Raw genomic sequence first — 57671 nt, 5'->3', positions numbered from 1 at the left:
GTCGTAGTCGAGGATCTGGCCCTCACGGGTGTTCTCGACCTTGTAGGAGACCTTGCGGACCGGCGAGAACAGGCTGTCGATCGGGATCAGGCCGATCGGCGCGTCCTCGGGGCGGTTGCGCTCGGCCGGCACGTAGCCCTTGCCGGTCGCGACCGTGAACTCCATGCGGATCTCGGCGCCCTCGTCGAGGGTGCAGAGCTGCAGGTCGGGATTGAGGACGACGATATCGCCGACGGTCTGGATGTCACCAGCCATCACTGCGCCCGGGCCCTGCTTCTTCACGACCATCCGCTTCGGGCCTTCGCCCTGCATCTTGATCGCGATGTCCTTGATGTTCAGCACGATGTCCGTGACGTCCTCACGAACGCCAGCGATCGAGGAGAACTCGTGCAGCACGCCGTCGATGTGCACCGACTGCACGGCTGCGCCCTGCAGCGACGACAGCAGGATGCGACGCAGCGCATTGCCCAGCGTCTGGCCGAATCCGCGCTCCAGCGGCTCGGCGACCACGGTGGCGAAACGGGTCGCGTCGGAACCCGGCGTGACCTGGAGCTTGTTCGGCCGAATCAATTCTTGCCAATTTTTCTGGATCGTCACTGTTTCACCCATGGGCCAGTCCATCGCGGCGACTGACTGGCGTTGGAGAACCGCGCATCGGATCGCGGCAATCGAAATGGTTCAAAAGCAAGACGAGGCGGACATGCTGTCCGCCTCTTTCACATCAGACGCGCCGGCGCTTGCGCGGACGGCAACCATTGTGCGGGATCGTCGTCACATCGCGGATCGAGGTGACGGTGAAGCCCGCAGCCTGCAGCGCACGGAGCGCCGATTCGCGGCCAGAGCCAGGGCCGGCAACCTCGACCTCGAGGGTGCGCATGCCGTGTTCCTGGGCCTTCTTGGACACGTCCTCCGCCGCAACCTGCGCGGCATACGGGGTCGACTTGCGCGATCCCTTGAAACCCATCGTTCCGGCCGACGACCAGGCAATGGTGTTGCCCTGCGCATCGGTGATGGTGATGGTGGTGTTGTTGAACGACGAATTCACGTGCGCCACACCAGAGGCAATGTTCTTGCGCTCACGACGGCGGACACGTGCGGCTTCCTTGGCCATATAAGTACCTTTCTCGAGATCTCAACGCCGCCGTAATGCCAGCGGCTACACCAAAAGAGCGAATGGTAAATAGCGAGTAGCGAATAGGGATCACCCCTACCCGCCACTCGCTATTTGCAACTCGCCAATTACTTCTTCTTGCCGGCAATCGCCTTGGCCGGGCCCTTGCGCGTGCGCGCATTGGTGTGGGTCCGCTGACCGCGCACCGGCAGGCCGCGGCGATGACGCAGGCCGCGATAGCAGCCGAGATCCATCAGGCGCTTGATGTTGATGCCGGTCTCACGGCGGAGGTCGCCCTCGACGACGTAGTCACGGTCGATGACTTCGCGGATCTGCAGGACCTCCTGGTCGCTCAGCTGATTGACGCGACGATCCTCGGCGATCTTCACCTTGTCCAGGATCTCACCCGCGATCTTCGGGCCGATGCCATGAATGTACTGGAGCGCGATCAGGACGCGCTTGTTGGTCGGGATGTTGACACCGGCAATACGGGCCACGGACTTCTCTCCTGTCGCCGATCCCAGGACGGACCGGCCTTCATTCTCGCTATCTCGGGCAGGTGTCCGCAAACGCGAACAAGACGCCCACCCCTCGATTCGTGGGGCCCGGCATCTTTCGAAAACTATCCGACTTGGATGCGGGCTTATTAATGGATTCACACGGCGGTCGTCAACCGCTCCTAGAAGATTCGATCACCTCGTTGCACGCTTTTTTGCAGCCTTTGCAGAGGTTTTCCGGGTTCCCTTCGCGGTCTTCACGGCCGCCTTGGATGCCTTCTTTGGAGCCTTCTTGACGGCCTTGGCCGGCTTTTTGGCCGCTTTGCCAGCCTTTTTGGTGGGAGCAGCAGCTTTCGGGGCTTTCTTCGCGGCCTTTTTGGCCGCTTTCGCCGGCGCCTTGGCGCTGCGCTTGGCTGGGCTCGCCTTCTTGGCTGCCCGGCTGCCGCCGCTCTTGCCGACGGCGGCCAGGATTCGTCCGATCTCGGCGGTGACCTGCTCGATCGACATCATGCCGTCGACGGTCGCCAGCATGCGGTGGTCGGAATAATAGTGGATCAATGGCTCAGTCTGGTCGCGATAGCTGGCCAGCCGCTTGGTCAGGACCTCGGGCGTATCATCCGCCCGGACCGCCTCGCCACGCGCCCGCATCTCTGCCGCCCGGCGCTCGACGCGCTCCAGCAGCACGCCTTCGTTGACCCGGAGCTCGATCACCGCGTCCAGATTCATCTGCTTCTGCTTGAGCAGCGCATCCAGCGCCTCAGCCTGGGGCACCGTGCGCGGGAAGCCGTCGAGGATGAAGCCATTGGCCGCATCCGGCTGCTCGATCCGGTCAGCGATGATGCCGACCACCACCTCGTCCGGCACCAGGCCGCCGGCGGCCATGATGTCCTTGGCCTTCAGCCCGATCGGCGTCTGCGCGGCCACGGCGGCGCGCAGCATGTCGCCGGTCGACAGCTGCACGATACCGTGCTGCTGCACCAGGCGCTGGGCCTGTGTTCCCTTGCCCGATCCGGGCGGTCCCAGAAGAATGAGTCTCATCGAAATTTCGCCCCCCGGCACACGGTGAGCGACCCTCCCGCACACCTTGTTCTTGGCTTTTTGGTTCCCGGGCCGCGATCCGCCGCTGTCAGCGGCGGCGCCCCCGCAACTTCGACTTCCTGATCAGCCCCTCATACTGATGGGCGAGCAGATAACCCTGAACCTGCGCCACGGTATCCATCGTTACGCTGACCACGATCAGAAGCGAAGTGCCACCAAAGTAGAACGGGACGGAAGCGTAGGAAATCAGAATTTCCGGGATCAGACAGACGATCGCCAGATAGATGGCGCCGAGCACGGTGATCCGGGACAGCACGTAATCGATATATTCCGCGGTGCGCTCGCCGGGCCGGATGCCCGGGATGAAGCCGCCATGCTTCTTCAGGTTGTCCGCCGTCTCGGTCGGATTGAACACGATCGCGGTGTAGAAGAAGGCGAAGAACAGGATCAGCGCCAGATAGAGCACCAGAAACAGCGGCCGGCCGTGGCCGAGCTGAGTGGTGATCCACTGGAACCACTCCGGTCCCTTGCCGGCGTTGAAGTTGGCGACCGTGGTCGGCAGCAGCAGCAGCGACGAGGCGAAGATTGGCGGGATCACACCCGAAGTGTTCAGCTTCAGCGGCAGATGCGAGGACTGGCCCTCGAACATCTTGTTGCCGACCTGGCGCTTCGGATACTGGATCAGGAGCCGGCGCTGGGCGCGCTCCATGAACACGATGAAGGCGATCACGGCGACCGCCATCACGATGACGACCAGGATCAGGCCGGTCGACAGCGCGCCCTGGCGGCCCAGCTCGAGCATGTTGGCGAGCGCCGACGGCAGCTCGGCCACGATGCCCGACAGGATGATCAGCGAGATGCCGTTGCCGATGCCGCGCGAGGTGATCTGCTCGCCCAGCCACATCAGGAACATGGTGCCGCCGGTCAACGTGATCGCGGTCGAGAGGCGGAAGAACAGGCCGGGATCGGCAACCACGTTGCCGGCGCCTTCGAGACCGACGGCGATGCCGTAGGACTGCACGGCAGCCAGGATCACGGTGAGATAGCGGGTGTACTGGTTCAGCATCTTGCGGCCCGACTCGCCCTCCTTCTTGAGAGCTTCGAGCTGGGGCGAGACGGTGGTGAGCAGCTGGATGATGATCGATGCCGAGATGTACGGCATGATGTTCAGCGCGAAGATCGCCATGCGGTGGATGCCGCCGCCGGCGAACATGTTGAACATGCCGAGGATGCCGCCGGCCTGGGTCCGGAACACCTGCTCCCAGATGTTGGGATCGATGCCGGGCAGCGGAATATAGGTGCCGAGGCGGTAGACCAGCAGCGCACCGAGGGTGAACCAGATGCGCTTCTTGAGCTCATCGGCCTTCGCAAACGCGCCGAAATTGAGGTTTGCCGCGAGTTGTTCCGCTGCTGAGGCCATGTCTAGCTTTCTCCCGTCGCCCCTCTTGACCGCATCAGCCCCGCGAGGGCTCGCGGGGCTTGGGCAGACGTTGGGATATTATCTGGTGCGCAGGCGCATTCTGTCCATCGCCCTGCCCGCTCAGGCTGACGCCTGTGGCGGGGCGATGACGCAGAAGTTACGCGGCTTCGCCTTCATCCTTGGCGGGCGCCAGGATCTTGACGGTGCCGCCGGCCTTCTCGACCGCCGCGATCGCCGACTTCGAGGCGCCATACACCTCGATGTTGATCTTGGCCTTGAGCTCGCCGCGGCCGAGCAGGCGCACGCCGTCCTTAGGCCGCCGCAGGGCACCCGACTTCACCAGGGCCTCGGCGTTGATCACGCTGCCGGCATCGAGCTTCTTGGCATCGATCGCCTCCTGGATCCGGTCGAGATTGATCTCGACGAAATCGAGCGCGAAGATGTTGTTGAAGCCGCGCTTCGGCAGACGGCGATGCATCGGCATCTGACCGCCTTCGAAGCCCTTGATGCGCACGCCGGAGCGCGCGGTCTGGCCCTTGCCGCCACGGCCCGAGGTCTTGCCCTTGCCGGAGCCGATGCCGCGGCCGACGCGCATGCGCTTCTTGCGCGCGCCGGCGTTGTCGGCGATATCGCTGAGCTTCATCGCCCTTCTCCTTACTTCTCGTCAACGATGCGGACGAGATGATGAACCTTGGTGATCATACCGCGAACCGCCGGCGTATCCGGCAGCTCGGTCACCCGGCCGATCTTGTTGAGCTTCAACCCGATCAGCGTCTCGCGCTGCGAGTGATGCCGGCGGATCGGGCTGCCGATCTGCTCGATCTTGATCGTCTTGGCGCTAGCCATCGTCTTCACTCCGAGTTGCGCCATCCGCGGGACGGCGCGCGTTCGTTAGTCGGCGGCTGCTTCGGCATCGCCACCGACGCGGCGGGCCTGCAGGGTCGACACCTTGATGTTGCGGCGGGCGGCCACCGAGCGCGGGCTATCCTGGTGCTTCAGCGCGTTGAAGGTCGCGCGCACCATGTTGTACGGGTTCGACGAGCCGATCGACTTCGCCACCACGTCCTGGATGCCGAGCGTCTCGAACACGGCGCGCATCGGGCCGCCGGCGATGATGCCGGTACCGGCCGGAGCCGCGCGCAGATAGACGCGTCCCGCACCGTGACGACCGAAGATGTCGTGGTGCAGGGTCCGGCCCTCGCGCAGCGCGACGCGGGTCAGGTTCCGCTTGGCGGAGTCAGTTGCCTTGCGGATCGCCTCCGGCACTTCGCGCGCCTTGCCGTGGCCGAAACCGACCCGGCCCTTCTGATCGCCGATCACGACGAGCGCCGCAAAGCCGAAGCGCTTACCGCCCTTCACGACCTTCGCGACTCGGTTGATGTGGACGAGCTTGTCGACGAACTCGCTGTCGCGCTCCTCGCGCTCCTTGCGATCGCGACCGCCTCGTTCCCGTTCACCTGCCATGGTGCTATCCAATCTTCTGTGGGGCTCTCGCGCCCAAATCCGTTGATGTTAGAAGCTCAGCCCGCTCTCGCGCGCCGCGTCGGCCAGCGCCTTGACGCGCCCGTGATAGAGATAGCCGCCGCGATCGAACACGACTTCCTTGATCCCCGCCTTCACCGCGCGCTCGGCGAGCAGCTTGCCCACCGCCTTGGCCGCATCGATGTCGGCACCGGTGTTGCCGGCCGCGCGCATCTCCTTCTCCATCGACGATGCAGAAGCGAGCGTCTCGCCCTTCTGATCGTCGATGACCTGAGCGTAGATGTGCTTCGACGAACGGAACACAGACAGACGCGGACGGCCGCCGGCGGAGCGGCGCAGCGACAGCCTCACACGCTGCTTGCGCCGGGCATTCGTAACCTTGGCTCTCGACATGTCCGGCTCCGTTACTTCTTCTTGCCTTCCTTGCGGAAGATGAATTCACCCGCGTACTTCACACCCTTGCCCTTGTAGGGCTCCGGCGGCCGGTAGGCGCGGATTTCGGCGGCCACCTGGCCGACGCGCTGCGAGTCGATGCCGGTCACCGTGATCTCGGTCGGCTTCGGCACCGCGATCGTGATCCCCTCCGGGATCTGGTAGACGACATCGTGGCTGTAGCCGAGCGCGAGCTGCAGGTTCTTGCCCTGCATCGCGGCGCGGTAGCCGACGCCGGTGATCTCGAGCTTCTTCTCGAAACCCTTGGTGACGCCTTCGACCAGATTCGCGATCTGGGCGCGAGCGGTGCCGTAGAGCGAGCGGGCGCGCTTGGTCTCGGCGCGCGGGGCAACCTTGACCTGGCCGTTCTCGAACTTCACCTCGACGTCGTCATGGACGAGGAACTGAAGCTGGCCCTTCGGGCCCTTCATCTTGACGGTCTGGCCGTCGACGGTCGCCGTCACACCGGACGGCACCGTCACAGGCTTCTTGCCAATTCGTGACATTGCTCAATCCTTCTTAGAACACCGTGAAGAGAACTTCACCGCCGACATTCGCGTCACGCGCGCTATGGTCGGCCATGATTCCCTTCGGCGTCGACAAAACAGAAATTCCGAGCCCGTTGTTCACGCGCGGCAGGTTCTTCACCGAGGTGTAGACGCGCCGGCCGGGCTTGGAGACGCGCTCGATCTCGCGGATCACGGGCTCGCCGTCGAAATATTTCAGCTCGATCTCGATCTCGCTGCGGCCCGACGGATGCTCCACCGTGGCGTAGCCGCGGATGTAGCCTTCGGACTTCAGCACTTCGAGCACGCTGGCGCGCATCTTCGAGCCCGGAGTCGAGACCTTCGACTTCGAGCGCATCTGCGCGTTGCGGATGCGGGTGATCAGATCGCTGATGGGATCGTGCGTTGACATTGTGCGACCCTCCTTACCAGCTCGACTTCACGAGGCCCGGAACCAGGCCCTTCGAGCCCAGCTCGCGCAGCGCGATGCGGCTCAGCTTGTTCTTGCGGTAGTTCGACCGCGGCCGGCCCGTCAGCTCGCAACGGTTGCGGATGCGGGTGGCCGACGAGTTGCGCGGCATTTCGGCCAGCTTCAGGGTAGCGGCGAAGCGCTCCTCCATCGGCTTGGTCTTGTCGGCGATGATCGCCTTCAACCGCGCGCGCTTCGGAGCGGCGTTCTTCGACATCCGCTTGCGCCGGTTGTTCTTCTCGATTGAACTCTTCTTTGCCATGCTTGGCTCCTGGGTATCCGCGTTTGAGAAGCTGTTCAGCGTCTCACTGCCGGAACGGGAAATTGAATGCGGTCAGAAGGGCACGGGCCTCGTCGTCGGTCGTCGCGGTGGTGCACACCGTGATGTCCATGCCCCAGCTCTCCCCGGCCTTGTCGAAGTCGATCTCAGGGAAAATGATGTGCTCCTTGATGCCGAGCGAGTAGTTGCCGCGGCCGTCGAAGCTCTTCGGGTTCAGGCCGCGGAAGTCGCGGACGCGCGGCAGCGCGACGTTGATCAGGCGGTCGATGAACTCGTACATCTTGGTCTTGCGCAAGGTGACCTTGCAGCCGATCGGCTGGTTCTCGCGCAGCTTGAAGGTCGCGATGGCGACGCGCGAATAGGTCACGACGGCCTTCTGGCCGGCGATCAGCGACAGGTCTGCCGCCGCCGTCTCCGCCTTCTTGCGGTCGTTGACGGCCTCGCCGATGCCCATGTTGAGCACGACCTTGTCGAGCCGCGGCACCTGCATGACGTTGGCGTAGCCGAACTTCTCGGTCAGCGCGCTCTTGATCGTGCGGTCGTATTCCGTGCGGAGGCGCGGAGTGTAAGCAGTCTCAGCCATCGATCTCAGCTCCCGAGCTCTTGGCAACGCGGACCTTCTTGCCGTCCGCCTGAATCTTGAATCCGATGCGCGTCGGCTTGCCGTCCTTGCCGACATAAGCGACGTTCGACAGCTGGATCGGCGCTTCCTTGGTGATGATGCCGCCCTCCTGGTTCTGCGTCTGCTTCTGGTGACGCTTCACCAGGTTGATGCCACGCACCAGCGCCGTCCCTGCGTCGGGACGCACCTCGAACACCTCGCCGGTGCGACCCTTGTCGCGGCCGGTCAGGACGATCACCTTGTCGCCCTTGCGGATCTTGGCAGCCATCACAGCACCTCCGGGGCCAGCGAAATGATCTTCATGTGGTTCTTGGCGCGCAGCTCGCGCGGCACCGGCCCGAAGATACGGGTGCCGACAGGCTCCGACTGGTTGTTGATCAGGACGGCCGCGTTGCGGTCGAAGCGGATCACCGAGCCGTCGGCGCGGCGGATGTCCTTGCGGACGCGCACCACGACGGCCTTCATGACGTCGCCCTTCTTCACCTTGCCACGCGGAATGGCTTCCTTGATCGACACCACAATGATGTCGCCGACGGTGGCATAGCGGCGCTTCGAGCCGCCCAGCACCTTGATACACATGACACGGCGTGCGCCGGAATTATCGGCCACGTCGAGGTTGGTCTGCATCTGAATCATTGATGCACCTCGTCCTCTTCATCTGCTGCGCAGGAAAGCTGCGCCTTGTTTGATCCCGAAAGCGAAACCGGCCCCTTCAAGAAGGGCCGCGTTGCGCGCCTCAGGCGGTTTTCTTGTGCTCGCCCCGGACCACGGTCCAGCGCTTCAGCTTCGAGATCGGCTTGCTCTCCTCGATCCACACCATGTCGCCCGGCTTGAACTCGTTGCTCTCGTCGTGGGCGTGGTAGTTCTTCGAGCGGCGGATGGTCTTCTTGTAGATCGGGTGGGTGAAGCGCCGGTCGACGCGCACGACCACGGTCTTGGCCTGCTTGTCGCTGACGACCACGCCCTGGAGGGTCCGTTTCGGCATGTCGAGCCTCTTACTTCGTCTTGGCGCGCTGCTGCGCGGCGATGGTCTTGATACGGGCGATGTCGCGGCGCGCCTCACGAAGGCGCGAAGTGTTCTCCAGCTGCCCGGTGGCACGCTGGAAGCGCAGGTTGAAGCGCTCCTTCTTCAGATTGACGATCGCATCGTCCATCTGATCGGGGCTCATCGCGCGAATGTCGGCAATCTTCATCTCGGCCATGACCATTACTCCGCAATGCGTTCGACGAAGCGCGTCTTGATCGGCAGCTTGGCGGCAGCAAGCAGCAGCGCCTCGCGCGCGATCTGGTTGCTCACGCCGTCGATCTCGAACATCACCCGGCCCGGCTTGACGCGGGCCACCCACAATTCCGGCGAACCCTTGCCGGAGCCCATGCGGACTTCGGCCGGCTTCTTCGACACCGGCAGGTCCGGGAACACGCGGATCCAGACGCGGCCGGCACGCTTCATGTGACGGGTCAGGGCACGACGCGCAGCCTCGATCTGGCGTGCGGTGACGCGATCCGGCTCCATCGCCTTCAGCCCGAACTGGCCGAAGGCCAGCGTCGCGCCCGAGGACGCAACGCCGTGGATACGGCCCTTATGCGCCTTTCGGAACTTGGTCTTCTTTGGTTGCATCATGGCTTTGAGCCCTCAAACCTGTCTTGTCGCGGCTGATCGATCAGGCCGCGTCGCGGCGCGACCGGGGCTGCGAGCTCTCGCCGCCGCCTTCGTTCATCCGCTTGTCCTGTGCCATCGGATCGTGCTCGAGGATCTCGCCCTTGAAGATCCAGACCTTCACGCCGCAGGTGCCGAAGGTGGTGAACGCGGTGGCCACACCGTAGTCGATGTCGGCGCGCAGCGTGTGCAGCGGCACCCGGCCCTCGCGGTACCATTCCATGCGGGCGATTTCCGCGCCGCCCAGACGACCCGAGCAGTTGATGCGGATGCCCTCGGCGCCGAGACGCATCGCCGACTGCACGGCGCGCTTCATGGCGCGGCGGAACGCGACACGGCGCTCGAGCTGCTGCGCGATCGATTCGGCGACCAGCGTGGCATCGAGCTCCGGCTTGCGGATCTCGACGATGTTGATCACGACGTCCGACGAGGTGATGTCGGCGACGCGCTTGCGCAGCTTGTCGATGTCGGCGCCCTTCTTGCCGATCACGACACCCGGACGCGCCGAGTGGATCGTGACGCGGCACTTCTTGTGCGGACGCTCGATCACGATGCGGGCGACAGCCGCCTGCTTGAGCTCCTTGTGCAGGATCTCGCGGATCTTGACGTCTTCATGCAGCAGCTTGCCGTACTCGGCCTTGCCGGCGAACCAGCGCGAATCCCAGGTCCGGTTGATGCCGAGACGCAGACCGATCGGATTGATCTTTTGACCCATCGTATTCTCCCAGCGCCTTAAGCGCTCGCCTCGACCTGACGAACAATGATCGTCAGCTGCGAAAACGGTTTGAAAACCCGGCCCGAACGGCCACGGCCGCGCGGCGAGAAACGCTTCATCACGATTCCCTTGCCGACGAAAGCCTGCGTGACGACGAGATCGTCGACCTCGAGCTCATGGTTGTTCTCGGCATTGGCGATCGCCGATTCCAGGCACTTCTTGACGTCGACTGCAATCCGCTTGCGCGAGAACTGCAGGTCGGCGAGGGCTGCCGACGCCTTGCGGCCGCGGATCATCTGCGCCACCAGGTTCAGCTTCTGCGGGCTCACCCGAAGCATCCGGGCCACAGCCTTGGCCTCGTTGTCGGGGAGGCTCCGTTCGCGCTTTGGTTTGCTCATCGCTTAATCCTCAAGCCTTCTTGGCTTTCTTATCGCCCGAATGGCCGTGGAAGGTGCGGGTCGGCGAGAACTCGCCGAACTTGTGGCCGACCATCTCTTCGTTGATGGCCACCGGCACGTGCTTCTGGCCGTTGTAGACGCCGAACGTCAGGCCGACGAACTGCGGCAGGATGGTCGAGCGGCGGCTCCAGATCTTGATGACGTCGTGACGGCCTGACGCGCGCGCCGCATCTGCCTTCTTGAGCAGCGACGCCTCGACGAACGGGCCTTTCCAGACTGAACGAACCATGTCCGTCGTTCCTTACTTCTTCCGCTTGTGGCGGCTCAAGAGAATGAATTTGTCGGTCGACTTGTTCGTGCGGGTCTTCTTGCCCTTGGTAGGCTTGCCCCACGGAGTGACCGGGTGACGACCGCCCGAGGTACGGCCTTCGCCGCCGCCGTGCGGATGGTCGATCGGGTTCATCGCGACACCGCGGTTGTGCGGGCGGCGGCCCATCCAACGCTTGCGGCCGGCCTTGCCGATCGACGTGTTCATATGGTCCGGGTTCGACACCGCACCGATGGTGCCGCGGCAGCGGCCGTGCACCAGGCGCTGCTCGCCCGAGTTCAGGCGGACGATCACGTAGTCATGGTCGCGGCCGACGATCTGGGCATAGGTCCCGGCCGAACGGGCGAGCTGGCCGCCCTTCCCGATCTTGACCTCGATGTTGTGGATGATCGTGCCCACCGGCATGTTGCCGAGCGGCATGACGTTGCCCGGCTTCACGTCGACGTAGTTGCCCGCGACGATGGTGTCGCCGACCGCCAGACGCTGCGGCGCCAGGATGTAGGCGAGCTCGCCGTCCTGATACTTGACCAGGGCGATGAAGGCCGTGCGGTTCGGATCGTACTCCAGGCGCTCGACGGTCGCGGGAACGTCGACCTTGTCACGCTTGAAGTCGACCGTGCGGTACGACTGCTTGTGGCCGCCGCCGAGGAAGCGGACGGTGATGCGGCCGGTGTTGTTGCGGCCGCCGCTCGACTGCTTGCCTTCGGTCAGCGCCTTGACCGGCTTGCCCTTGTAGAGGGCCGAACGATCGACCATCACCAGCTGGCGCTGGCCTGGCGTCGTGGGATTGAATGTCTTCAGTGCCATGGCAGCTCAGCCTTACAGTCCGGTGGTCACGTCGATGCGGTGGCCCTCTTCGAGGGTCACGATCGCGCGCTTGCTGTCCGATTGCGAACCGAGATTGCCGCGAAACACCTTGGTCTTGCCCTTGCGGACGAGCGTATTCACGCTCCGGACCTTGACGTCGAACAGCTTCTCGATCGCCTCTTTGATCTGCGGCTTGGTCGCCTTGGCGGCCACCTTGAACAGAACCTTGTTCTGCTCGGAGGCGAACGTCGCCTTCTCGGTCACGACCGGCGCGATGATGATGTCGTAGTGGCGCGGATCAATGGTCTTCATTTGAAGCGCGCCTCCAGCGCATCGATCGCCGCCTTGGTCAGCACGAGCTTCTGACGGCGCAGGATGTCGTAGACGTTGATGCCCTGGATCGGCAGCACGTCCAGGTTCGGGATGTTGCGGGCCGCAGCGGCAAAGCCGTTGTGCAGCTCGGCGCCGTCGATGATCAGCGCGTTGGTGAGGCCGAGACCCGAGAAGTGACCTATCAGCGCCTTGGTCTTCGCCGCCTCGAGGGTGGCGTTCTCCAGCACGACCAGATCACCGTCCTTGGCCTTCGCCGACAGCGCATGCTTCAGCGCCAGCGCACGAACCTTCTTCGGCAGGTCGGTCGCATGCGAGCGGACGACCGGACCGAAGGCACGGCCACCGCCGCGGAACTGCGGCACGCGCGCCGAGCCGTGACGGGCGCCACCGGTGCCCTTCTGCTTGTACATCTTCTTGCCGGTGCGCCAGATCTCGGCGCGGCCCTTGGCCTTGTGGGTGCCGGCCTGGCGCTTGTTCAGCTGCCACTGAACGCAACGCTGGATGATGTCGGCGCGCGGCTCGAGACCGAAGATGGCGTCGGACAGCTGGACGGAGCCGGCTTCCTTGCCCTCAAGCGTGGTGACTTTCAGTTCCATTTATGCGCCCTCCTGCACGGCCGGCGCTTCGGCAGCCTGCTCACCCGCGACCTTGAACTTGCCGGGCTTCGGCGCTTCCTTCGGCAGCGGCTTCTTGACGGCGTCACGGACCGAGATCCAGCCGCCCTTGGAGCCGGGCACCGCGCCTTCAACCAGGATCAGGCCGCGCTCGACATCCGTCTGCACCACACGCAGGTTCAGCGTCGTGATACGGTCGACACCCATGTGACCGGGCATCTTCTTGTTCTTCCAGGTCTTGCCGGGGTCCTGACGGCCACCGGTCGAACCGATCGAACGGTGCGAGATCGACACACCGTGCGTGGCGCGAAGACCGCCGAAGTTCCAGCGCTTCATGCCGCCGGCGAAGCCCTTACCGACCGAGGTGCCGGTGACGTCGACGAACTGGCCGACGACGAAGTGGTCGGCCTGGATCTCGGCGCCGACCGGAATCAGCGAGTCCTCGCTGACGCGGAATTCGGCGAGCTTCCGCTTCGGCTCGACCTTGGCGACCGCGAACTGGCCGCGCTCCGCCTTCGGCATATAGACCGTCTTGCGGCTGCCGCTGCCGAGCTGCAGCGCGACATAGCCGTTCTTCTCGGTGGTGCGGTGACCGACCACCTGGCAATTGCCGAGCTTCAGCACGGTCACGGGGATATGTTCGCCGGTCTCCGTGAAGACCCGCGTCATCCCGACCTTTTGTGCGATCACTCCGGAGCGCATCGGCGTGCTTCCTGTTCTTCTCTATGTCCGCGATGGGGCGAACGTGAATCCAAAAACTTAGAGCTTGATCTCGACGTCGACGCCAGCCGCCAGATCGAGCTTCATGAGAGCATCGACGGTCTGCGGGGTCGGATCGACGATGTCGAGGAGACGCTTGTGGGTGCGCATCTCGAACTGCTCGCGGCTCTTCTTGTCGACGTGCGGCGAACGGTTCACGGTGAACTTCTCGATGCGGGTCGGCAGCGGAATGGGTCCGCGAACCTGCGCACCGGTCCGTTTCGCCGTGTTGACGATCTCGCGCGTCGACGTATCGAGGATCCGATGGTCAAACGCCTTGAGACGGATGCGGATATTTTGGCCGTTCATTGCCGTATCTTTCTTTGAGTAGTGAGTGGCGAGTAGCGAACAGCGAATGGATCTCTCCATTCGCTACCCGCCATTCCCTATTCGCTGTTGTTACTCGATGATCGAGGCGACGACGCCGGCGCCGACGGTGCGGCCGCCTTCACGGATGGCGAAGCGCAGCTTCTCTTCCATCGCGATCGGCACGATCAGGTGCACTTCCATCGCGATGTTGTCGCCCGGCATTACCATCTCGGTGCCTTCCGGCAGGTGAACGACGCCGGTCACGTCGGTCGTGCGGAAGTAGAACTGCGGACGATAGTTGGTGAAGAACGGAGTGTGACGGCCGCCCTCTTCCTTGGTGAGGATGTAGGCCTCAGCCTTGAACTTGGTGTGCGGCTTGACCGAACCCGGCTTGCACAGCACCTGGCCGCGCTCGACGTCCTCGCGCTTGGTGCCGCGGAGCAGCGCACCGATGTTGTCGCCGGCCTGGCCCTGATCGAGCAGCTTGCGGAACATTTCGACGCCGGTGACGGTGGTCTTCTGGGTCGGACGGATGCCGACGATCTCGATTTCCTCACCGACCTTGATGATGCCGCGCTCGACACGGCCGGTCACCACGGTGCCGCGGCCCGAGATCGAGAACACGTCTTCGACCGGCATCAGGAAGGGCTGGTCGATCGGACGCTCCGGCTGCGGAATGTACTCGTCGACGTTCTTCATCAGCTCGAGGATGGCGTCGTGGCCGAGCTTCTTGTCCGAATCTTCCAGAGCGGCCAGCGCCGAGCCCTTGATGATCGGGATCTTGTCGCCCGGGAATTCGTACTTCGACAGCAGCTCGCGAACCTCGAGCTCGACGAGCTCCAGAAGCTCCGGATCGTCGACCATGTCGCACTTGTTGAGGAACACGACCAGCGCCGGCACGCCGACCTGGCGGGCGAGCAGGATGTGCTCGCGGGTCTGCGGCATCGGGCCGTCAGCAGCCGACACGACCAGGATCGCGCCATCCATCTGGGCGGCGCCGGTGATCATGTTCTTGACGTAGTCGGCGTGGCCGGGGCAGTCGACGTGGGCGTAGTGGCGGTTCTTGGTCTCGTACTCGACGTGCGCGGTCGAGATGGTGATGCCACGGGCCTTCTCTTCCGGCGCCTTGTCGATCTGGTCGTAGGCAGTGAACGTCGCACCGCCCGTTTCGGCCAGGATCTTGGTGATCGCTGCGGTCAACGAGGTCTTGCCGTGGTCGACGTGACCGATGGTGCCGATGTTGCAGTGCGGCTTGTTACGTTCAAACTTTGCTTTGGCCATTTGACTCTCCGTTCAGTCGCTAAGCTGAGCTAACGACAATCAGGCAAACTTCTTCTGGACTTCAGCCGACACGTTGGCCGGCGCTTCAGCGTAGTGCGAGAACTGCATCGTGAAGGTTGCGCGGCCCTGGCTCATCGAGCGCAGGTTATTCACGTAACCGAACATGTTCATGAGCGGCACCATCGCGTTGATGACGTTGGCGTTGCCGCGCATGTCCTGGCCCTGGATCTGGCCACGACGCGAGTTCAGGTCGCCGATGACCGAGCCGGTGTAGTCTTCCGGTGTCACCACTTCGACCTTCATGATCGGCTCGAGCAGAACCGACTTGCCCTTCTGCAGCGCCTCGCGGAAGGCCGCGCGGGAAGCGATTTCGAAGGCCAGCGCCGACGAGTCGACGTCGTGATACTTGCCGTCGACCAGCGCGACCTTGACGTCGACCACCGGGAAGCCGGCGACCACGCCCGCGCCGAGCACGCTCTCGATGCCCTTTTCGACGCCGGGGATGTATTCCTTCGGAACCGCACCACCGACGATCTTGGACTCGAACACGTAGCCGCCGCCCGGCTCGTTCGGCTCGACGATCAGCGAGACTTCAGCGAACTGGCCCGTACCGCCCGTCTGCTTCTTGTGGGTGTACTTGACCTCGGCGTTCTTGGTGATGCGCTCGCGGAACGCCACCTGCGGCGCACCGATGTTGGCATCGACCTTGTACGTCCGGCGGAGGATGTCGACCTTGATGTCGAGATGCAGTTCGCCCATCCCCTTCAGGATGGTCTGGCCGGACTCCTGGTCGGTCGACACGCGGAAGGACGGATCCTCGGCCGCGAGCTTCGCCAGCGCGACGCCCAGCTTCTCCTGGTCGGCCTTCGACTTCGGCTCGATCGCGATCTCGATGACCGGCTCCGGGAATTCCATCTTTTCCAGGATCACCTGGTTGGACGGATCGCACAGCGTGTCACCGGTGCGGGCTTCCTTGAGGCCGGCGAGAGCGACGATGTCGCCCGCATAGGCTTCCTTGATGTCCTCACGGTTGTTCGCATGCATCAGCAGCATGCGGCCGATGCGCTCCTTCTTCTCGCGCGTCGAGTTCACGACGCCGGTGCCCGAGCTCAGGATGCCCGAATAGATGCGGCAGAAGGTGATGGTGCCAACGAACGGGTCGTCCATGATCTTGAACGCGAGCAGAGCCAGCGGCTCCTTGTCGTCCGCCTTGCGCACGACCTCATTGCCGCGGTCGTCGGTGCCCTTGATCGCAGGCACGTCGATCGGCGACGGCAGATAGTCGACGACGGCGTCGAGCAGCGGCTGAACGCCCTTGTTCTTGAAGGCCGAACCGCACAGCACCGGATAGAAGGCGCCGGTCAGCACCGCCTTGCGGATCAGGCGCTTCAGCGTCGCCTCGTCCGGCTCCTTGCCATCGAGGAACGCAGCGAGCGCGTCATCGTCGAGCTCGACGGCGGCTTCCACCAGCTTCTCGCGATATTCGGCAGCCTGGTCGGCGAGATCTTCCGGAATGTCGGTGTAGTCGAACTTGGCGCCGAGGGCCTCGTCGTTCCAGACGATGGCCTTCATCGTCACCAGGTCGATGCAGCCCTTGAAATTGTTCTCGGCACCGATCGGCAGCTGGATCGCCACCGGCTTCGCACCAAGGCGGTCGACGATGTCGGCCAGGCACTTGAAGAAGTCGGCGCCGGTCTTGTCCATCTTGTTGGCGAAGACGATGCGCGGCACTTTGTACTTGTCGCCCTGGCGCCAGACGGTCTCGGTCTGCGGCTCGACGCCCTGGTTGGAGTCGAGCACGCACACGGCGCCGTCGAGCACGCGCAAGCTGCGCTCGACCTCGATGGTGAAGTCGACGTGACCGGGAGTGTCGATGATGTTCAGGCGCTTGCCGTTCCAGAACGCGGTGGTGGCAGCCGAGGTGATCGTGATGCCACGCTCCTGCTCCTGCTCCATCCAGTCCATCGTCGCGGCACCTTCGTGCACTTCGCCGATCTTATGGCTCTTGCCCGTGTAGTACAGGATACGCTCGGTCGTCGTCGTCTTACCGGCGTCGATATGCGCCATGATGCCGAAGTTGCGATAGTCTTCGATGGCGTGTTGGCGGGGCATGGGTGTGTTCCCTGATTTCCGTCGGTTTCGCCGTTACCAGCGATAGTGCGAGAAGGCGCGGTTGGCTTCCGCCATCCGATGCACGTCTTCACGCTTCTTCACGGCGTTGCCCCGGTTGTTGGAGGCATCGAGCAACTCCGCCGAAAGCCGCTCGGTCATGGTCTTTTCGTTGCGGTCGCGTGCAGCCGAGATCAGCCAGCGAATCCCCAGCGCCTGCCGGCGAGTCGAGCGCACTTCGACCGGAACCTGGTACGTCGCACCACCGACGCGGCGCGAGCGCACTTCGATCGTCGGCATGACGTTGTCGAGCGCCTGCTCGAACACCGTCAGCGGGCTCTGCTTGGTCTTGGCCTCGATGAGACCGAACGCACCGTAGACGATACCTTCGGCGACCGACTTCTTGCCGGCGTACATCACCGAGTTCATGAACTTGGTGACGATGATGTTCCCGAACTTCGGATCCGGAAGCACTTCACGCTTTTCGGCTGAATGGCGACGCGACATCTGATCTGTTCCCGCTTTTCTCGAACGTCTTACTTCGGACGCTTCGCGCCGTACTTCGAACGGCGCTGCTTACGGTTCTTGACGCCCTGGGTATCCAGCACGCCGCGGAGGATGTGGTAGCGGACGCCCGGCAAGTCCTTGACGCGGCCGCCGCGGATCATGACCACCGAGTGCTCCTGCAGGTTATGGCCCTCACCCGGGATGTAGCCGATCACCTCGAAGCCGTTGGTCAGGCGCACCTTGGCGACCTTACGAAGCGCCGAGTTCGGCTTCTTCGGCGTCGTGGTGTAGACGCGCGTGCAAACGCCACGCTTCTGCGGCGACTGCTGCAGCGCCGGCACCTTCTTGCGCGACTTCTGCACTTCGCGCGGATTTGCGATCAGCTGGTTGATCGTCGGCATCTTGGCCTTCACCCTTCTCAACGTTCGAACGGAAACCGTCACCGGATTCCGCAAATTCTGTTCGAGGTTCCCCGCCTCATCGGGCCGCCCTGCGCGACGAAATCCGCGCAAAACGAAATCGCGCCTACCATTCATCGCTGAACGGAAAGCGCTTGACGCCACAGAGGACCGCGATCACCACCCTTCAGCTTGCGCTGACGGCGGCCTACCGAGGTCATGCATCCGAAATTGGTCTCAAGAGAACGAGCTCGAGAGATCTAATATCGTTCTGGCATTGCCTAGCTATGATCGACAGCGTTTGAGCGGCATTCGTCGAGGGTGGTGCCCGTCCCGCCCTTTTCAGGGTGGTCTGGGTGATCCGTACCGACGCTGGCGAAGCTCACCGCCTGTCGTTGAGTGCCGGCCTTTTATAAGCGGTAAAACCCCAAGTCAAGCAAAACGACGCCGCAGGTTGCGCAAAGAGGCGCTTCCGACCGTTGTCGCTTCCACCCCGGCAGCACCATCCCGCCAGGGTACTGCTGACCTCGGATCTTGCCCAGGACCTGGGCAGACCGGCACGCGCGCTCCCCCGGCAATGTTCCGACACACTGAAGATAAGGGTTTTTTCGGGTTTCGGCGACAAGGATGACGCTGCGACGAGGCGTCCCGTGACCCACTATACCGACATCGCGATCATCGGCGGCGGGCTGGCTGGCTCGATCACGGCGGCCATGCTCGGGCGCGCCGGCATAGCGGCGATTCTCGTCGACCCCCACGTCGTCTACCCGCCGGACTTCCGAATCGAGAAGATCTCGGGCGCCGAACAGATCGCCCGATTCCGTCGCACAGGCGTTGCGGACACGGCACTTCGCCGGGCGACGCTGGCGCCCGAGAACTGGATCGCCCGATTCGGCTATGTCCTCGACAAGGCGCCGGTGCACCAATACGGCATCACGTATGATGCGCTGGTCGCGGCGGTGCGGGAGGAGATTTCCGGGCCGGTCACGCGAATCGCGGCCAAGGCGGTCGCGATCACCCCGAGCGAGGATCGGCAGTCGGTCGTCCTCTCCAATGGCGAGACGATCTCGGCGCGGCTGGTCGTGCTTGCCAACGGGCTAAACGTCGGCCTTCGGCACATGCTGGGAATTACCCGCACGATCACCAGCCCGGCGCATTCGATCTCGGTCGGCTTCGATCTGGTGCCGGTCGACCGCCCGGCCTTCCCGTTCCCGGCCATGACCTATTTCCAGGAGCGGGCCGGCGCCCGGGTGCCCTACGTCACCCTGTTCCCGATCGGTGACCGCATGCGGGCCAACCTGTTCGCCTACCGGGAGGTCGACGATCCCTGGCTGCGGGCGGTCCGGCGCAGCCCTGCCGAGACCGTCGACGCCGCCCTGCCCGGTCTGCGGCGGATCACCGGCGCCTACGCCGTCAGCGGCGAGGTCAAGGTCCGGCCGGCCGACCTGACCGTCGACACCGGATATCGCATGCCCGGCGTCGTCCTGGTCGGCGACGCGTTCTGCACCACCTGCCCGGTCACCGGCACCGGCTCAGACAAGGTGTTCACCGACGTCGAGCGCCTCTGCAGCCTCCACATCCCGCGCTGGCTGGCCACCGACGGCATGAGCGAGGTCAAGATCGCGGCGTTCTACGACGATCCGATCAAGACGGCCTGCGATGCATGGTCGTTGGAGAAGGCCTGGAATTTTCGATCGGTCTCGATCGGCACCGGCCCCTATTGGCTGGCCCAGCGCTGGGCGCGCTTTGCGGTCTCGCTCGGACGCGGCGTGAGGCACCGGCTGGCGCGCGGATCGCTCAGCGCCTATTCCTCGTCATCCTCGTCATCCTCGTCGTCCTCATCGTCATCACTGTCGTCGTCGGCCTGATCGAGCCGGCTGGGCTGGTGACCCTGGTCGTCCCACAGCTTGCGATAGGTCCCGTTCTTGGCGAGCAGCTCGGCATGGCTGCCGCGCTCGATGGCGCGGCCGCCGGAGATCACGATGATCTCGTCCATCTCGACCACCGAGGTCAGGCGGTGGGTCGACCAGATCATGGTGCGGCCCTTCGCGACCTTGAGCAAGGTGCGGTTGATCGCGGCTTCCGTGGTCTGGTCGAGCGCCGAGGTCGCCTCGTCGAGCAGCAGCACGGAAGGATTGCGGATGATGGCGCGGGCGATCGCGATGCGCTGGCGCTGGCCGCCCGACAGGGTGTCGCCGCGCTCGCCGACGAAGGTGTCGTATTTCTGCGGCAGGCTCATGATGTAGCGATGGATCTCGGCCTTCTTGGCGGCCTCCTCCACCTCCTCGTCGGTCGCTCCCTCCTTGCCGAGCCGGATGTTCTCCCGCAGCGACATGTTGAACAGCATGTTGTCCTGGAACACCACGGCCATGCTGCCGCGCAGCGAATCGCGCGTCACCTTCCGGATGTCGACGCCGTCGATGGTGACGCGCCCTTCGTCGGGGACATAGAGCCGCAGAATCAGGTTGAGCAGCGTGCTCTTGCCCGACCCCGACGGTCCCACGATCGCGATGCGCTTGCCGACATCGAGCCTGAGGCTGAGATTGTCGAGCACCGGGGACTGGCTGCCTTCATACTGGAAGCTGACGCGCTCGAAGGTGATGTCGTGGCTGATGCGCGGCAGATCCGGCGCGCCCGGCCGGTCGGCGCCGCGGGTCGGCTCGTCCAACAGCTCCTGCATGTGGCGAATCGCGGCCGCCGACGAGATCGACACCGGGACGAAGTGCATGACATGGGCGATGTTGTAGGACACCTCCCAGAACGCGCTCTCGAAGGTGACGAAGGTGCCGATCGTGATCTGCCCCTTGGTCGCCAGGTAGGCACCGAGGGCGAGCACCACGAGATGCAGCAGCAGCACCGAGATGGTGACGGTGCGCTCGACCATGGTCGACAGGAACATCGCGTCGGCCATCTTGCGCCGCGCCTGGTCGTTGCGGAACGAGAACCAGCCGAACACCTTGCGGTGCAGGCTGAAGGCCTTGATCACGGCCTGCGCTGCGATGTTCTCCTGGATCACACCGAGCAGGCCCGCCTCGTTGAGCTTCTGCTCGTAATTGGCCTGCACCGCCTTTGGCGTCAGCATGCGCGGGCCGATCAGGGTGATCGGGAAGACCAGCAGCGCGATCGCGGCGAGCTGCCAGTTGAGGAACAGCATCAGGATGATGCCGGCGATCAACTCCAGGAGCGGCAGCGCGGCGCTGTTGGCGAAGCTCTTCACCACGCCTTCGAACGCGGACATGTCGACCGAGAAGCGCGACAGGATCTCGCCGCGCTTGGTGCGTTGGAAATACGCGGCCGGCAGGTTCTGGACGTGATCGAACAGCCGCGTGCGGACATCCGAGATGATGCCGGCGGCTAGCCGCGCATCCCAGCGCTCGTAGAGCACGGCAACGATCGACGTGAAGATGCCGGCCACTGCCAGCACGCCGAGGATTCGGTAGAGCGCCTCGAAATCCTCCTCGCCGAGCGCGTCGTCGATCAGGAACTTCAGGCTGAGCGGCATGATGACGTTGAACAGCGTCTCGATGACAACGCCGATCGTCACGAAGGCCAGCATCTTTTTGTATTTTGACAGCAGCGGCCTGACGAAGCCGTAGATCGTCGCGAGCGCGCCGGCGGCCTCGCGCGCGCTATAGACGACGAGTTCCTCGTCATCATCATCGTCGTCGAGATCGTCGTCCTCATCCTCGCCGTCCTCATCGTCATCGTCGTCGGACGGCGGCGGCGCAGGCTTGCTGGCCTGTGGCGGCTTGGAGGGCTGCGCCGGCTTGGAGGGCTGAGCCGGCTTTGCTGCCGCCGGCGGTGTGCTGGCCGGCAATGGCGCGGAGGCTTCGGACGTCGGTGGCGGGGCGGCAACCGGTGCTTGAGTTGCCGTCGGCGATTCGGGCGTCTGCGGCGCCTCCGGCGCGGCGGTTCCAGAAAGCCGTTTTGCGATCTCGGCAGCGGCACCGGCGGCCGCCGCAATCCGTTCGCCGGCGATCCGATCGTCCGCGGTCTGACCGGGCGCAGCCGAGGCAGACCTGGATTTCGAACCTCGCTTCGAGCCTGATTTGGAGGCCGGTCTCGACTCTGACTCTGGTTTCTTGGGCGCCATGCAACCAACCGAAGCAGCGTGGCCGACGAAGCGCCGGCCCTGCGCGTCAGGCCTTTAACATCTACACAGCGCCGCGGCCAGCGTCCTCAATCTTCGTCCTCGACCTTGTCGAAGAAGGAGTAGCGCAGGCTGTCCGCGTCCGCGTACCACTGGCCCGGGCCCTTGTTGGCCGCCAAGGTCGCGGCCCACACCTCGTCGGTGCAATCGCGGCGGTGCATGGCGAGGTCGAAGCCGTTGCCGAAGAACAGCTCGGACCATTCCCACCAGGTGCCGAGCTTCTTGACCCCGCGCAGCAGATCGTAGCGGTCGACCAGCGCCGGCGCCATGTCCGAGGTGATCGAGCCGAACACCAGGCCGGTCTTGACCACGCGGTTGAGCTCGCGAATCGCCCGCGCCACCTGCTTGTCGCCGAGGTGGCAGAGGCAGGTCTCGAACACGAAGTCGAACTCGCCGGCCTTGAACGGCATGTCGGTGACCGAGCCGAGCTTGTTGTATTTCCGGAGCGCCTTCGGCGTCTTGCCGTGGATGTAGCGGTTGTTCTCGATGCCCCAGGCGTCGATGCCGCGGTCGCGCAGCGCCCCGACCAGCTCGCCGCTGGCGGAGCCCGCCACCAGCAGCTTGTAGCCCTTGTCTTTGCCTTTGGCTTTTCCCTGACCCTTGTTCCAGACGATCTTGATCAGGCTAGTCAGGTAGTCCGGATCGGTGAACTGCGCCCAGGCTTCGCCATACGGCCCCTGCCCGCGATAATCGTCGAAATAGCTGCGGTCGATCTTGTCCGACAGCGGCGTCTCGGCCTGCGAGCGAACGCGGCGCAGCCGCATCATCTCGGTCAGGATGATGTCGGTGGCGGCATCGGAGGAATCGAGCAGGCCGTTGAGGGTCGAATCGAACAGATAGTCGCCGACCACCACGATGCCGGGATGCTCCTTCGGCTCCGGCCGGTGATTCGTCATGACGTCGCGCACCGGCAGGCCGCCGGGCAGCGCATTCACCGACGACAGCCAGCGATGGATCTTGCCTTCCATGAAGTGCGCGCGCGCATCGCCCAGCGCCGCCGGCAGCGACTTCAGCGCGGCGTCGATCAGCTCCTGGTCCGACAGGTTGGCAAAGGCGAGCGCATCGGAGCCCGCGATCAGCCAGTTCAGCACGCCGTATTTGCCGACATCGTGGCGCGAGCCTTCGTTGTAGACGCAGCAGCCGCCGAACGCCTCCGACATGAACCAGGAGCCGGGGATCTTGTCGCCCCAGAACGGCGCATCGAACAGGATCGACACGCGCAGATAGTGCGCAGGCCGGTCGAAATAGGCGATGTGCTTGACCATCGACTGGCGCAGCTTCTCGCCGTCCCAGCCAACCGTCGACAGCCAGGAATGCGGCAGGCACACCAGCACGAGATCGAACTCGCGCGTCTCCGGCCCCTTGCCGTTCATCATGTTGAGCCGGTAGCGGCCCTGCTCGGTCTTGCCGATGCGAAGCACACGGTGGTTGAGCTGAATGTCGGCGTCGACTTCCGAACGCAGGCACTCGATCAGCTGCTCGTTGCCGTTCTGGATCGAATACAGGCCAATGTAGTCGTCGATATCCATCACGAAGTTCTTGAGCGCATTGAGCCCATTGGTGTTGTGCGCCTCGGTCGCGAGGTCGGAGCGCGACATCACCTTGAAGAAGCGCTTGGCCGTGGGATCGTCGACCTCCTTGTCGAGCAGTTCCTCGCAGGTGACGTACGCCCAGGGGTGCTCGTTGTCGTGGGCGCCGACGCCCTCGTAATATTCGACCGGCGACATCACCTCGGAGCAGCGATTGCGGAACGCCTCGACCGCGGCCGCCGTCTTCGGCCCATACTTGCGGCGCAGGCCCGGCACGTCGTCGAGCAGCTCGCCATCGAGCTGCACCTGCAACGCATCCATCGGAATCGTCTGCAGGCCGAAATGCTGGATCAGCTCGCGCAGCGGATCGGGACCGGTCATCGAGTAGTCGTAGATCTCGGCAACGCCCGCCTCGTACATCGCAGGTGCCGTGTCGAACTTGCGCGTCACGATCTTGCCGCCGAGACGGTCGGACGCTTCGAAGATCGTCACCTTGCAGAGATCGCCGAGCTTCCGCCTCAGGTACCAGGCGCTCATCAGGCCACCCGGACCGCCACCAACAATCGCAAGGTCAAGCATCGAAGTTCCGCCATCTCCGGCTGTCAGCGACGTCGCCGGTCGTCCGTGTCACGGGTCCTGCCACCCTCGGGGCTCGATCTGCCGCCGCGTACCCGCGCCCGCACAGGATTTGCGCCCGAGCAATCGGCGCATCGCCACGGCAGTGGACGGAAATCAGCTCAGCGGATCTGATGTTCCCAGAAGCGCCTTTGTCCCTGAAGGGAAGATGAACAACGGGGCAGCAGCGCGGCAGAGAGAGAAGATCCTGTCAAGAAAAGGCCGGCAAGAGCCGGCCTTTTCTACGGTTGATGAACGCACGGAAGAACCCGGCACCGCCGGGTCCAGCCGTAGCGCCCTTTTTACTCCGCCGGCGGCAGTGCGAGCGGCTGAGGCTCGGGCTGCGACGGCACGACCGCCGCCTGCTTCTCGCGCTCGTCGAGAATCAGCTTGTCGCGCTTCAGTGCGACCTCGCGGATGCGGGCCATGGAGGCACCGGTGCCGGCCGGAATCAGTCGGCCGACGATGACGTTCTCCTTCAGGCCCTCGAGCGGATCGATCTTGCCGTTGACCGCCGCCTCGGTGAGGACGCGGGTGGTCTCCTGGAACGAGGCCGCCGAGAAGAACGACCGGGTCTGCAGGCTCGCCTTGGTGATGCCGAGCAGAACCGGGTTGCCGGTGGCGGGCTTCTTGCCCTCCTCCTTCGCCTTCGCGTTCAGCACGTCGAACTCGATCTTGTCGACCTGTTCGCCCGAGATCATGTCGGTGTCGCCCTGGTCGGTGACCTCGATCTTCTGCAGCATCTGACGGACAATCACCTCGATGTGCTTGTCGTTGATGAGCACGCCCTGCAGCCGGTAGACCTCCTGGATCTCGTTGACCAGATAGGCCGCGAGCTCCTCGATGCCCTTGATCGCCAGAATGTCGTGCGGAGCCGGGTTGCCTTCGACGATGAAGTCACCCTTTTCGACGATGTCGCCATCCTGCAGATGGATGTGCTTGCCCTTCGGGATCAGGTACTCGCGCGCCTCCTCGGTCTTGTCGACCGGCTCGATCGAAATGCGACGCTTGTTCTTGTAGTCGCGACCGAACCGGATGGTGCCGGCGATCTCGGCGATGATCGCGGCATCCTTCGGCTTGCGCGCTTCGAACAGCTCCGCCACCCGCGGCAGACCGCCGGTGATGTCGCGCGTCTTGGCGCTCTCGGTCGAGATACGCGCCAGGATGTCGCCCGGCTTCACCGTCGCCCCGACGTCGACCGAAAGGATCGCGTCGACCGACAGCATGTACCGCGCATCGCCGCCGCGGGCGAGCTTGAGCACCTTGCCGTCCTTGCCCTTGATCACGATCGCCGGACGCAGGTCCGCGCCACCGCGCGTCCCGCGCCAGTCGATGACGACGCGCTTGGCGATACCAGTGGATTCGTCGAGCGTTTCCGAGATCGACAGACCTTCGGTCAGATCCTCGAACCCGATCGTACCCTCGGCTTCCGTGAGGATCGGACGGGTGTAGGGATCCCACTCGGCAATGCGCTGGCCGCGCTTGATCGTGTCGCCCTCGTCGATATGCATGCGCGCGCCGTACTGGATACGGTGCGTTGCACGCTCGGTGCCGTCGGCGTCGACGATCGCAACCACCATGTTGCGGACCATCGCGATCAGGTGACCCTCGCTGTTGCGAGCGATCGCCTTGTTGCGGATCACGACCTTGCCCTCGAAGTTGGATTCGACGAAGGACTGTTCGTTGAGCTGCGCGGCGCCGCCGATGTGGAACGTGCGCATCGTCAGCTGCGTGCCCGGCTCACCGATCGACTGCGCGGCGATGACGCCGACAGCTTCACCGTGGTTGACCGGAGTGCCGCGGGCCAGATCGCGCCCGTAGCACATCTTGCAGATGCCGTTGACGAGCTCGCAGGTGAGCGCCGAACGGATCTTCACCTCCTGGACGCCAGCCTGCTGGATGGCGTCGATATGGCTCTCCTCCATCAGCGTGCCGGCCTTGATCAGCACGTTGCCGGTGGCCGGATCGCGCACGTCATCGCACGGCACGCGGCCGAGGATGCGCGAGCCGAGCGAGGCCACGACCGTGCCGGCGTCGACGATGGCGCGCATCTTGATGCCGAGATGGGTGCCGCAATCGTCCTGCGTGATGATGCAGTCCTGCGCGACGTCGACCAGACGGCGGGTCAGGTAACCCGAGTTCGCGGTCTTCAACGCGGTGTCCGCGAGGCCCTTGCGGGCGCCGTGGGTCGAGTTGAAGTACTCGAGAACCGAGAGGCCTTCCTTGAAGTTCGAGATGATCGGCGTCTCGATGATCTCACCCGACGGCTTGGCCATCAGGCCGCGCATGCCGGCGAGCTGACGCATCTGGGCCGGCGAACCACGCGCACCGGAATGCGACATCATGTAGATCGAGTTGATGTCGGCATCCGCCCCCGTCGCCGTCTTCTTGGTGACGGAGATCTCCTTCATCATCTCCTTGGCGATCTCTTCCGAGGCCTTCGACCAGGCGTCGACGACCTTGTTGTACTTCTCGCCATGGGTGATCAGGCCGTCATTGTACTGCTGCTCGAAATCCTTCGCCAGCGTACGGGTGCTGTCGACGATCTTCCACTTGCCCGCCGGCACGACCATGTCGTCCTTGCCGAACGAGATGCCCGCCTTGAAGGCGTTGTAGAAGCCGAGCGCCATGATGCGGTCGCAGAAGATCACCGTCTCCTTCTGACCGCAGTGACGGTAGACCTGATCGATGACGCCCGAGATCTCGCGCTTGGTCATCAGCTTGTTGATGACCTCGAAGGTGACGCGCGGATGCTTCGGCAGCAGATTGCCGAGCATGACGCGGCCCGCGGTGGTCTCGATCCAGCGCTTGGAGATATTGCCTTCCTCGTTCATCCCCTCCCAGCGATACTTGATCTTGGTGTGGAGATGGATGGCCTTGGCGTGCAGCGCATGCTCGAGCTCGGCCATGTTGCCGAACGCCATGCCCTGGCCGTTCATGCCCTCGCGCATGATCGAGACGTAGTAGAGACCGAGCACGATGTCCTGCGACGGCACGATGATCGGCTGACCATTGGCCGGATGCAGGATGTTGTTGGTCGACATCATCAGGACGCGCGCTTCCAGCTGCGCTTCCAGCGACAGCGGAACGTGCACGGCCATCTGGTCGCCGTCGAAGTCGGCGTTGAACGCCGAGCAGACCAGCGGATGCAGCTGGATCGCCTTGCCCTCGATCAGAACCGGCTCGAACGCCTGAATGCCGAGGCGATGCAGGGTCGGGGCGCGGTTCAGCAGCACGGGATGCTCGCGGATGACCTCGTCCAGGATGTCCCAGACCTCCGGACGCTCCTTCTCCACCAGCTTCTTGGCCTGCTTGACCGTCGTCGACAGGCCCTTGGCATCGAGCCGCGAGTAGATGAACGGCTTGAACAGCTCGAGCGCCATCTTCTTCGGCAGGCCGCACTGATGCAGGCGCAACTCGGGACCGACCACGATGACCGAACGGCCGGAATAGTCGACGCGCTTGCCGAGCAGGTTCTGACGGAAGCGGCCCTGCTTGCCCTTGAGCATGTCGGCCAAGGACTTCAGCGGACGCTTGTTGGCGCCGGTGATGACGCGGCCGCGGCGGCCGTTGTCGAACAGCGCATCGACCGCTTCCTGAAGCATGCGCTTCTCGTTGCGGATGATGATGTCGGGGGCGCGCAGCTCCATCAGCCGCTTCAGGCGGTTGTTGCGGTTGATGACGCGGCGATAGAGGTCGTTGAGGTCCGATGTCGCGAAGCGGCCGCCGTCGAGCGGCACCAGCGGCCGCAGGTCCGGCGGGATCACCGGAACCACGGTCATGATCATCCATTCCGGCTTGTTGCCGGAGTGGCGGAACGCCTCGACGATCTTCAGGCGCTTGGCGAGCTTCTTGTGCTTGATGTCGGAGTCGGTCTCCTGCATCTCGGCACGCAGCGTCTGCTCGAGCTTCTCGAGCTCGAGGCCGCGCAGCAGCTCACGGATGGCCTCGGCGCCGATCATGGCGGTGAAGCTGTCCTGGCCGTACTCGTCCTGCGCCTTGAGGTACTCGTCCTCGGACAGCAGCTGACGGTCCTTGAGCGCGGTCAGACCCGGCTCGAGGACGACGTAATATTCGAAATAGAGGATCCGCTCGAGATCCTTCAGCGTCATGTCCAGCAGCAGGCCGATGCGCGACGGCAGCGACTTCAGGAACCAGATGTGCGCGACGGGAGCGGCGAGCTCGATATGGCCCATGCGCTCGCGCCGGACGCGCGACAACGTCACCTCGACCGAGCACTTCTCGCAGATGATGCCCTTGTACTTCATCCGCTTGTACTTGCCGCACAGGCACTCGTAGTCCTTGATCGGCCCGAAGATGCGGGCGCAGAACAGGCCGTCGCGCTCGGGCTTGAAGGTGCGGTAGTTGATCGTTTCCGGCTTCTTGATCTCGCCGTAGGACCAGGACAGAATCTTCTCTGGCGACGCAATCGAGATCCGGATCTGGTCGAAGACCTGAGCCGGCGTCGTCGGATTGAAGAGATTCATAATTTCTTGGTTCATCGTATTCTCCTCGCGGGCCGATCGGGGGTCGGCCGCAAATTCGAAAATCTCTTGCAGGCGGCGCCCTGTCCCTGACCCGCGGGACGAAGGCGCCGGCACCCGGCCGTCCGAGACGGCCGGGCCTGATCTATCGGCTTACTCGGCGGCTTCCGACGTCGGCGCCGGTCCGAGCTTGGAGTTGTGCAGGTCGACGTTGAGGCCGAGCGAGCGCATTTCCTTGACCAGCACGTTGAACGATTCCGGAATACCGGCCTCGAACGTGTCGTCGCCGCGCACGATCGCCTCGTAGACCTTGGTGCGGCCGGCGACGTCGTCCGACTTCACCGTCAGCATCTCCTGCAGCGTGTAGGCCGCGCCATAGGCTTCGAGCGCCCACACCTCCATTTCGCCGAAACGCTGACCGCCGAACTGGGCCTTGCCGCCCAACGGCTGCTGCGTCACCAGCGAGTACGGGCCGATCGAGCGCGCATGGATCTTGTCGTCGACCAGATGGTGCAGCTTGAGCATGTAGATGTAGCCCACCGTCACCTTGCGATCGAACGGATCGCCGGTGCGGCCGTCATAGACGGTCGACTGACCCGAGGCGTCGAGACCCGCGAGCTTCAGCATCTCCTCGATGTCGGCTTCCTTGGCGCCGTCGAACACCGGAGTGGCGATCGGCACGCCGCGGCTCAGATTGTGACCGAGCTCGATCAACTCGCTGTCGTTGAGCGACTTGATGGTCTCGTCCTCACCGTAGATCCGCTTCAAGGTCTCCTTCAGCGGCTTGACGTCCTGCTTCGACAGATAGGCATCGACCGTCTGGGCGATGCGCTTGCCGAGGCCGGCGCAAGCCCAGCCGAGATGCGTCTCGAGGATCTGACCGACGTTCATGCGCGAGGGCACGCCCAGCGGGTTCAGCACGATGTCCGCGTGGGTGCCGTCCTCGAGGAACGGCATGTCCTCGATCGGAACGATCTTGGAGACGACGCCCTTGTTGCCGTGACGGCCGGCCATCTTGTCGCCCGGCTGGATCTTGCGCTTCACCGCGACGAAGACCTTGACCATCTTCATCACGCCCGGCGGCAGTTCGTCGCCACGCTGCAGCTTCTCGACCTTGTCGAGGAAGCGCTGTTCAAGCCCCTTCTTCGACTCGTCGTACTGCTTCCGCATGGCCTCGATCTCGGCCATCAGCTTGTCGTTGGCCGAGGCGAACAGCCACCACTGCGACTTCGGATACTCGTCGAGCACCGCGCGCGAGATCTTGGTGTCCTTCTTGAAGCCCTTCGGACCGGAGATGCCCTGGCGGCCATCCAGCATGTCGGCGAGACGGCTGTAGACGTTGCGGTCCAGGATCGCCTGCTCGTCGTCACGGTCCTTGGCGAGACGCTCGATTTCTTCCCGCTCGATCGCCAGCGCACGCTCGTCCTTGTCGACGCCGTGGCGGTTGAACACGCGGACTTCGACGATCGTGCCCTGCACGCCCGGCGGCACCCGCAGCGAGGTGTCGCGGACGTCCGAGGCCTTCTCACCGAAGATGGCGCGCAGCAGCTTCTCTTCCGGCGTCATCGGGCTCTCGCCCTTCGGCGTGATCTTGCCGACCAGGATGTCGCCGGCGCGGACTTCCGCACCGATGTAGACGATACCGGCTTCGTCGAGGTTCTTCAGCGCCTCTTCCGACACGTTCGGAATGTCGCGCGTGATTTCCTCCGGACCCAGCTTGGTGTCGCGGGCCATCACCTCGAATTCCTCGATGTGGATCGAGGTGAAGACGTCCTCCTTCACGATCCGCTCGGAGAGCAGGATGGAGTCCTCGAAGTTGTAGCCGTTCCACGGCATGAACGCGACCAGCACGTTGCGGCCGAGCGCGAGCTCGCCGAGGTCGGTCGACGGACCGTCCGCGATGATGTCGCCCTTCTTGACGATGTCGCCGACCTTCACCAGCGGACGCTGGTTGATGCAGGTCGACTGGTTGGAGCGCTGGTACTTCATGAGACGGTAGATATCGACGCCCGACTTGGTCGGATCGAGATCCTCGGTGGCGCGGATGACGACGCGGGTGGCGTCGATCTGGTCGATCACGCCCGAGCGGCGCGCTGCGATCGCAGCGCCCGAGTCACGGGCGACGACGCCTTCCATGCCGGTGCCGACGAACGGCGCCTCGGCGCGAACCAGCGGCACCGCCTGGCGCTGCATGTTCGAGCCCATCAGCGCGCGGTTGGCGTCGTCGTTCTCGAGGAACGGGATCAGCGCGGCGGCGACCGAAACCAGCTGCTTCGGCGACACGTCCATGTAGTCGACCTTGTCCGGCGTCACCGGCAGCACTTCGCCGGCGTGACGGCAGACCACCAGGTCCTCGGTGAAGCGGCCCTTGGCATCGAGCGGCACGTTGGCCTGCGCGACGCGATAGCGCCCCTCCTCCATCGCCGACAGATAGATCACCTCGTCGGTGACCCGACCGTCCTTGACCTTGCGGTACGGCGTCTCGACGAAGCCATACTTGTTCACGCGCGCGAACGTCGCGAGCGAGTTGATCAGGCCGATGTTCGGACCTTCCGGCGTCTCGATCGGGCAGATGCGGCCGTAATGCGTCGGATGCACGTCGCGCACCTCGAAGCCGGCGCGCTCGCGGGTCAGACCGCCCGGGCCAAGCGCCGACAGGCGGCGCTTGTGGGTGATCTCCGACAGCGGATTGGTCTGGTCCATGAACTGCGACAGCTGCGACGAGCCGAAGAACTCGCGCACGGCAGCGGCGGCAGGCTTGGCGTTGATCAGGTCCTGCGGCATCACGGTGTCGATGTCGACGCTCGACATGCGCTCCTTGATGGCGCGCTCCATGCGGAGCAGGCCGATCCGGTACTGGTTCTCCATCAGTTCGCCGACCGAGCGGACGCGACGGTTGCCGAGATGGTCGATGTCGTCGATCTCGCCCTTGCCGTCGCGCAGGTCGACCAGGGTCTTGATGACCGCCAGGATGTCTTCCTTGCGCAGCGTGCGCTGGGTGTCCGGGGCATCGAGCTCGAGGCGCATGTTCATCTTGACGCGGCCGACCGCGGAAAGGTCGTAGCGCTCGGCATCGAAGAACAGCGACTGGAACATCGCCTGCGCGGAATCGAGCGTCGGCGGCTCACCCGGACGCATCACGCGGTAGATGTCGAACAGCGCGTCCTCACGCGTCATGTTCTTGTCGGCCGACAGCGTGTTGCGGATGTACGGACCGACATTGACGTGGTCGATGTCGAGCAGCGGCAGGTCCTTGTAGCCCTGCTCGTTCAGCACCTTGAACAGCTTGTCGGTGATCTCCTCGCCGGCCTCGGCGTAGATCTCGCCGGTCTTCGGGTTGACGAGATCCTCGGCGATATAGTTGCCGAGCAGCTCCTCATCCGACATGCGCAGCGCCTTCAGCCCCTTCTCCTGGAGCTGGCGGGCGGCACGGACGGTGAGCTTCTTGCCGGCTTCGAGCACGACCTTGCCGGTGTCGGCGTCGATCAGGTCGTTGACGGTCGAGTAGCCGCGGAAGCGGTTGGCGTCGAACGGAACGCGCCAGCCTTCCTTGATGCGCTTGTAGATCAGCTTCTTGTAGAAGGTCGACAGGATGGTCTCGCCGTCGAGGCCGAGCGCGAACATCAGCGACGTCACCGGCAGCTTGCGGCGACGATCGATGCGCGCGAACACGATGTCCTTGGCGTCGAACTCGATGTCGAGCCAGGAGCCGCGATACGGGATGACGCGGGCGGCGAACAGCAGCTTGCCCGACGAATGGGTCTTGCCCTTGTCGTGGTCGAAGAACACGCCGGGCGACCGGTGCATCTGCGAGACGATGACGCGCTCGGTGCCGTTGACGATGAAGGTGCCGTTCATGGTCATGAGCGGAATGTCGCCCATGTACACGTCCTGCTCCTTGATGTCCTTGACCGACTTGGCGCCGGTTTCCTCATCGATATCGAACACGATGAGGCGGAGCGTCACCTTGAGCGGCGCAGCGAAGGTCATGCCGCGCTGGCGGCACTCGTCGACGTCGTACTTCGGCGGCTCGAACTCGTAGCGGACGAATTCCAGCATCGAGGTGCCCGAGAAGTCGGAGATCGGGAACACCGAGCGGAACACCGCCTGCAGGCCCTCATCCGGCCGCCCGCCCGTGGGCTCGTCCACCATCAGGAACTGATCGTAGGATGCCTTCTGAACCTCGATGAGGTTCGGCATCTCCGCGACTTCCTTGATGTGTCCAAAAAACTTGCGAACGCGTTTGCGACCGGTGAATGTCTGCTGCGCCATCGTGGCCTCTCATGTCGTCGCCCGAAGGGGCGATCCTTCCGAAACAGCGGCTGCCACCGCCATCCCGGGTTGAATTTCGATCCATCTCGAAGGTCGAAAGCGCAGAGCGCGGAACGGAAACGTCCCAGATCTGTTCTTCAGACCACCAAAACGCAAAACGACGCGCGAGGCGCGAGGACGCACCCGCTCGTCACAACCATCTCGTCACGGACTGCAAAAGCCCGAAATTGCCTATCTCCCAACGGTCCACGGACGGAGACGCCACTCCACCGATAACCGGCTTTTCGTGCTGCCGACCCAATATGGGCCGACGATAACCGAGATTCGAGGGGCAAGCCCCACAATCTCCACACATTTTCGTGTCTGGCCCGCAACGGGCGATCCTGTTGCACGCCTTTTGCAGCAATTTCGAGCTACGCCCGACACCTCTGCAAAACTCCTTGTCCGCATGATGACCGGGCGATGTTACCACCCGGTCACCAGAATTGCTCGAAACGCTCGGGCCTGCCTGATGGCCGCCCGAGAGCCTCGCCTCGCGATCGATTACTTGAGCTCGATCTTGGCGCCAGCCTTCTCGAGCTGAGCCTTGATCTTCTCGGCCTCGTCCTTGTTGACGCCTTCCTTGACCGGCTTCGGAGCGCCCTCGACCAGGTCCTTGGCTTCCTTCAGGCCCAGGCCGGTGATGGCGCGGACTTCCTTGATGACCTCGATCTTCTTGTCGCCGGCCGAAGCCAGGACAACGGTGAACTCGGTCTTCTCTTCCGCCGGAGCGGCGGCAGCAGCGGCCGGGCCAGCCACCGCGACGGCGGCAGCGGCGGACACGCCCCACTTCTCTTCCAGGAGCTTCGCGAGCTCAGCGGCCTCGAGAACGGTGAGGCTCGAGAGGTCGTCGACGATCTTCTGCAGGTCAGCCATTGATGTAGTTCCTTGAGTAGGTTCGGTTCGAAACCAGGTTGTGAGTGTTTGCGAAGGGCGTCAGGCCGCTTCGCCCTTTGAGGCATGAGCCTGAATGACGCGCGCGACCTTGGCCGCGGGTGCATTGGCGAGCTGAGCGAGCTTGGTCGCCGGAGCCTGGATCAGGCCGACGAGCTTGCCGCGCAGTTCGTCCAGCGACGGCAGCGAGGCGAGAGCCTTGACGCTGTCGACATTCAGGACGGTTTTACCCATGGAGCCGCCGAGAATGACGAACTTATCGTTCGCCTTGGCGAATTCCATGGCAACCTTGGGCGCCGCGACAGGATCGTTTGAAGTTGCGATCACGGTCGGCCCCTTCAACAGGGGACCGATGCCGACGACGTCCGTGCCTTCAAGAGCAATTTTGGCGAGACGGTTCTTCGAGACCTTCACCGACGCGCCCGCCTGCTTCATCTGCGTGCGCAGCTTCTGCATCTGGGCCACGGTGAGGCCGGAATAGTGAGCGACGACCGCGACGCCCGTGGTCTTGAAGACCTCGTGCAGCTCGTCGACCGCCTCTTTCTTTGCCGCTCGTTCCACAGCAAGCTCTCTCCGGTTGGCGGCCTTCGCCCGTAAGCGGGACCGCCGGGTTAAACCCGCCGCCCCACCGAACCCGACCTCTTGGACGCAAAAGACCTCGAGGACACGTCAGGCAGAACGACGATGAATAGCCTGCCCTTCCCAAGGCCTCTCGGCCCGGGGAGTGTCGAGGTTCGAACCAAACCTGCACGCCACCGCGACAAACGCGGACAGACATGGCGAAATCCGGTCTTCACCCGTCTATGCAGGCCGTATGATTAAGCCATTGAGGAAATTGCATTTCCGCGCCGGCGCCTGCAGTCTCGGACAGGACGAGGGGATCGGCGGACCGACCTCCCCCTGCGGCATTTTCGAGAGCAGAAGATCCTCGTTCCTTCTGAGTCATCCGATCGGATATCCTCAAAAAGAATGCTGGCTCTCTCCAAGCTTTCGGAATGCGCGCACGGGCGAGCCAGCAACAGCCAGCCCACCCGGAAGCCGGTTCTTTAACGGGTGAATGGCGACTTGCCAAGACCCCAGGAGCAAAAATCGCACCACTTGCGACGGATGAGGAGCTGCGATCCCTCTCCGTCAGCGGCTCAAGCCTACAACGGCGGAGCAAGAGCCTGCCGTGGTAAAACGATCAGGTCAACCCTTCGGGCAGGCCGCGCCGGCGTCGGCCCAGGCCTTGATCAGCTCGCCGAACTGCTTCTGGCTGCCCGGCGCTGGCGTCCGCCCGGCGCCCGGCGTCCAGCCCCAGCCGACCAGCTCATCCTCAGCCATATGGTGAACCAGCTGGGCCATGGTCTTGCCGCCGTTGAGCTTCGGATCCTTGATCTGGCTGCAGATCTGGCCGAGTGAGCGGCCCTGCCAGGCCATCTCGATCGGAGCCAGCTGCCACTTCGGATTGCCGGGCACCCGCGCCGCGTCGAAATTGGCCTCGTGGTGACAGGTCGTGCAGGCGAGCCCGCCGGGCGCGCCCATGCCGGCCTCGCCGCGGACCACCAGCGGCTGGTGCGGAATCATCCGGTCGGTCTGGGTCGGCCGATCGCCGGCCGGGTGGCAGTTCATGCAGCGCGGCGACTGCAGCACCTTGCCGGCTTCCTCGAACAGCGCCACGGCGCGCTCGTTCTTGTCCTTGATCCCACCGAAGTCCGCCACCGGCTTCAGGCTTCCAGCCACGCGGCTCGCCTCCGGCGCCGCATCGGCGCGCCGCAGACCCGGATAGGTCGCGATCGCAATCGCAACCAGGCTTCCGGCGAGCAGCGCCATCGTCCCCGTTCTGACCAGGCTCATGCGCTGTCTCCCGGCCGAATCGGCAATTGCGTCGGTCGCGGCAGGCCGAGCTTCGCCATGGCGTTGGCGACCGCAGGCCCCAGCGGCGGCACGCCGGGCTCGCCGACCCCCGACGGCTTCTCCGTCGACGGCACGATGACCACCTCGACCTCCGGCATCTCGTTGATGCGCAGAGAGCGGTAGCTGTCGAAATTGCCCGCCACCGGACGGCCCTCGTCGAGCGGCTGCTGTGCATAGAGGATGTGGCCGAGGGCAAAGCCGATGCCGCCTTCCATCTGGGCGCGGATGATGTCCGGATTGACCGCAACGCCACAGTCGACGGCACACCAGACCTTGTGCACGACGGGTCCCTCGGCGCCCATCGACAGCTCGACCACCTGGGCGACAAAAGTGTTGAAGCTCTCGACCACGGCGACGCCACGGGCGCGGCCGGCCTCGACCTTGGCGCCCTTCCAGTCCGCCAGCTTGGCGACCGCCTTGAGCACACCGGCATGGCGCGGCTTGTCCGCCATCATGGCGAGGCGCCCCTCCACCGGATCCTGCCCGGCGGCCTCGAGCAGCTGGTCGACGAACGCCTCGACGGCGTAGCCGGTATGGGTATGGCCGACCGAGCGCCACCACAGCACGGGCACGCCGACATCGACCTGGTGCAGGTCGCAGCGGAAGTTCGGCACCTGGTAGGGAATCTCGTTCGAGCCCTCATAGGCGGTCGAATCGAGGCCGTTCTTCATGGTCATGGCCTCGAACGCCGAGCCCTTCATGATCGACTGGCCGACGATCGTATCCGACCAGGCCACGATCTTGCCGTCGCGGACCACGCCGCGCATACGGTGCAGGCTGAACGGCCGGTAGTAGCCGCCGCGCATGTCGTCCTCGCGGGTCCACACCAGCTTGACTGGACGGCCCGGCCCGATTGCCTTGGCGACCTGGGCCAGTTCCAGCGCGACATGGGTCGATTGCTGCGCGCGCCGGCCGAAGCTGCCGCCGGCCAGGATCGTCTTGAGATCGACCTTGGCGATGTCGAGCCCGAGCACTTGCGCGATGACGGCATGATCCGGCGTCGGGAACTGGCTGCCATAGCGGGCCGAGGCGGTGTCGCCCTTCCAATGCAGGAAGGCGTTGATCGGCTCCATCGGCGCATGCGCTAGATACGGGAAGACGAACTCGGTCTCGATCAGCCGGCCGCCCTTGGCGATTTCGGCGTCGACGTCGCCCTCCTGCTTTACCAGGGCGCCCTGCTTCTTAGCGCGGGCGCGAAACTCCTCTAGCAGCTGCGCCGTGCCGCGCATCTCCGCCTTGCTGTCGTCCCAGCTGATCTTGAGCAGATCCCGCGCGGTCTTGGCCGGCCAGAAGCCCTCGGCATAGACGGCGACGCCGTTCGGCACCTCCCTGACATCGATGACGCCAGGCACCGCCTTCGCCGCGGCCGCGTCGAACGAGGCCACCTTGCCGCCGAAGCGCGGCGAGCGCGCCACCAGCACGGTCAGCGTCCCCGGATCCTTGATGTCGAGCGTGTATTCCGCCGAGCCGTTCGACTTGGCGACGCTGTCGAGCCGCGTCACGGCGCCGTCCTTGCCGATCAGCCTGAAAGCCGAGGGATCCTTCAGCGGCGGGTTCGCGGGCACCGGCTGCTGCATCGCCTTGGCTGCGAGCGCGCCAAAACCGCTCTGCTTGCCGGAGGACGTATGGCGGATGATGCCCTTCTCGACCGTGATCTCCTCCGCCGGCACCTTCCATTCGTCGGCGGCGGCTGCCACCAGCATGGCGCGCGCGGCAGCGCCGACTTTTCGCATCTGCTCGTAGGAATTGGCGATTGCGCTCGATCCGCCAGTGCCTTGCACGCCGAAGGCGAGGTTCTTGTAGAGCACGGGATTGGACGGCGCGTGATCCGCGCGCATCTGCGCCCAGTCGGCATCGAGCTCCTCGGCGACCAGGGTGGCCATGCCGGTGAACGGCCCCTGCCCGAACTCGATATGCTTGCACAGCACCGTCACGGTGTCGTCCTGGCCGATGACCAGGAACGTGTTCGGCGCGATGTTGACGGACTTCGCCGCGGCAGCATCCTGCGCGTAGGCGATGCCGTTTCGCGCGACATAGGTCGCCAGCACGAAGCCAGCGCCGGCTTTCAGCAGCGAGCGGCGGGACAAGGTCGCGGCGGCTTCAGATTTCACATGAAGGTTCATGATCAGCCCTCCAAAGTCTTGGCGGCCGAGTGAATCGCGGCGCGGATGCGGACATAGGTGGCGCAGCGGCAGATGTTGCCGTTCATGGCGAGATCGATGTCCTGGTCGGTGGGCTTGGGATTGAGACCGAGCAGCGCGGCGGCGCTCATGACCTGCCCGGACTGGCAATAGCCGCATTGCGGCACGTCATGCGCGACCCACGCCTTCTGCACGGCCACCGCTTCCTTGCCGGTCAGCCCCTCGATGGTGGTCACCTCGCTCTTGCCCACCGCCGACACCGGCAGCGAGCACGAGCGTACGGTCTGGCCGTCGAGATAGACCGTGCAAGCTCCGCATTGCGCGACGCCGCAGCCATATTTGGTGCCGGTCAGCCCAACATTGTCGCGAATGGCCCAGAGCAAGGGAGTGCCGGGATCGACATCAACCTGATGCTCGCGCCCGTTGATCTTCAAGGTGAACGCCGCCATTGCCGCCCTCGCTATCCTCTGTCCGAACAGCGAGAGTTAGAAGCATTCGAGAATGGTTCGCAATTCACAGAGAAGTGCAGTGCATCAAAATATTTCTGCGCGGGCGAGGAACGATTTGGCGGCTTGCGCGTGCACGCGCCCGAATAGCATCGCGTAGCGCCCAGGGACGATCGCTGACGCTAGTGGTAGCCCGCATGTCGCTTCGCTCATGCGGGCTACTTCACCTGATACGGCAGCTTCTCACCGGCGAAGAACGCCGTGAGATTGGCCACCACGCAGGCCTGCATCGCGACGTGCGACTCCCTGGTGTTGCCGCCGATATGCGGCGTCACCACCACGTTCGGCAGCGACGTCAGTTCATCCGGTGCATGAGGTTCAATCTCGAACACGTCGAGGCCGGCGCCGGCGATGGTGCCGTCCTTCAACGCGGCGACGAGCGCCCGCTCGTCGATGACCGAGCCGCGCGAGATGTTGACGACATGACCGTCCGGACCCAGCTTCTTCAGCAGGTCGGCATTGACCACATGCGTGGTCTCGGCACCGGCGCGGACCGCGATCATCAGCACGGTGCACCATTGCGCGAGCGCATCGAGGCTCGGGAAAGATTGATACGGCAGGTCGTCGTAGCGGGTGCGGTTGAAATAGCCGATCTCGGTCTCGAACGCGGCAACGCGGGCGGCGATCTTGCGGCCGATCTCGCCCATGCCGTAGACGCCGACCTTGCAGCCGGCGAGATTCGGCGGCGGCTTCATCAGCGGCGACGGTTTTGCCCCGGCCCATCCACCATTGCGGACGTAAGCGTCGGCGACCATCAGCCGCCGCGTGCTCGCCAGCATCAGCATGAGTGCGACATCCGCCACCGCCGCGGCATTGGCGCCGGGACTGTGGCCCACCGCAATGTTGCGCGCCGCGGCCGCCTTGAGGTCGACGCCGTCATAGCCGGTGCCATAGCAGACGATGGCCCCGAGCGCCGGCAGCCGGTCCATGTCGTCAGCTCCCAGCGGCGTCCCGCCGGCCGTGATCAGAGCCCGGATCTGCGCGACCTCGTCCGCCGGAAACACCTCGTGCGCCGGCTTGCCGCCACCGTCGAGCAGCTCGAAGCGGTCGGCGAAGCGCTGGGTCAATGACTTCGGCAGGCGGGAATAGATCAGGACCTTGTCGGGCATCGCGAATACCTATTTGGGCGGTCGTACGTCGCCCGATCAATGTCGCGTCAGCATGCTCGCCAGAATGACGATGATGATGAATTGAAGCGCGCAGAGCATCCTCCAGAACAACAGCGGGTTGCGGTCGTGAAGCGAGCGACGCCTGGCGATCGCCGGACCTGCCCATGATGCGCCGTTCTCCAACTCATGCGCGAATTCGATGGCATCAGCGTAGCGCTGCGCGGGATCGACGTTCAACGCCTTTCCGATCACGGCGTCGAGCCAGGCCGGCAGTTCCGGCCGGTAGCGCGAGATCGGCACCGGCTTGCCGAAGCGCGGGCGCGAGAACGGCTCGATTTCGCCGAACGGATAAGAGCGCGTGAACATGCGGTAGACGGTGACGCCGAGGGCGAAGAGGTCGGACGCTTCGTCGCCCGGCTTGCCGGCAAACAGCTCCGGAGCCATGTAGCTCGGGGTGCCCGGAATGTCCTCGGCCGGAAAGTCCTCGAACCGCGGCACGCGCGCGACCCCAAGATCGATCAGGCGCAAGCCGCCGTTCTCGAGCAGGATCACGTTGTCCGGCTTGATGTCGCGATGGATGATGCCGGCCCGGTGCAGCGCCACCACCGCGCGCACGAGCTTGGTCGCAATCGCGGTGCCCTCGGCGAGCGACAATCGTGGCGGCCGGTTCAGACGCTGCTCGAGCGTCTCCCCCGCGTAGAACGGCATCGCTGAATAGAGCCGGGTCTGGCGCTCGAGGGGAAGCTCGATGATCTCGCCGATCCAGATGCTGCGCACGCGTGCGGCGACCCAGGCTTCACGAATGAACGCCAGGCGGAACGAACCTTCGCTCGCGATGCGCGGATGCGGAAATTTCAAGACGACCTCCCGGTCGCCCTGCCCCGCATCGATCGCCTTGAACAGCCGGCTGTAGCGGCCATCCGAAAGGATATCGCCGAGCTGGAATCCGTCGATCACGTCACCGGGCGAAGGCAGCTCGCCGATCGGCAGGGACGAGATCGAACCGGTGAGCTCGTCGCGGTCAGCCGGCGGAAGATCGACGACGTCGAGCACCAGCGCCGTCGAATTGTCGTTGCTGCCGGCCGCAAGGGCGGCGGCGACGATTCCCCGCGCGGAATCCTCCGGGGGAGTCCGCTCGGCCAGGATCTCCTGAAGGCGCGAATCCGGCAGGATGCCGTGGATCCCGTCGCTGCAGATCAGAAATCGGTCGTGCTGACGCATGCCGATCGTCGTGTAGTCGAAGCGGGCGAACTGCTCGAAACCGATGCCTCGGTTGAGGATGTGGGCAAGGTCAGCGCGGCCCGCGACATGGTCGGTCGTCAGACGCTCGAGGCGCCCTTCGCTCAGGCGGTAGACGCGAGTGTCCCCGACGTGGACGACGTGGCAGGTTCGCCGCGACAGCACCACCGCGGAGAAGGCGCAGCTCATTCCATGCAACGCGGGGTCGACGCGGCCCTGCGCATGAATCCAGCTATTGATCGCTTCCAGCGCACGCGCGGCACGGCTTCGCACGCCCGCCGTCTCGGGCAGAGAATCATAGGCGTCGATAAAGCCGCGGACGGCGAGCTCCGCCGCCTCACGCCCACCCTTGTGGCCGCCGACGCCGTCGGCGACGGCGGCAACGATATCGCGATCCGTCGCCCCCTGCAGGCCGAGGCGGGCACCGACATAATCCTCATTGTTCGGCCGCTTGCCGGTCTCGCTGGCGAAGCCAACGCGAACCTGAAGATTGCGATGCGCGCCGGCCACGCCTGAACACCTTGCCTATGGAGCGACGGCGCGTCGGGTCAGACGCGCGCGCCGGAAACGGCGCCCCAGGTGGTGCGCCAACGGACCTTGACCATGGCAAGTCCGACGAAGCCGAGCAATGCCAGCAGACCAAAGAAGAGGAAGCCAGCGCCGAATCCGCCGGTCATGCCCTTGGCCGTGCCGAGCGCCTGGGCGAGGAAGAACCCGCCGATGCCGCCTGCACAGCCGACGAGGCCGGTCATCAGGCCGATCTCGTGGCGGAAGCGCAGCGGAATGAGCTGGAACACCGCGCCATTGCCCATCCCGAGAGCGAGCACGCCGATCGAGAACAACAGCACGGAAATCCACGCAATGCGTGGCATGTCCGTCAGCGACCAGCCCGCCTGGGCCGGCGCAGCCGGCCCTTCCGGCATGAAGGCAATCACGACATAGGCGGCGACGACGATGCCGAAGAGGATCGAAAGCGACCGGATGCCACCGATCCGGTCCGCAATCAATCCGCCGACCGGACGGAAACCGGAGCCGAAAGCGACAATCAAAGCCACCAGCAATCCGGCCGCCACTCCGGAGACATGGTACTGCACCGAGAAGTACAGCGGCAGGGCGTTAGCGAGGCCGACGAAGCCGCCGAAGGTGATGAAGTAGAAGAACATGAACCAGCGGCTGTCGGGATCGCGCAGCAGGCCGCCATAGGCTTTGAGCGAGATCGGCTTGCGTTCACCGGGCGCATCCTTCGCAGCAAGGATGTAGTAGATCAGGACCATGACCATAGGGATGAGCAGCACCCCGAAAACAGCCTGCCAGCCCCAATGTTCGGCGATCGTCGGAGCGAGCAGCGTGTCGAGCACGACGCCCATGTTTCCGGCCCCTGCGATCCCCATCACGATGCCCTGATACTGCGGCGGATACCAGCGGCTGGCCTGAGGCAGCGCGACGGCAAACGAGGCGCCGCCAATGCCGAGCACGATGCCGAAGAGCTCAACTGCCAGCTTGCTGGGGAGTCCGAAATAGGCGACGCACGCAGTCGCCGTCATGACCACCAGCTGCGCCATCACGCCCGTGCGCTTGGCGCCGATGATGTCGGCCAGAATGCCCATGGGGACGCGCAGCAGCGCGCCCGCCAACACGGGAATCGCGACCAGCGTGAATTTTTCGTTGACCGCAAGGTTCATGTCGCGGGCGACGTAGACGATCAGCGGTCCAAGTGCGACCCAGGCCATGAAGCTGATGTCGAAATAGAGGAAAGCAGCCAGCAGTGTCGGCCAATGACCGGCCTTCTTGAAGTCGTCGAGCTTCATGGTCTCAAACCTCGTGACGCAGGCGCGCGCGAGCAGGCTCGGTAGGAGCTGCGTAAAGGGGGACAAATTGTCGGGTGAGCTGAGCGGCGGTCTCGTCGTTGAGATACGCCCGATGCTGCTCGCCTTCGAGCAAGTTTCGCACCAACTTTGGCAACTCAGGTTTTTCCCAACGCGTACCGGCGCTTGAGACTTCGAGCGCCGGTTCGGCAAACTCGCCGATGCTCAACATGAACGCAAAGCCCGCCTAGACCGCGCGCAAACTGATGGCTTTTTGAGCGCCCGCCAAAGCCGGCGCGATCGCCGATCGACAGCCGCGTCTCCCGCTGATCATGCACATAATCTGATCGGTCCGCGGCTACTATTTGAGCGCCGGCGCCACCAAACATCGCGCAAGCCACGGCTCGCCCCCTTGAATTATTACGATTTCCGTCGCCGACATGAATGGCACAAGATTTGAATTACCGGCTCGCGATCGTCATTGGCGACGATCAGCTCTGCCCGCAGTTGGGCCTCCCCCCAAATTTCAAACATGACCAAAGCGACCGATGGGCCGACGCCCGTTCGCGTCGCCGCTGGATGTCGTTGGCATTCGAAAGGCAGACCATGCTCGACAAGACGATCAAGCAGAAGCTGGTGGTGATCGGCAACGGCATGGCCGGCATTCGCACGGTGGAGGCGCTGCTCGAGCGCGCACCTGATCTCTACGACATCAGCGTTTTCGGTGCTGAGCCCTACGGCAACTACAACCGCATCCTGCTGTCGCCGGTGCTCGCGGGCGAGAAGACCGTCGACGACATCATCCTGAACACCGAGCAATGGTACGCGGACAACCAGATCACCCTGCACCAGGGCGAGACGGTCACCATGATCGATCGCCGTACCTGTGAGGTCGTCACCGAACAGGGCGAACGCTATCCGTATGATCGGTTGCTGATCGCGACCGGCTCGAACCCGATCGTTCTCCCGGTCCCCGGCGCCGCCCTGCCCGGCGTCATCGGCTTCCGCGATATCAAAGACGTCGAGCACATGGTCGAAGCCTCGACGCAACATCGCCATGCGGTGGTGATCGGCGGCGGCCTGCTCGGCCTCGAGGCCGCCAACGGCCTGATGAAGCGCGGCATGAAGGTCACCGTCGTGCATCTTCTCGATACGCTGATGGAGCGGCAGCTCGATCCGGTTGCCGGCGGCATGCTGCGCAAGTCGCTGGAGGAGCGCGGGCTGGAGTTCAAGATGCCGGCGCAGACGCAGACCATCCTCGGAGAGACCCACGTCAGCGGCGTGCGCTTCACCGATGGCACCGAGGTCGCCGCCGATCTCGTCGTGATGGCCGTGGGCATTCGTCCCAATATCGAACTGGCAAAGAAGGCCGGGCTGCATTGCGAGCGAGGCATCGTGGTCTCGGATACGATGCAGACCTATGACGGTCGGATCTACGCGGTCGGCGAATGCGTGCAGCACCGCCGTCAGACCTATGGTCTGGTGGCGCCGCTGTTCGACCAGGCGAAGGTCTGCGCCAATCATCTCGCGATGAAGGGCTTCGCCACCTATGACGGATCGGTCGTCTCGACCAAGCTGAAAGTCACCGGGATCGACCTGTTCTCGGCCGGCGACTTTGCGCCGGGACCCGACAAGGAGGAGATCGTTCTGCAGGACGCCAATCGCGGCGTCTACAAGCGGATCATTCTGCGCGACAAGAAGATCGTGGGCACGGTTCTGTACGGTGACACCATCGACGGGCCCTGGTACTTCCAGCACATGCGCGACGGCACCGACGTCTCGCACATGCGCGAACGTCTGGTGTTCGGCTCGGCGCATCTCGGCGACGGCGGCCACGGCGGACAGAACTCGATCGCGGCCATGAGCGACGACGCCGAAATCTGCGGCTGCAACGGCGTCTGCAAGGGCGCGATCGTCCAGGCGATCAGCGAAAAGAAGCTGTTCACGCTCGACGATGTGCGCGCCCACACCAAGGCGTCGTCCTCATGCGGCTCCTGCACCGGCCTGGTCGAACAGGTTCTGGCCTTCACCCTCGGCGGCGACTACTCCGCGGCACCCAAGGTGAAGCCGGTCTGTGCCTGCACCGACCACAGCCATGACGACGTCCGGCGCGTGATCGTCGAACAGCAGCTGAAGTCGATCCCCGATGTCATGCGATTCATGGATTGGAAGACGCCGAATGGCTGCCATTCCTGCCGGCCGGCCCTGAACTACTATCTGCTCGCGACCTGGCCCGGCGAGTATCGCGACGACCAGCAATCTCGCTTCATCAACGAGCGCGTTCACGCCAACATCCAGAAGGACGGCACCTACTCCGTGGTGCCGCGGATGTGGGGCGGCGTGACCACGCCGAGCGAATTGCGCGCGATTGCCGATGTCGCCGACAAGTTCAACATCCCGACCGTCAAGGTCACCGGCGGACAGCGTATCGATCTGCTCGGCGTGAAGAAGGAAGATCTTCCGGCGGTATGGGCCGATCTCAACGAGGCGGGTATGGTCTCCGGCCACGCCTACGCCAAGGGTTTGCGCACCGTGAAGACCTGCGTCGGGTCGGAATGGTGCCGCTTCGGCACCCAGGACTCGACCGGCCTCGGCATCAAGATCGAGAAGTTCATGTGGGGCTCGTGGACGCCTGCGAAGGTCAAGCTCGCCGTCTCCGGCTGCCCGCGCAATTGCGCCGAATCGACCTGCAAGGATGTCGGCGTCATCTGCGTGGATTCGGGCTACGAGATCCATTTTGCCGGCGCCGCCGGCCTGCACATCAAGGGTACGGAATTCCTGACCAAGACGGCGACCGAGGACGAGGCGCTCGAGATCATCGTCGCGCTGACCCAGCTCTATCGCGAGCAGGGCTGGTACCTGGAACGAATGTACAAATGGTGCGACCGCGTCGGCTTCGACAACATCCACAAGCAGGTGGTCGACGACGTCACGAACCGCAAGGCGCTGTTTGAACGCTTCGCCTATTCGCAGCAATTCTCGCAGAGCGATCCATGGGCGGCCCGCGCCCGTCGCGGCGTCGATCGCAACGAGTTTACGCCGATGGCTGAATTGGAGCTCGCATGACCCCCTGGTTCCAAGTCGGCCCTCTCGACGATATTCCTCACCTCGGCTCGCGCGTCGTGCGCACGCCGCGCGGCAACATCGCAGTCTTCCGTACCGATGGCGACGAGGTCTTCGCGCTGGACGATCGCTGTCCGCACAAGCAAGGCCCGTTGTCGCAGGGCATCGTCCATGGCCGCCGCGTGACCTGCCCGCTGCACAATTTCGTCATCGAGCTCGCGACCGGCCAGGCCGTGGCACCCGACCAGGGCTGCACGCCGTCCTATCCCGCGAAAGTCGAGGATGGCGTGGTGTGGCTGTCCCTGCAGCAGACGGCCGCGGCCTGAACGGTATCGCATGAGCGTCAGGACGACATGCCCCTATTGCGGCGTCGGTTGCGGCGTCGTCGCCGATCGGGATTCTTCGGGCAGCATCAGCGTCCGAGGCGATCCGCAGCATCCCGCCAATCTCGGCCGGCTGTGCGGCAAGGGATCGGCGCTCGCGGAAACGATCGATCTCGGGGGACGTCTGCTCGAGCCGGTCGTGAACGGGCGCCCAGCCGCCTGGGATGAGGCGCTCGACCTCGTTGCGAGCCGGTTCACCGACATCATCCGCGACCACGGCCCCGATGCCGTCGCATTCTATGTCTCGGGGCAGTTGCTGACGGAGGACTATTACGTCGTCAACAAGCTCGCCAAGGGCTTCGTCGGCACCGCCAACATCGACACCAATTCGCGCCTATGCATGGCGTCGAGCGTCGCGGGCCACAAGCGCGCGTTCGGCAGCGATACCGTCCCGGGCTGCTACGAGGACCTGGAGCAGGCCGGCCTGCTGGTCCTGGTGGGCTCCAACGCAGCCTGGTGCCATCCGGTGCTGCACCAGCGCATGCTGGCGGCCAAAGCGCGCAATCCCGGCTGTCGTCTGGTCGTGATCGATCCGCGGAGGACCGCGACCTGCGAAGGCGCCGACCTGCATTTGCCGCTGCGGTCCGGAAGCGATGCGGTGTTGTTCAACGGCCTGCTCGCCTATCTCGCGCGAGGCGGCCATGCGGACGCTGGTTTCGTCAGCGATTTCACGACCGGCGCCGAAGCGGCGCTGCAGGCCATAGGCCCGCAGACGGTCGCCGAGACGGCGGCGGCCTGCGGGCTGAGCGAGGGCGCGGTCGAGCTGTTCTTTTCATGGTTCGCGAAAACGGAGCGCGTCGTCACGCTCTATTCGCAGGGCATCAATCAATCGAGCAGCGGGGTCGACAAGGTCAATTCGATCATCAACTGCCATCTCCTGACCGGCCGCATCGGCCGTCCCGGCATGGGACCGTTCTCGCTGACCGGCCAGCCCAATGCGATGGGAGGCCGCGAGGTGGGTGGCCTGGCCAACCAGCTCGCCGCGCATCTCGAGATCGAGAATGCCGAGCACCGCGAGCTGGTGAAGCGATTCTGGCGGTCACCGGTGGTCGCGCCAAAAGCGGGGCTGAAGGCGGTCGAGATGTTCGACGCGATTGCCGATGGGCGCATCAAGGCGGTCTGGATCATGTCGACCAACCCCGTGGTCAGCCTGCCCGACGCCGATCGGGTTCGTGCCGCGCTGGACCGCTGCGCGTTCGTGGTCGCGTCCGATTGCATGCGCGACACCGACACCAACCGGCACGCCGACGTCCTGCTGCCCGCGCTCGCCTGGGGTGAGAAGGACGGCACAGTGACCAATTCGGAGCGCCGGATCTCGCGGCAGCGAGCGTTCCTGCCCGCACCAGGCTCGGCGCGCGCGGATTGGCGCATCATCTGCGACGTCGCGCAGCGGATGGGATTCGCCGGTTTCGACTATGGCAGCGCCGCCGAGATCTTTCGCGAGCACGCGGCGCTGTCCGGCTTCGAGAACAATGGCGCGCGCGACTTCGACATCTCGGCGCTGAGCACGCTCGACAGCCGCGCCTATGAGGCGCTGGCGCCGATCCAATGGCCCGTGACGCGGGATTTTCCGACCGGCACGGCGCGGATGTTCGAGAACCGGCAATTCTTCACCGGGGATCGCAGAGCCCGTTTCGTGGCCGTCACGCCGCGACCGGCGCGGAACGCCACCAGCCGCGACTATCCGCTGGTCCTGAACACCGGGCGCGTTCGCGATCAGTGGCACACCATGACGCGGACGGGAAAATCCGCGCGGCTGCTCGCACACATCTTCGAGCCTTGCGCCGAATTCCATCCCGAGGATGCGCGCCTTGCCGGTCTGGAGAACGAGGCGCTGGTGCGGCTTACCAGCCCCTGGGGCAAGATGGTGGCGCGCGTCGTGATCTCGGCCGAGCAGCGGCGTGGCTGCGTGTTCGTTCCGATGCACTGGAACGAGGAATTCGCCGGAGCCGGCCGTGTCAACGCACTGGTTAATCCCGCGACCGATCCGCTATCGGGCCAGCCCGAGTCGAAGCATACGCCGGTGAAAGCCGAGCCCTATGCGCCGAACTGGCACGTCTTCATCCTGAGCCGGCATGAGATCCGCCGTCCGCCATACGAGTACTGGGTCCAGGGGAAGATCGGTGCGTGTTTCCGGCTCGAGCTTGCCTTCGACCAGCGGCCTGCCAGTTGGCGCGAGTGGGCCGCCGAACAGCTTGGGATCGCCGGACCGGAGATCGATTGGATTGCGTATCGCGACCCTGCCGCCGGTCGGTTCCGCTACGCGGCCGTATCGGATGGTCGGCTGGAGGGATGCGTCTTCGTCGCGCCAGACCACCGGCTGGGCTCGCGGTCGTGGCTGATTGGGCTGTTTGCCGAGCAGCTGTTGTCACCGAGCGCCCGCAATGCCCTGCTCGCGGGCCAGCCATCGGCGGCCGCAGACGACATCGGTGCCGTCATCTGCTCCTGTTTCGGAATTGGTCGTAACCAGATTTCGTCGGCGATCCAGAACGGTGCTGCGAGCGTCGACGCCATCGGCCAACGCTTGAAGGCCGGCACCAACTGCGGCGCCTGCAAGCCCGAGATCGGCAAGCTGCTGGCGGCCGCCAAGCCAAGCATGCGACCCGAGATCCGCACATCCGAAGGCGCGCGGGGGTGAGCCTCGTTTTGTCTTGCCGCGGCCCGGCGCGCGGTTGCGCGTGCGCAAATGCGAAGGGCGGGACCAGTTTCCCGATCCCGCCCCGCTTATCCTGGCTGTGCCTGACTGGCCTTACGCGAGCACGGTGCCCGGCTCGACCTTGACGCCCGGGCCCATCGTCGACGACACGGCGACGCGCTGGACGTAGGTGCCCTTGGCGCCCGCCGGCTTGGCCTTCACGACCGCATCCGCCAGAGCCTTGATGTTCTCGACCAGCTTGTCCTCGGCGAACGAGGCCTTGCCGACGCCGGCCTGGATGATGCCGGCCTTCTCGACGCGGAACTCGACCGAGCCGCCCTTGGCACCCTTGACGGCGCCGGCGACGTCCATGGTCACGGTGCCGATCTTCGGGTTCGGCATCATGCCGCGCGGACCGAGCACCTTACCGAGACGGCCGACCAGCGGCATCATGTCGGGGGTGGCGATACAACGGTCGAAGTCGATGGTGCCGTTCTGCACCTTCTCGACCAGGTCCTCGGCACCGACGACGTCGGCGCCAGCGGCCCGGGCTTCATCGGCCTTGGCGCCGCGGGCGAACACGCCGACGCGGAGCGTACGGCCGGTGCCGTTCGGCAGCATGACGACGCCGCGGACCATCTGGTCGGCGTGGCGCGGATCGACGCCGAGGTTGATCGAGACCTCGATGGTCTCGTCGAACTTCGAGACAGCGCGCTCCTTGATCATCTTGATCGCGTCAGCGAGCGGGTAGAGCTTGGTGCGGTCGATACCCTCGCGGGCCTTCTTCAAACGCTTTCCGATTGCCATGGCGCCTTACCCCGCAACTTCCAGACCCATCGAACGGGCAGAGCCCTCGACCATCTTCATGGCCGACTCGATCGAGTCGCAATTCAGGTCCTTCATCTTCTTCTCGGCGATCTCGCGCACCTGCGCCTTGGTCACCGCGCCGGCCTTGTCACGACCCGGGGCCTTGGAGCCCGACTGGATCTTGGCAGCCTGCTTGAGGAAGAAGGACATCGGCGGGGTCTTCATCTCGAAGGTGAAGGACCGGTCCGCATAGATGGTGATGACCACCGGGATCGGGGTGTTCTTCTCTTCCTTCTGGGTCTGGGCGTTGAACGCCTTGCAGAATTCCATGATGTTGAGACCGCGCTGACCGAGCGCGGGGCCGATCGGGGGCGACGGGTTGGCCGCGCCGGCCGGGACCTGAAGCTTCAGGTAACCGGTTACTTTCTTTGCCATTTTGCTTCTCCAACGCGTTCGCGTGTCTTGCCTGATGCGAACGCACCACCCTCCGGGCGACAAAACCCGTCGGGCGAGGTTTGGGACCGTGGTCCGGCGCGCTTTGTCCGGCTGGCAAAGCCGGCCGCGCCTCCCACGAACGAAATCGCCCCCCTTTTGGGGAGCGAAGGGCGCCCGATACACGAGATCGGACGAAAAGGAAAGCCCAGGACGCAGCAGGAGGCGGCGCCCCGGCCCTACTAACCGACGATCTTCTCGACCTGGTTGAACTCGAGCTCGACCGGGGTGGCGCGGCCGAAGATCGACACCGCGACCTTGACGCGCGAGCGGGCCTCGTCGATTTCCTCGACCACGCCAGAGAACGAGGCGAACGGGCCGTCGGCGACGCGGACGTTCTCGCCGATCTCGAACGACACCGAGGATTTCGGCCGCTCCACGCCTTCCTGCATCTGGTTCAGGATGCGCATCGCCTCGCCTTCGGAGATCGGCATCGGCTTGTTCTCGGCGCCGAGGAAGCCGGTCACCTTGGGCGTGTTCTTGATCAGATGGAACGCCTCGTCGGTCAGCTTCATCTTCACCAGCACATAGCCGGGGAAGAACTTGCGCTCGGCGTCGATCTTGCGGCCGCGGCGCACCTCGGTGACCTTCTCGATCGGCACCAGCACCTGCTCGAACAGGTCTTCGAGATTGCGCTGCTTGGCCTGCTCGCGGATCGATTCGGCGACCTTCTTCTCGAAGTTCGAATAGGCGTGGACGATGTACCAGCGCTTGTCGGAGCTTTGCGTTGCGGTTGCCATCAGTGAATGCCCAGCACGAAGGTGATGAGATAACGGATGATCTGATCGGCGGCGAAGAAGAAGATCGAAGCCAGCGCCACCATCACGAACACCATGATCGTGGTGATGGTGACCTCGCGACGCGTCGGCCAGGTCACCTTGGCGCTCTCCGAGCGCACTTCCTGCAGGAATTTGAACGGGCTGGTAGCCATCGTCAGGGGTCCGCGTCCGTCATCAGACGATTGAAGAGTTGATTGGAAAAGCCGAACAGCCGACCTTGGCCCACCCTCTTGTCGGAGAGATGAGCCGATCCACGGGCTCGCTTGTTCGGGGAGTGAAAAGCCGCGCCGGATATCCGCTTTTGTCGCGGGCCGGCTGCAGGTCGTCGATATCTACTGTCGGACCGGCCAAAGGTCAAGATATGGGCAGGCCGGGCCTCCCCGGTCATATCAGCGGCAGCCCCCGGCCTGCCCCGCCACACACCGGTTTTTCGTCCCGCGGCAGGCCATTTCCGCACCACGGCAGGTTGAGCAGGTGCCGCGACGAAATGCCCGTGATGCAGCGGTTCCCGCTCTTGCCGGTCCCGCGGCGCCCGCCCATGCTCGCGGGCACAAGAACAATCAGGAGGAAACCCATGACCTTTGCCAAGGGCAAGGGACTGACGCGCCTTGCCGCCGTCGGCCTTGTCGCCAGCCTTGCCGCATTCGCCCTCACTCCTGCCCGCGCCCAGGCCCCGCTGAAGATCGGCGTGCTCAGCGACTTCTCGTCGGTCTATTCGGACATCGGCGGCCAGGGCAATCTCGAGGCGACCAAGCTCGCGGTCGAGGAGTTCGGCGGCAGCATGTTCGGCAAGCCGATCGAGGTGATCAGCGCCGATCCCCAGAACAAGGCCGACATCGCCGCCTCGATCGTGCGCAAATGGTACGAGAACGAGAGCGTCGACATGGTCATCGACATGCCGACCTCGGCGACCGCGCTCGCCGGCATGGAGATGTCGAAGCAGTTCGAGAAGCTGATGATCGTGACGGACGCCGCAAGCTCCGACATCACCGGCAAATCCTGCTCGCCCTACACCGTGCACTGGACCTACGACACCTACGGCAACGCCCACACCGTCGGCAGCGCCATCGTCAAGAATGGGGGTGACACCTGGTTCTTCATCACCGCCGACTATCTGTTCGGCCATTCGATCGAGCGCGACACTGGCGACGTCGTGCGCGCGGCCGGCGGCAAGGTGGTGGGCAGCGCAAGACATCCGCTGAACAACCAGGACTTCTCGTCCTTCCTGCTGCAGGCGCAGGCCTCCAAGGCCAAGATCATCGGCATGGCCAATGGCGGCGGCGACACCATCAACACCATCAAGCAGGCGGCCGAGTTCGGCATCGTCGCCGGCGGCCAGAACCTCGCCGGCATCGTGATGTTCATCTCCGACATCCACAGCCTCGGCCTGAAGCTGGCGCAGGGCCTGATCATCACCGAGGCCTATTACTGGGACCTCAACGACCGCACCCGCGCCTTCGGCAAGCGCTTCTTCGACAAGATGAAGCGGATGCCGACCATGAACCAGGCGGCGACCTACAGCGCCACCCTGCACTATCTCAACGCCGTGAAGGCCGCGGGCACCCGCGACACCAAGCCGGTGCTCGCCAAGATGCGCGAGACCCCGGTCCGCGACGCCTTCACCGACAACGGCGTCCTGCGCGAGGACGGCCGCATGGTGCACTCGATGTTCCTGTTCGAGGTCAAGAAGCCCGAGGAATCGAAGGCACCGTGGGACTATTACAAGGTGCTGGCCGAGGTGCCGGGCGACCAGGTGTTCCGGCCGCTCAAGGACGGCAACTGTCCTTATGTAAAACAATAAGGACCTGCCAAAACGCATTCGGGGCTCGCGTGTCGCGGGCCCCGGCCTCATTGTCTCTGTCGATTTTGGCGGTAAGTGCTTGATCTCGCTGGCAGGAGTGGAGAGGCTCGAACTCCCAACCCCCGGTTTTGGAGACCGGTGCTCTACCAATTGAGCTACACTCCTAGCGAGCCGGGACTGCGTCGCCGGTTCGGGCGCTTTCAAGCATAGACCTCCACCCCAATGCAAGGGTGCAATGGGACAATTCGACTGGTCAGAGCACAACTTCCGCGCCAGACTTGATCCAAACCGACAACATTGCCCCAGGGAGAGCCCATGACCCCGCCAACCGCCGCCCCCAGCATGCCCTTTGGCGCGCTGCGCTCCCTGAGCCCGCCGCTGCCCGATGACCGCCCCGAGGCGCTCGGCCTGTCGGCTGTGCGGCTGCAGCGGGCGTCGGATGCCTTCAAGCGCGAGGTCGACAAGGGAACCCTCCCCGGCGCGACGCTCCTGGTCGGCCGGCGCGGCCGGATCGGCTGGTTCGACGCGATCGGCCGGCAGGCGCCCGATGCGGATACGCCGATGCGGCCCGATTCGATCTTCCGCATCTTCTCGATGACCAAGCCGATCGTCTCGCTGGGCATCATGATGCTGGCCGAGGACGGCGATCTCCTGCTGTCCGACCCGGTCGCCAAGTTCATTCCGGAATTCGCCGACCAGAAGGTCGGCATCGACAATGGCGGCACGCTGGAGCTGGTGCCGCTCGCCCAGCCGATGACGGTGCAGGACCTGCTGCGCCACACCTCGGGCCTCGCGTATGAGCACACCGGCACCGGGCCGGTGCACCTTCTCTACCAGCAGTCGCGGGTGCGCAGCCGCAAGATCACCAACGCCGAGCACGCGTCGATCGTCGCCGGCCTGCCGCTGATCTGCCAACCCGGTGCCGAGTTCAACTACAGCCGCTCGACCGACATCCTCGGACGGATCATCGAGGTCGTCTCGGGCCAGTCGCTCGGGGCGTTCCTCAGCGCGCGCATCCTCAACCCGCTGGGCATGAACGAGACCGGCTTCTTCACGAGCGAGGCCAACGCGCACCGGCTCGCCGAGCCGTTCGCCAAGGACCCCTGGACTGGCGAGGCGGTCAATCTGTTCAAGATGACCGAGCAGCCGCTGATGGAATCCGGCGGCGGCGGGCTGGTCGCCACCACCATGGACTACGCCCGCTTCTGCGCCATGCTGCTGAACCACGGTAGCCTCGACGGCACCAGGCTGGTCGGCCGCAAGACGCTCGAGCTGATGGCCTCCGACCATCTCGGTCCGCCTGTGAAGACGATGGGCACCCTGCTCTCGCCTGGTCACGGCTTCGGCCTCGGCTTCGCCGTCCGCCGCGAGGCCGGCATCGCGCCCTTCCCCGGCTCGCCCGGCACCTTCTTCTGGAGCGGCATTGCCGGCACGTTCTTCTGGATCGATCCGAAGGAGGAGCTGTTCTGCGTGTTCATGGCCCAGGCCCCGGGGCAGCGCGACTATCTGCGCACCCTGGTGCGCGACGTGGTGTACGCGGCGGTGGAGTGAGGGCCCCCTGGCCGTCCCGGCACATGCAGGACCATCGTCTGCCGGGATGTCCCAACAACCACAGCTGTCGTCCCGGCGAACGCCGGGACCCATAACCACCGCCGGGAATGTGACAGGCAACTGGCAGTGGCGTCCCTCGACAGATCACGCGGTGTGGGTCCCGGCGTTCGCCGGGACGACACTGGTGGGTGTGGCCGCACCGCCGCCCCCCCCACGGCTTACCTCAACTGATCGTCGCGCCGCCGTCGATCACCATGGTCTGTCCCGTCATGAAGTTGCCGGCGGCCGAGCCCAGGAACACCGCGGCGCCGGCGATCTCGTCGGGGATGCCGATGCGCAGCAGAGGCGAGCGGGCGGTCGAGGCCTTGAGGTTCTCCGGATTGTCCCACAGCGCCTTGGCGAAGTCGGTCTTGATCAGGCCGGGCGCGATGCAGTTCACGCGCACATTGTGCGGACCGTATTCGCAGGCGAGGTTGCGCGCGAGCTGCATGTCGGCGGCCTTCGAGATCGCGTAAGCGCCGAGGATGGTCGAGCCTTTGAGGCCGCCGATCGAGGACACGATGATGACCGAGCCGTCCTTGCGCGCGATCATCTGCGGCACGACCATGCTGATCAGCCAGTTGTTGGCGACGATGTTGTTGTCGAGGATCTTGCGGAACTGATCGTCGGAGATGCCCGCGAGCGGCCCGTAATACGGGTTCGAGGCGGCGTTGCAGACCAGCACGTCGATCTTGCCGTAGATGCGGTTGGCCTCGTCCACCAGGTTCTGCAGGTTCTCCTTGCTGGAGATGTTGGCTGCGACCGCGGCCGCCGTTCCTGCGCCGAAGCGGTCGTTGAGCTCCTTGGCAACGGCCTCGCAGACATCGGCCTTGCGCGACGATATCACCACCTTGGCGCCATGCTCGGCCATGCGCTCGGCGATGGCGAGCCCGATGCCGCGGGTGGATCCGGTGATGACGGCGACCTTGCCGGTCATGTCGAACAGGGTCATGGGTGTGTCCTCCTGGTTAGCAGATGTTGTTAGTTCAATGGTGCCAGTGAATGCGCCCTCTCCCCTTGCGGGAGAGGGTGCGCCGCGCGTGTGGCGACGTCACTTGAGACACCAGGATTGAGCGGATTTGCGAATGACGCGTCAGACAACTCACCCTCCTCCTCACGCCAGCTTGCTCGTCGTCACCTCCGGCCCGGCCGGCTGGTGCATCGCGTCGTGGGCGGCGTCGGCGATCCAGGGCTGCTGATTGACCATCGGCAGCCGCCAGGTGGAGGTGTCGCCGCTCACGATGTGATCGAGCCGCGTCACCGAGCAGTTGTCGATATCGAAGGCGAGGCCCTTCTCGACGAGGCCGCCGAGCGCCAACCCGACTGCAGCCTTGATGGTGCCGCCATGGCCGACCGCGATGACGTCGCGGCCCGCTTCCGTGGCGGTGATGCGCGTGATCGCCCTGGTGACGCGGGTGTAAAGATCGAGATAGCTCTCGCCGCCCGGCGCCGGCTGATCAATCGCAGCGAACCAGTTGCTGCCGGCGGGACGGCTGGCCAGGAACGCGGCGCGGTTCATGCCCTGCCACTGGCCGAGATGCTGCTCGGCAAAGGCGGCCTCCTTGATCATGGCGGCGGGCCGCGGAAAACCCGCCTCCCAGATCGCCTCCGCGGTCTGATGCGTGCGCATCAGGTTGCTCGCATACCAGACCGCGCTACGCGGCAGGATCTTGGCGACCGCCTTGAAAACCTCGCGGTCACCGGTATCGCATGCAATGTCGGACTGGCCGTAGATGTTGCCGCCGTCGCTGCGCACCGGCGCGTGACGCACCCACCACCAGCGCGTGGTGACGACCGCCGGTCTGTTCCCATCAGCTGTCATCGCGCAACCCTTCCCTCCGCTCGCCTCTCGCTGTACGTGATGAGTTCAGTCGTCTCAAGTCAGTTCGTCGTCCCCATGGCGGCGCCTCGTTTGAAACGGCGTTTGAATTCCGTTGCGCGGCACGCAACTGATCACGAAACAAGCAGGAGGAAACATGGGCCGCCTCGAAGGCAAATCCGTCATCATCACCGGCGCCGGCAGCGGCATCGGCCGCGCCGCAGCGCTGATGTTCACGAAGGAAGGCGCGCGGCTGATCGCGGTCGATCGCAGCGAGGGCGTCAAGGAGACGGTCGAGCTCGTCAAGCAGCAGGGCGGCATTGCGGAAGCCGTGATGGCAGACGCAGGCTCCGAAGCGGACGTGTCGTCCTTCATCGATCGCGCCGTTGCGACCTATGGCAAGCTCGACGTGATCTGGGCCAATGCCGGCGTCTCCGGCGGCCTGATCCCGATCGCCGACCAGACCGTCGAGCACTGGCAGGAGATCCTGCGCATCAATCTGATCGGCCCGTTCCTCGCGGTGAAGTACGCGATGCCGCACATGGTCCGGCAGCAGCGCGGCGCCATCGTCTGCACCGCCTCGGTCGCGGGCCTGAAGTCCGGCGCCTCGGGCCACCCCTACGCCGCCAGCAAGGCCGGTGTCATCAGCCTGGTGCAGACCACGGCCTATTCGCTGTCCGGGACCGGCGTGCGCATCAACGCGGTCTGTCCCGGCCTGATCGAGACCGGCATGACCAAGCCGATCTTCGACGGCGCCAAGGAGCGCGGCACCGAAGGCAAGATCGGCCAGCTCAATCCGCTGAAGCGCGCCGGCCAGCCGCACGAGATCGCCGCCATGGCCCTGTTCCTCGCCAGCGACGAAGCCTCCTACGTCAACGGCCAGGCCTTCCCGGTCGACGGCGGCCTGACGGCGTCGATGCCGTATGCGGGGAAACCGATCTAGCCGAGCTGCCACAACAAACACCGCTGTCGTCCCGGCGAACGCCGGGATCAAGAAACACGGGCCGGATTGAGGCAGGCAACTGACAGCGACGTTCCTCGATAGCGTCCGCGGTATGGGTCCCCGCGTTCGCGGGGACGACACCGGAGTATTTGGCGCGCAGCAGTGGTCAGGGGACCGCAGTCGTGCGGCAAAAGAGGTTGTCGTCCCGGCGAACGCCGGGACCCAGACCCCCAGGGAGCGGTTTGAGGCAGGCCGGCCATTGGCTTTTTGCCTCACACGTCTGCCGCGGCGTACGGATCCCGGCTCTGCGCACCGCCAGCGCATTCGTCCTGGCGGTGCTTGGCCGGGACGACGGTGTTTGTTGGAGCCGTCATCGCGAGCGCAGCTACGCGATCCAGAATCGTTGCTGGAGCCCTGGATTGCTTCCGCCTTCGCTCTTCGAGCTACGGCGGACAAGTCGCTGCGCTCGCAATGGCGGAGTCCAAACATGCGCGTTCATTCCCGCGGCGCGCCCTCGCGCCCGAGTGATCCGACATTCACCGCCCCTCCATCGAAGGGCGCAGGGAAGGCCAGGCGTCGGCTGACGCCTGCGGCCCGCCTGCGAAAAA

General features: G+C 64.6%; 55 protein-coding genes and 1 tRNA gene (1 of these 56 running past the window's edge). 7 read left to right on the top strand and 49 right to left on the bottom strand.

Annotated features, from left to right (window positions below; genetic code table 11):
- The 30 genes from QQL87_RS06820 to rpsL form a co-directional block, all read right to left on the bottom strand.
- Positions 1-609, bottom strand: the 5' portion of a protein-coding gene (locus tag QQL87_RS06820) for a DNA-directed RNA polymerase subunit alpha (RefSeq protein ID WP_284423138.1). 423 nt of this gene lie to the left of the window's left edge; the window shows 609 of its 1032 coding nt (coding positions 1-609); the start codon lies at positions 607-609; its stop codon lies beyond the left edge, outside the window.
- 112 nt (positions 610-721) lie between these two features.
- Positions 722-1111 (bottom strand): 30S ribosomal protein S11, encoded by a 390-nt coding sequence (gene rpsK, locus QQL87_RS06815; RefSeq protein WP_006611861.1) that lies wholly within the window; start codon positions 1109-1111, stop codon positions 722-724.
- A 128-nt stretch (positions 1112-1239) separates the two neighbouring features.
- On the bottom strand, positions 1240-1608 hold the full coding sequence (gene rpsM / locus QQL87_RS06810; RefSeq protein ID WP_284423137.1) for a 30S ribosomal protein S13: 369 nt from the start codon (positions 1606-1608) through the stop codon (positions 1240-1242).
- Positions 1609-1803: 195 nt separating this feature from the next.
- Entirely contained in the window at positions 1804-2646 is an 843-nt protein-coding gene (locus QQL87_RS06805) for an adenylate kinase (protein ID WP_284423136.1), read from the bottom strand.
- An 88-nt stretch (positions 2647-2734) separates the two neighbouring features.
- Entirely contained in the window at positions 2735-4066 is a 1332-nt protein-coding gene (gene secY, locus QQL87_RS06800; RefSeq protein WP_284423135.1) for a preprotein translocase subunit SecY, read from the bottom strand.
- Positions 4067-4223: 157 nt separating this feature from the next.
- The gene (rplO, locus tag QQL87_RS06795) at positions 4224-4709 is read right to left on the bottom strand and encodes a 50S ribosomal protein L15 (protein ID WP_284423134.1); all 486 of its coding nucleotides are present in this window, start codon (positions 4707-4709) and stop codon (positions 4224-4226) included.
- Between the two features lie 11 nt (positions 4710-4720).
- Positions 4721-4912: a 50S ribosomal protein L30 gene (rpmD, locus tag QQL87_RS06790; protein ID WP_006611856.1), complete on the bottom strand. Its 192-nt coding sequence runs from the start codon at positions 4910-4912 to the stop codon at positions 4721-4723.
- Between the two features lie 45 nt (positions 4913-4957).
- Positions 4958-5530, bottom strand: coding sequence for a 30S ribosomal protein S5 (gene rpsE / locus QQL87_RS06785; RefSeq protein WP_006611855.1), 573 nt, complete (start codon positions 5528-5530; stop codon positions 4958-4960).
- Positions 5531-5578: 48 nt separating this feature from the next.
- Entirely contained in the window at positions 5579-5941 is a 363-nt protein-coding gene (gene rplR / locus QQL87_RS06780) for a 50S ribosomal protein L18 (protein WP_008963474.1), read from the bottom strand.
- Positions 5942-5952: 11 nt separating this feature from the next.
- A complete protein-coding gene (rplF, locus tag QQL87_RS06775) occupies positions 5953-6486 on the bottom strand; it encodes a 50S ribosomal protein L6 (protein WP_284423133.1) in 534 nt (177 codons plus the stop codon).
- A gap of 13 nt (positions 6487-6499) precedes the next feature.
- Entirely contained in the window at positions 6500-6898 is a 399-nt protein-coding gene (rpsH, locus tag QQL87_RS06770) for a 30S ribosomal protein S8 (RefSeq protein WP_172108072.1), read from the bottom strand.
- 13 nt (positions 6899-6911) lie between these two features.
- Complete coding sequence (gene rpsN, locus QQL87_RS06765; protein ID WP_015667609.1) at positions 6912-7217, bottom strand: 30S ribosomal protein S14; 306 nt, start codon at positions 7215-7217, stop codon at positions 6912-6914.
- 43 nt (positions 7218-7260) lie between these two features.
- Positions 7261-7818, bottom strand: coding sequence for a 50S ribosomal protein L5 (gene rplE / locus QQL87_RS06760; protein WP_284423132.1), 558 nt, complete (start codon positions 7816-7818; stop codon positions 7261-7263).
- Positions 7811-8125, bottom strand: coding sequence for a 50S ribosomal protein L24 (gene rplX / locus QQL87_RS06755; RefSeq protein ID WP_284423131.1), 315 nt, complete (start codon positions 8123-8125; stop codon positions 7811-7813). The genes rplE and rplX overlap by 8 nt, the downstream gene beginning before the upstream one ends.
- Entirely contained in the window at positions 8125-8493 is a 369-nt protein-coding gene (gene rplN, locus QQL87_RS06750; protein WP_006611848.1) for a 50S ribosomal protein L14, read from the bottom strand. Before rplN ends, rplX begins: the two co-directional genes overlap by 1 nt.
- A 100-nt stretch (positions 8494-8593) precedes the next feature.
- Positions 8594-8842 (bottom strand): 30S ribosomal protein S17, encoded by a 249-nt coding sequence (gene rpsQ / locus QQL87_RS06745; protein WP_006611847.1) that lies wholly within the window; start codon positions 8840-8842, stop codon positions 8594-8596.
- Positions 8843-8852: 10 nt separating this feature from the next.
- Complete coding sequence (rpmC, locus tag QQL87_RS06740) at positions 8853-9059, bottom strand: 50S ribosomal protein L29 (RefSeq protein ID WP_015667613.1); 207 nt, start codon at positions 9057-9059, stop codon at positions 8853-8855.
- Between the two features lie 5 nt (positions 9060-9064).
- Positions 9065-9478 (bottom strand): 50S ribosomal protein L16, encoded by a 414-nt coding sequence (gene rplP / locus QQL87_RS06735; RefSeq protein WP_008963467.1) that lies wholly within the window; start codon positions 9476-9478, stop codon positions 9065-9067.
- A gap of 40 nt (positions 9479-9518) precedes the next feature.
- On the bottom strand, positions 9519-10229 hold the full coding sequence (gene rpsC, locus QQL87_RS06730; protein WP_012045041.1) for a 30S ribosomal protein S3: 711 nt from the start codon (positions 10227-10229) through the stop codon (positions 9519-9521).
- A 17-nt stretch (positions 10230-10246) separates the two neighbouring features.
- Positions 10247-10627, bottom strand: a complete 381-nt coding sequence (gene rplV / locus QQL87_RS06725; RefSeq protein WP_015667616.1) for a 50S ribosomal protein L22 — start codon at positions 10625-10627, stop codon at positions 10247-10249.
- 10 nt (positions 10628-10637) lie between these two features.
- The gene (rpsS, locus tag QQL87_RS06720; RefSeq protein WP_006611842.1) at positions 10638-10916 is read right to left on the bottom strand and encodes a 30S ribosomal protein S19; all 279 of its coding nucleotides are present in this window, start codon (positions 10914-10916) and stop codon (positions 10638-10640) included.
- 12 nt (positions 10917-10928) lie between these two features.
- Positions 10929-11762, bottom strand: a complete 834-nt coding sequence (gene rplB, locus QQL87_RS06715) for a 50S ribosomal protein L2 (protein WP_284423130.1) — start codon at positions 11760-11762, stop codon at positions 10929-10931.
- A gap of 12 nt (positions 11763-11774) precedes the next feature.
- Complete coding sequence (locus tag QQL87_RS06710) at positions 11775-12074, bottom strand: 50S ribosomal protein L23 (RefSeq protein ID WP_284423129.1); 300 nt, start codon at positions 12072-12074, stop codon at positions 11775-11777.
- Complete coding sequence (gene rplD, locus QQL87_RS06705) at positions 12071-12691, bottom strand: 50S ribosomal protein L4 (protein WP_006611839.1); 621 nt, start codon at positions 12689-12691, stop codon at positions 12071-12073. The genes QQL87_RS06710 and rplD overlap by 4 nt, the downstream gene beginning before the upstream one ends.
- The gene (rplC, locus tag QQL87_RS06700) at positions 12692-13411 is read right to left on the bottom strand and encodes a 50S ribosomal protein L3 (RefSeq protein WP_006611838.1); all 720 of its coding nucleotides are present in this window, start codon (positions 13409-13411) and stop codon (positions 12692-12694) included.
- Between the two features lie 57 nt (positions 13412-13468).
- Entirely contained in the window at positions 13469-13777 is a 309-nt protein-coding gene (gene rpsJ / locus QQL87_RS06695) for a 30S ribosomal protein S10 (RefSeq protein WP_002712302.1), read from the bottom strand.
- Between the two features lie 90 nt (positions 13778-13867).
- Entirely contained in the window at positions 13868-15058 is a 1191-nt protein-coding gene (gene tuf / locus QQL87_RS06690) for an elongation factor Tu (protein WP_284423128.1), read from the bottom strand.
- 39 nt (positions 15059-15097) lie between these two features.
- Positions 15098-17170 (bottom strand): elongation factor G, encoded by a 2073-nt coding sequence (fusA, locus tag QQL87_RS06685; protein ID WP_284423127.1) that lies wholly within the window; start codon positions 17168-17170, stop codon positions 15098-15100.
- A gap of 33 nt (positions 17171-17203) precedes the next feature.
- On the bottom strand, positions 17204-17674 hold the full coding sequence (gene rpsG / locus QQL87_RS06680) for a 30S ribosomal protein S7 (RefSeq protein WP_284423126.1): 471 nt from the start codon (positions 17672-17674) through the stop codon (positions 17204-17206).
- A 29-nt stretch (positions 17675-17703) separates the two neighbouring features.
- A complete protein-coding gene (gene rpsL / locus QQL87_RS06675) occupies positions 17704-18075 on the bottom strand; it encodes a 30S ribosomal protein S12 (RefSeq protein WP_006611834.1) in 372 nt (123 codons plus the stop codon).
- Positions 18076-18722: 647 nt separating this feature from the next.
- On the opposite strand from rpsL, the gene QQL87_RS06670 reads away from it, so the two are divergent.
- Complete coding sequence (locus QQL87_RS06670; protein ID WP_284423125.1) at positions 18723-19940, top strand: FAD-dependent oxidoreductase; 1218 nt, start codon at positions 18723-18725, stop codon at positions 19938-19940.
- Here QQL87_RS06670 and QQL87_RS06665 read toward each other — a convergent pair.
- The 12 genes from QQL87_RS06665 to QQL87_RS06610 form a co-directional block, all read right to left on the bottom strand.
- Complete coding sequence (locus QQL87_RS06665) at positions 19877-22165, bottom strand: ABC transporter ATP-binding protein (protein WP_284423124.1); 2289 nt, start codon at positions 22163-22165, stop codon at positions 19877-19879. The genes QQL87_RS06670 and QQL87_RS06665 overlap by 64 nt on opposite strands.
- A gap of 86 nt (positions 22166-22251) precedes the next feature.
- Positions 22252-24330, bottom strand: coding sequence for an FAD-dependent oxidoreductase (locus QQL87_RS06660; RefSeq protein ID WP_284423123.1), 2079 nt, complete (start codon positions 24328-24330; stop codon positions 22252-22254).
- A gap of 338 nt (positions 24331-24668) precedes the next feature.
- Positions 24669-28868: a DNA-directed RNA polymerase subunit beta' gene (gene rpoC / locus QQL87_RS06655; protein ID WP_284423122.1), complete on the bottom strand. Its 4200-nt coding sequence runs from the start codon at positions 28866-28868 to the stop codon at positions 24669-24671.
- A 135-nt stretch (positions 28869-29003) separates the two neighbouring features.
- Complete coding sequence (rpoB, locus tag QQL87_RS06650; protein ID WP_284423121.1) at positions 29004-33122, bottom strand: DNA-directed RNA polymerase subunit beta; 4119 nt, start codon at positions 33120-33122, stop codon at positions 29004-29006.
- A gap of 543 nt (positions 33123-33665) precedes the next feature.
- A complete protein-coding gene (gene rplL, locus QQL87_RS06645; RefSeq protein ID WP_284423120.1) occupies positions 33666-34037 on the bottom strand; it encodes a 50S ribosomal protein L7/L12 in 372 nt (123 codons plus the stop codon).
- 60 nt (positions 34038-34097) lie between these two features.
- Complete coding sequence (rplJ, locus tag QQL87_RS06640; protein ID WP_284423119.1) at positions 34098-34616, bottom strand: 50S ribosomal protein L10; 519 nt, start codon at positions 34614-34616, stop codon at positions 34098-34100.
- 627 nt (positions 34617-35243) lie between these two features.
- Positions 35244-35891 (bottom strand): Isoquinoline 1-oxidoreductase subunit, encoded by a 648-nt coding sequence (locus QQL87_RS06635; protein ID WP_284423118.1) that lies wholly within the window; start codon positions 35889-35891, stop codon positions 35244-35246.
- On the bottom strand, positions 35888-38074 hold the full coding sequence (locus tag QQL87_RS06630) for a xanthine dehydrogenase family protein molybdopterin-binding subunit (RefSeq protein WP_284423117.1): 2187 nt from the start codon (positions 38072-38074) through the stop codon (positions 35888-35890). Before QQL87_RS06630 ends, QQL87_RS06635 begins: the two co-directional genes overlap by 4 nt.
- 2 nt (positions 38075-38076) lie before the next feature.
- Entirely contained in the window at positions 38077-38541 is a 465-nt protein-coding gene (locus tag QQL87_RS06625; protein WP_284423116.1) for a (2Fe-2S)-binding protein, read from the bottom strand.
- 215 nt (positions 38542-38756) lie between these two features.
- Complete coding sequence (locus tag QQL87_RS06620; protein WP_284423115.1) at positions 38757-39707, bottom strand: 2-hydroxyacid dehydrogenase; 951 nt, start codon at positions 39705-39707, stop codon at positions 38757-38759.
- A gap of 36 nt (positions 39708-39743) precedes the next feature.
- Entirely contained in the window at positions 39744-41456 is a 1713-nt protein-coding gene (locus QQL87_RS06615) for a bifunctional protein-serine/threonine kinase/phosphatase (protein WP_284423114.1), read from the bottom strand.
- A gap of 38 nt (positions 41457-41494) precedes the next feature.
- A complete protein-coding gene (locus tag QQL87_RS06610; protein WP_349817307.1) occupies positions 41495-42964 on the bottom strand; it encodes a nitrate/nitrite transporter in 1470 nt (489 codons plus the stop codon).
- A 408-nt stretch (positions 42965-43372) separates the two neighbouring features.
- Here QQL87_RS06610 and nirB point away from each other — a divergent pair, with 408 nt between their 5' ends.
- The 3 genes from nirB to QQL87_RS06595 are packed head-to-tail and all read left to right on the top strand — an operon-like array spanning position 43373 to position 48835.
- Positions 43373-45817 carry a nitrite reductase large subunit NirB gene (nirB, locus tag QQL87_RS06605; protein ID WP_284423147.1) on the top strand — a complete coding sequence of 815 codons (2445 nt, stop codon included), beginning with the start codon at positions 43373-43375 and terminating at the stop codon, positions 45815-45817.
- The gene (gene nirD, locus QQL87_RS06600; protein ID WP_284423113.1) at positions 45814-46140 is read left to right on the top strand and encodes a nitrite reductase small subunit NirD; all 327 of its coding nucleotides are present in this window, start codon (positions 45814-45816) and stop codon (positions 46138-46140) included. Before nirB ends, nirD begins: the two co-directional genes overlap by 4 nt.
- A 10-nt stretch (positions 46141-46150) precedes the next feature.
- Positions 46151-48835 carry a nitrate reductase gene (locus QQL87_RS06595; protein ID WP_284423112.1) on the top strand — a complete coding sequence of 895 codons (2685 nt, stop codon included), beginning with the start codon at positions 46151-46153 and terminating at the stop codon, positions 48833-48835.
- A gap of 111 nt (positions 48836-48946) precedes the next feature.
- Here the strand turns inward: QQL87_RS06595 and rplA are convergent, their stop codons facing one another.
- The 4 genes from rplA to secE form a co-directional block, all read right to left on the bottom strand.
- Positions 48947-49639, bottom strand: coding sequence for a 50S ribosomal protein L1 (gene rplA / locus QQL87_RS06590; RefSeq protein WP_284423111.1), 693 nt, complete (start codon positions 49637-49639; stop codon positions 48947-48949).
- A 6-nt stretch (positions 49640-49645) separates the two neighbouring features.
- A complete protein-coding gene (gene rplK, locus QQL87_RS06585; RefSeq protein WP_007602986.1) occupies positions 49646-50074 on the bottom strand; it encodes a 50S ribosomal protein L11 in 429 nt (142 codons plus the stop codon).
- 239 nt (positions 50075-50313) lie between these two features.
- Positions 50314-50871, bottom strand: coding sequence for a transcription termination/antitermination protein NusG (gene nusG, locus QQL87_RS06580; RefSeq protein WP_284423110.1), 558 nt, complete (start codon positions 50869-50871; stop codon positions 50314-50316).
- Positions 50871-51062 (bottom strand): preprotein translocase subunit SecE, encoded by a 192-nt coding sequence (secE, locus tag QQL87_RS06575; protein ID WP_284423109.1) that lies wholly within the window; start codon positions 51060-51062, stop codon positions 50871-50873. Before secE ends, nusG begins: the two co-directional genes overlap by 1 nt.
- 422 nt (positions 51063-51484) lie before the next feature.
- Between secE and QQL87_RS06570 the strand changes: the two genes are divergently transcribed.
- On the top strand, positions 51485-52711 hold the full coding sequence (locus QQL87_RS06570) for an ABC transporter substrate-binding protein (RefSeq protein ID WP_284423108.1): 1227 nt from the start codon (positions 51485-51487) through the stop codon (positions 52709-52711).
- An 89-nt stretch (positions 52712-52800) separates the two neighbouring features.
- Here the strand turns inward: QQL87_RS06570 and QQL87_RS06565 are convergent.
- A tRNA-Trp gene (locus tag QQL87_RS06565) sits at positions 52801-52876 on the bottom strand.
- A gap of 150 nt (positions 52877-53026) precedes the next feature.
- Here QQL87_RS06565 and QQL87_RS06560 point away from each other — a divergent pair.
- The gene (locus QQL87_RS06560) at positions 53027-54262 is read left to right on the top strand and encodes a serine hydrolase domain-containing protein (protein ID WP_284423107.1); all 1236 of its coding nucleotides are present in this window, start codon (positions 53027-53029) and stop codon (positions 54260-54262) included.
- A 223-nt stretch (positions 54263-54485) separates the two neighbouring features.
- Here the strand turns inward: QQL87_RS06560 and QQL87_RS06555 are convergent, their stop codons facing one another.
- Together QQL87_RS06555 and QQL87_RS06550 are read right to left on the bottom strand one after the other, a co-directional pair.
- The gene (locus QQL87_RS06555; protein ID WP_284423106.1) at positions 54486-55253 is read right to left on the bottom strand and encodes an SDR family NAD(P)-dependent oxidoreductase; all 768 of its coding nucleotides are present in this window, start codon (positions 55251-55253) and stop codon (positions 54486-54488) included.
- 162 nt (positions 55254-55415) lie between these two features.
- On the bottom strand, positions 55416-56123 hold the full coding sequence (locus tag QQL87_RS06550) for a histidine phosphatase family protein (protein WP_284423105.1): 708 nt from the start codon (positions 56121-56123) through the stop codon (positions 55416-55418).
- A 154-nt stretch (positions 56124-56277) separates the two neighbouring features.
- Here QQL87_RS06550 and QQL87_RS06545 point away from each other — a divergent pair, with 154 nt between their 5' ends.
- Complete coding sequence (locus QQL87_RS06545; RefSeq protein ID WP_284423104.1) at positions 56278-57063, top strand: SDR family NAD(P)-dependent oxidoreductase; 786 nt, start codon at positions 56278-56280, stop codon at positions 57061-57063.
- Positions 57064-57671 lie beyond the last annotated feature (608 nt).

Source organism: Bradyrhizobium sp. SSBR45G (assembly GCF_030159255.1).
Lineage (GTDB): Bacteria > Pseudomonadota > Alphaproteobacteria > Rhizobiales > Xanthobacteraceae > Bradyrhizobium.
Note: the sequence above shows the minus strand (reverse complement) of the source record. Positions and strands in the feature narration are given on the sequence as shown.

Bases quoted from the DNA above. Each gene is read 5' to 3' on its own strand.
- QQL87_RS06710 (WP_284423129.1), bottom strand. From the start codon at position 12,074: ATGAAGACCATTGATCCGCGCCACTACGACATCATCATCGCGCCGGTC.
- tuf (WP_284423128.1), bottom strand. From the start codon at position 15,058: ATGGCCAAAGCAAAGTTTGAACGTAACAAGCCGCACTGCAACATCGGC.
- QQL87_RS06555 (WP_284423106.1), bottom strand. From the start codon at position 55,253: ATGACCCTGTTCGACATGACCGGCAAGGTCGCCGTCATCACCGGATCC.
- fusA (WP_284423127.1), bottom strand. From the start codon at position 17,170: ATGCCCCGCCAACACGCCATCGAAGACTATCGCAACTTCGGCATCATG.
- rplA (WP_284423111.1), bottom strand. From the start codon at position 49,639: ATGGCAATCGGAAAGCGTTTGAAGAAGGCCCGCGAGGGTATCGACCGC.
- rpsL (WP_006611834.1), bottom strand. From the start codon at position 18,075: ATGCCGACGATCAACCAGCTGATCGCAAATCCGCGCGAAGTGCAGAAG.
- rpmC (WP_015667613.1), bottom strand. From the start codon at position 9,059: ATGGCCGAGATGAAGATTGCCGACATTCGCGCGATGAGCCCCGATCAG.
- rplX (WP_284423131.1), bottom strand. From the start codon at position 8,125: ATGGCTGCCAAGATCCGCAAGGGCGACAAGGTGATCGTCCTGACCGGC.
- rplL (WP_284423120.1), bottom strand. From the start codon at position 34,037: ATGGCTGACCTGCAGAAGATCGTCGACGACCTCTCGAGCCTCACCGTT.
- rplV (WP_015667616.1), bottom strand. From the start codon at position 10,627: ATGAGCAAACCAAAGCGCGAACGGAGCCTCCCCGACAACGAGGCCAAG.
- rplK (WP_007602986.1), bottom strand. From the start codon at position 50,074: ATGGCAAAGAAAGTAACCGGTTACCTGAAGCTTCAGGTCCCGGCCGGC.
- QQL87_RS06625 (WP_284423116.1), bottom strand. From the start codon at position 38,541: ATGGCGGCGTTCACCTTGAAGATCAACGGGCGCGAGCATCAGGTTGAT.
- QQL87_RS06660 (WP_284423123.1), bottom strand. From the start codon at position 24,330: ATGCTTGACCTTGCGATTGTTGGTGGCGGTCCGGGTGGCCTGATGAGC.
- rpsH (WP_172108072.1), bottom strand. From the start codon at position 6,898: ATGTCAACGCACGATCCCATCAGCGATCTGATCACCCGCATCCGCAAC.
- QQL87_RS06665 (WP_284423124.1), bottom strand. From the start codon at position 22,165: ATGGCGCCCAAGAAACCAGAGTCAGAGTCGAGACCGGCCTCCAAATCA.
- rpoB (WP_284423121.1), bottom strand. From the start codon at position 33,122: ATGGCGCAGCAGACATTCACCGGTCGCAAACGCGTTCGCAAGTTTTTT.
- QQL87_RS06570 (WP_284423108.1), top strand. From the start codon at position 51,485: ATGACCTTTGCCAAGGGCAAGGGACTGACGCGCCTTGCCGCCGTCGGC.
- QQL87_RS06805 (WP_284423136.1), bottom strand. From the start codon at position 2,646: ATGAGACTCATTCTTCTGGGACCGCCCGGATCGGGCAAGGGAACACAG.
- nirD (WP_284423113.1), top strand. From the start codon at position 45,814: ATGACCCCCTGGTTCCAAGTCGGCCCTCTCGACGATATTCCTCACCTC.
- rpsJ (WP_002712302.1), bottom strand. From the start codon at position 13,777: ATGAACGGCCAAAATATCCGCATCCGTCTCAAGGCGTTTGACCATCGG.
- rplR (WP_008963474.1), bottom strand. From the start codon at position 5,941: ATGTCGAGAGCCAAGGTTACGAATGCCCGGCGCAAGCAGCGTGTGAGG.
- rpsQ (WP_006611847.1), bottom strand. From the start codon at position 8,842: ATGCCGAAACGGACCCTCCAGGGCGTGGTCGTCAGCGACAAGCAGGCC.
- rpsK (WP_006611861.1), bottom strand. From the start codon at position 1,111: ATGGCCAAGGAAGCCGCACGTGTCCGCCGTCGTGAGCGCAAGAACATT.
- rpsN (WP_015667609.1), bottom strand. From the start codon at position 7,217: ATGGCAAAGAAGAGTTCAATCGAGAAGAACAACCGGCGCAAGCGGATG.
- secE (WP_284423109.1), bottom strand. From the start codon at position 51,062: ATGGCTACCAGCCCGTTCAAATTCCTGCAGGAAGTGCGCTCGGAGAGC.
- rplO (WP_284423134.1), bottom strand. From the start codon at position 4,709: ATGAAGCTCAGCGATATCGCCGACAACGCCGGCGCGCGCAAGAAGCGC.
- QQL87_RS06630 (WP_284423117.1), bottom strand. From the start codon at position 38,074: ATGAACCTTCATGTGAAATCTGAAGCCGCCGCGACCTTGTCCCGCCGC.
- rplB (WP_284423130.1), bottom strand. From the start codon at position 11,762: ATGGCACTGAAGACATTCAATCCCACGACGCCAGGCCAGCGCCAGCTG.
- QQL87_RS06620 (WP_284423115.1), bottom strand. From the start codon at position 39,707: ATGCCCGACAAGGTCCTGATCTATTCCCGCCTGCCGAAGTCATTGACC.
- rplD (WP_006611839.1), bottom strand. From the start codon at position 12,691: ATGGAACTGAAAGTCACCACGCTTGAGGGCAAGGAAGCCGGCTCCGTC.
- QQL87_RS06550 (WP_284423105.1), bottom strand. From the start codon at position 56,123: ATGACAGCTGATGGGAACAGACCGGCGGTCGTCACCACGCGCTGGTGG.
- QQL87_RS06595 (WP_284423112.1), top strand. From the start codon at position 46,151: ATGAGCGTCAGGACGACATGCCCCTATTGCGGCGTCGGTTGCGGCGTC.
- rpsE (WP_006611855.1), bottom strand. From the start codon at position 5,530: ATGGCAGGTGAACGGGAACGAGGCGGTCGCGATCGCAAGGAGCGCGAG.
- rplN (WP_006611848.1), bottom strand. From the start codon at position 8,493: ATGATTCAGATGCAGACCAACCTCGACGTGGCCGATAATTCCGGCGCA.
- rpsG (WP_284423126.1), bottom strand. From the start codon at position 17,674: ATGTCGCGTCGCCATTCAGCCGAAAAGCGTGAAGTGCTTCCGGATCCG.
- rpoC (WP_284423122.1), bottom strand. From the start codon at position 28,868: ATGAACCAAGAAATTATGAATCTCTTCAATCCGACGACGCCGGCTCAG.
- rpsC (WP_012045041.1), bottom strand. From the start codon at position 10,229: ATGGGTCAAAAGATCAATCCGATCGGTCTGCGTCTCGGCATCAACCGG.
- secY (WP_284423135.1), bottom strand. From the start codon at position 4,066: ATGGCCTCAGCAGCGGAACAACTCGCGGCAAACCTCAATTTCGGCGCG.
- rplF (WP_284423133.1), bottom strand. From the start codon at position 6,486: ATGTCACGAATTGGCAAGAAGCCTGTGACGGTGCCGTCCGGTGTGACG.
- rplC (WP_006611838.1), bottom strand. From the start codon at position 13,411: ATGCGCTCCGGAGTGATCGCACAAAAGGTCGGGATGACGCGGGTCTTC.
- QQL87_RS06560 (WP_284423107.1), top strand. From the start codon at position 53,027: ATGACCCCGCCAACCGCCGCCCCCAGCATGCCCTTTGGCGCGCTGCGC.
- rplE (WP_284423132.1), bottom strand. From the start codon at position 7,818: ATGGCTGAGACTGCTTACACTCCGCGCCTCCGCACGGAATACGACCGC.
- rpsS (WP_006611842.1), bottom strand. From the start codon at position 10,916: ATGGTTCGTTCAGTCTGGAAAGGCCCGTTCGTCGAGGCGTCGCTGCTC.
- QQL87_RS06545 (WP_284423104.1), top strand. From the start codon at position 56,278: ATGGGCCGCCTCGAAGGCAAATCCGTCATCATCACCGGCGCCGGCAGC.
- rplP (WP_008963467.1), bottom strand. From the start codon at position 9,478: ATGATGCAACCAAAGAAGACCAAGTTCCGAAAGGCGCATAAGGGCCGT.
- nusG (WP_284423110.1), bottom strand. From the start codon at position 50,871: ATGGCAACCGCAACGCAAAGCTCCGACAAGCGCTGGTACATCGTCCAC.
- rpmD (WP_006611856.1), bottom strand. From the start codon at position 4,912: ATGGCTAGCGCCAAGACGATCAAGATCGAGCAGATCGGCAGCCCGATC.
- QQL87_RS06635 (WP_284423118.1), bottom strand. From the start codon at position 35,891: ATGAGCCTGGTCAGAACGGGGACGATGGCGCTGCTCGCCGGAAGCCTG.